The 57,671-nt window shown below is 64.6% G+C and carries 43 protein-coding genes and 1 pseudogene (2 of these 44 running past the window's edge); 15 read left to right on the forward strand and 29 right to left on the reverse strand.

What is annotated here, in order from left to right:
- From NTD82_RS03780 to NTD82_RS03790, 3 genes are all read left to right on the forward strand, one after another.
- A protein-coding gene (locus NTD82_RS03780; protein WP_262127791.1) for a DUF1190 domain-containing protein crosses the window boundary here: on the forward strand, positions 1–458 show its 3' portion. The gene continues 343 nt to the left of window position 1, outside the view; only the last 458 of its 801 coding nucleotides appear in the window; the start codon falls outside the window, past its left edge; it ends in the stop codon at positions 456–458.
- 12 nt (positions 459–470) lie between these two features.
- Complete coding sequence (locus tag NTD82_RS03785) at positions 471–1,625, forward strand: glutathionylspermidine synthase family protein (RefSeq protein ID WP_262127792.1); 1,155 nt, start codon at positions 471–473, stop codon at positions 1,623–1,625.
- Positions 1,626–1,719: 94 nt separating this feature from the next.
- Positions 1,720–2,814, forward strand: coding sequence for a metal-dependent hydrolase (locus NTD82_RS03790; protein ID WP_262127793.1), 1,095 nt, complete (start codon positions 1,720–1,722; stop codon positions 2,812–2,814).
- 27 nt (positions 2,815–2,841) lie between these two features.
- Here the strand turns inward: NTD82_RS03790 and NTD82_RS03795 are convergent, their stop codons facing one another.
- The 11 genes from NTD82_RS03795 to NTD82_RS03845 form a co-directional block, all read right to left on the reverse strand.
- The gene (locus tag NTD82_RS03795) at positions 2,842–3,993 is read right to left on the reverse strand and encodes an alginate O-acetyltransferase AlgX-related protein (RefSeq protein WP_262127794.1); all 1,152 of its coding nucleotides are present in this window, start codon (positions 3,991–3,993) and stop codon (positions 2,842–2,844) included.
- Positions 3,993–5,408 carry an MBOAT family O-acyltransferase gene (locus NTD82_RS03800; protein WP_262127795.1) on the reverse strand — a complete coding sequence of 472 codons (1,416 nt, stop codon included), beginning with the start codon at positions 5,406–5,408 and terminating at the stop codon, positions 3,993–3,995. The genes NTD82_RS03795 and NTD82_RS03800 overlap by 1 nt, the downstream gene beginning before the upstream one ends.
- Positions 5,409–5,426: 18 nt before the next feature.
- On the reverse strand, positions 5,427–6,095 hold the full coding sequence (locus NTD82_RS03805) for an alginate O-acetyltransferase AlgF (RefSeq protein WP_262127796.1): 669 nt from the start codon (positions 6,093–6,095) through the stop codon (positions 5,427–5,429).
- A complete protein-coding gene (locus tag NTD82_RS03810) occupies positions 6,092–6,751 on the reverse strand; it encodes an SGNH/GDSL hydrolase family protein (protein ID WP_095153480.1) in 660 nt (219 codons plus the stop codon). Before NTD82_RS03810 ends, NTD82_RS03805 begins: the two co-directional genes overlap by 4 nt.
- Before the next feature lie 21 nt (positions 6,752–6,772).
- A complete protein-coding gene (locus NTD82_RS03815) occupies positions 6,773–10,774 on the reverse strand; it encodes a cellulose biosynthesis protein BcsC (protein WP_262127797.1) in 4,002 nt (1,333 codons plus the stop codon).
- Positions 10,750–11,970, reverse strand: coding sequence for a cellulose synthase complex periplasmic endoglucanase BcsZ (bcsZ, locus tag NTD82_RS03820; protein WP_262127798.1), 1,221 nt, complete (start codon positions 11,968–11,970; stop codon positions 10,750–10,752). The genes NTD82_RS03815 and bcsZ overlap by 25 nt, the downstream gene beginning before the upstream one ends.
- A gap of 3 nt (positions 11,971–11,973) precedes the next feature.
- Complete coding sequence (bcsB, locus tag NTD82_RS03825; RefSeq protein ID WP_262127799.1) at positions 11,974–14,289, reverse strand: cellulose biosynthesis cyclic di-GMP-binding regulatory protein BcsB; 2,316 nt, start codon at positions 14,287–14,289, stop codon at positions 11,974–11,976.
- Entirely contained in the window at positions 14,286–16,511 is a 2,226-nt protein-coding gene (gene bcsA / locus NTD82_RS03830) for a UDP-forming cellulose synthase catalytic subunit (protein WP_262127800.1), read from the reverse strand. The genes bcsB and bcsA overlap by 4 nt, the downstream gene beginning before the upstream one ends.
- Positions 16,508–17,674 (reverse strand): cellulose biosynthesis protein BcsQ, encoded by a 1,167-nt coding sequence (gene bcsQ, locus NTD82_RS03835; protein WP_262127801.1) that lies wholly within the window; start codon positions 17,672–17,674, stop codon positions 16,508–16,510. Before bcsQ ends, bcsA begins: the two co-directional genes overlap by 4 nt.
- Positions 17,675–18,122: 448 nt before the next feature.
- Positions 18,123–20,114 carry a peptidase U32 family protein gene (locus NTD82_RS03840; RefSeq protein WP_262127802.1) on the reverse strand — a complete coding sequence of 664 codons (1,992 nt, stop codon included), beginning with the start codon at positions 20,112–20,114 and terminating at the stop codon, positions 18,123–18,125.
- Positions 20,115–20,270: 156 nt separating this feature from the next.
- Complete coding sequence (locus NTD82_RS03845; RefSeq protein WP_095153473.1) at positions 20,271–20,651, reverse strand: RidA family protein; 381 nt, start codon at positions 20,649–20,651, stop codon at positions 20,271–20,273.
- Positions 20,652–20,789: 138 nt separating this feature from the next.
- On the opposite strand from NTD82_RS03845, the gene NTD82_RS03850 reads away from it, so the two are divergent.
- Positions 20,790–21,059: a PepSY domain-containing protein gene (locus NTD82_RS03850; protein ID WP_095153472.1), complete on the forward strand. Its 270-nt coding sequence runs from the start codon at positions 20,790–20,792 to the stop codon at positions 21,057–21,059.
- 41 nt (positions 21,060–21,100) lie between these two features.
- Here NTD82_RS03850 and NTD82_RS03855 read toward each other — a convergent pair whose 3' ends face one another.
- Positions 21,101–21,661, reverse strand: coding sequence for a type 1 glutamine amidotransferase domain-containing protein (locus NTD82_RS03855; protein WP_095153471.1), 561 nt, complete (start codon positions 21,659–21,661; stop codon positions 21,101–21,103).
- A gap of 175 nt (positions 21,662–21,836) precedes the next feature.
- Here NTD82_RS03855 and NTD82_RS03860 point away from each other — a divergent pair, with 175 nt between their 5' ends.
- The 3 genes from NTD82_RS03860 to NTD82_RS03870 are packed head-to-tail and all read left to right on the forward strand — an operon-like array spanning position 21,837 to position 23,443.
- Positions 21,837–22,079 (forward strand): hypothetical protein, encoded by a 243-nt coding sequence (locus NTD82_RS03860; protein ID WP_095153470.1) that lies wholly within the window; start codon positions 21,837–21,839, stop codon positions 22,077–22,079.
- A complete protein-coding gene (locus NTD82_RS03865; protein WP_262127803.1) occupies positions 22,076–22,876 on the forward strand; it encodes an exodeoxyribonuclease III in 801 nt (266 codons plus the stop codon). The genes NTD82_RS03860 and NTD82_RS03865 overlap by 4 nt, the downstream gene beginning before the upstream one ends.
- Positions 22,877–22,879: 3 nt before the next feature.
- The gene (locus tag NTD82_RS03870) at positions 22,880–23,443 is read left to right on the forward strand and encodes a cupin domain-containing protein (RefSeq protein ID WP_095153468.1); all 564 of its coding nucleotides are present in this window, start codon (positions 22,880–22,882) and stop codon (positions 23,441–23,443) included.
- Here the strand turns inward: NTD82_RS03870 and NTD82_RS03875 are convergent.
- The 5 genes from NTD82_RS03875 to NTD82_RS03895 all read right to left on the reverse strand — a co-directional run bounded on the left by NTD82_RS03875 (position 23,420) and on the right by NTD82_RS03895 (position 27,289).
- Positions 23,420–24,100 carry a class I SAM-dependent methyltransferase gene (locus tag NTD82_RS03875; protein WP_262127804.1) on the reverse strand — a complete coding sequence of 227 codons (681 nt, stop codon included), beginning with the start codon at positions 24,098–24,100 and terminating at the stop codon, positions 23,420–23,422. The genes NTD82_RS03870 and NTD82_RS03875 overlap by 24 nt on opposite strands.
- A 58-nt stretch (positions 24,101–24,158) precedes the next feature.
- Complete coding sequence (locus tag NTD82_RS03880; protein WP_095153466.1) at positions 24,159–24,587, reverse strand: molybdopterin-binding protein; 429 nt, start codon at positions 24,585–24,587, stop codon at positions 24,159–24,161.
- A gap of 64 nt (positions 24,588–24,651) precedes the next feature.
- Complete coding sequence (locus tag NTD82_RS03885; protein WP_262127805.1) at positions 24,652–25,317, reverse strand: M24 family metallopeptidase; 666 nt, start codon at positions 25,315–25,317, stop codon at positions 24,652–24,654.
- Positions 25,318–25,407: 90 nt separating this feature from the next.
- Complete coding sequence (locus NTD82_RS03890) at positions 25,408–25,935, reverse strand: YbhB/YbcL family Raf kinase inhibitor-like protein (RefSeq protein ID WP_410017023.1); 528 nt, start codon at positions 25,933–25,935, stop codon at positions 25,408–25,410.
- 46 nt (positions 25,936–25,981) lie between these two features.
- The gene (locus tag NTD82_RS03895; protein WP_262127806.1) at positions 25,982–27,289 is read right to left on the reverse strand and encodes an MFS transporter; all 1,308 of its coding nucleotides are present in this window, start codon (positions 27,287–27,289) and stop codon (positions 25,982–25,984) included.
- Positions 27,290–27,735: 446 nt separating this feature from the next.
- Here NTD82_RS03895 and NTD82_RS03900 point away from each other — a divergent pair, with 446 nt between their 5' ends.
- The 4 genes from NTD82_RS03900 to NTD82_RS03915 all read left to right on the forward strand — a co-directional run bounded on the left by NTD82_RS03900 (position 27,736) and on the right by NTD82_RS03915 (position 34,385).
- On the forward strand, positions 27,736–29,058 hold the full coding sequence (locus NTD82_RS03900) for an alginate export family protein (RefSeq protein WP_262127807.1): 1,323 nt from the start codon (positions 27,736–27,738) through the stop codon (positions 29,056–29,058).
- Positions 29,059–29,121: 63 nt separating this feature from the next.
- Positions 29,122–30,807, forward strand: coding sequence for an arylsulfatase (locus NTD82_RS03905; RefSeq protein ID WP_262127808.1), 1,686 nt, complete (start codon positions 29,122–29,124; stop codon positions 30,805–30,807).
- Between the two features lie 71 nt (positions 30,808–30,878).
- A complete protein-coding gene (locus NTD82_RS03910) occupies positions 30,879–33,134 on the forward strand; it encodes a tetratricopeptide repeat protein (RefSeq protein ID WP_262127809.1) in 2,256 nt (751 codons plus the stop codon).
- A gap of 96 nt (positions 33,135–33,230) precedes the next feature.
- Positions 33,231–34,385, forward strand: coding sequence for a hypothetical protein (locus NTD82_RS03915; RefSeq protein WP_262127810.1), 1,155 nt, complete (start codon positions 33,231–33,233; stop codon positions 34,383–34,385).
- Here the strand turns inward: NTD82_RS03915 and NTD82_RS03920 are convergent.
- Positions 34,307–34,789, reverse strand: coding sequence for an OsmC family protein (locus tag NTD82_RS03920; RefSeq protein ID WP_095153459.1), 483 nt, complete (start codon positions 34,787–34,789; stop codon positions 34,307–34,309). The two genes, NTD82_RS03915 and NTD82_RS03920, sit on opposite strands and share 79 nt — an antisense overlap.
- A gap of 193 nt (positions 34,790–34,982) precedes the next feature.
- On the opposite strand from NTD82_RS03920, the gene NTD82_RS03925 reads away from it, so the two are divergent.
- The 4 genes from NTD82_RS03925 to NTD82_RS03940 all read left to right on the forward strand — a co-directional run bounded on the left by NTD82_RS03925 (position 34,983) and on the right by NTD82_RS03940 (position 38,273).
- A complete protein-coding gene (locus NTD82_RS03925; protein ID WP_262127811.1) occupies positions 34,983–36,677 on the forward strand; it encodes an FAD-dependent monooxygenase in 1,695 nt (564 codons plus the stop codon).
- Between the two features lie 10 nt (positions 36,678–36,687).
- The gene (locus NTD82_RS03930; protein WP_095153457.1) at positions 36,688–36,870 is read left to right on the forward strand and encodes a DUF2783 domain-containing protein; all 183 of its coding nucleotides are present in this window, start codon (positions 36,688–36,690) and stop codon (positions 36,868–36,870) included.
- A gap of 105 nt (positions 36,871–36,975) precedes the next feature.
- Positions 36,976–37,779 (forward strand): helix-turn-helix transcriptional regulator, encoded by an 804-nt coding sequence (locus tag NTD82_RS03935; RefSeq protein ID WP_262127812.1) that lies wholly within the window; start codon positions 36,976–36,978, stop codon positions 37,777–37,779.
- 26 nt (positions 37,780–37,805) lie between these two features.
- On the forward strand, positions 37,806–38,273 hold the full coding sequence (locus NTD82_RS03940; protein WP_262127813.1) for a GNAT family N-acetyltransferase: 468 nt from the start codon (positions 37,806–37,808) through the stop codon (positions 38,271–38,273).
- A 27-nt stretch (positions 38,274–38,300) separates the two neighbouring features.
- On the opposite strand, the gene mgtA is transcribed toward NTD82_RS03940, so the two are convergent.
- The 11 genes and pseudogenes from mgtA to NTD82_RS03990 form a co-directional block, all read right to left on the reverse strand.
- The gene (gene mgtA, locus NTD82_RS03945) at positions 38,301–41,015 is read right to left on the reverse strand and encodes a magnesium-translocating P-type ATPase (protein ID WP_262127814.1); all 2,715 of its coding nucleotides are present in this window, start codon (positions 41,013–41,015) and stop codon (positions 38,301–38,303) included.
- A 221-nt stretch (positions 41,016–41,236) separates the two neighbouring features.
- A complete protein-coding gene (locus tag NTD82_RS03950; RefSeq protein ID WP_262127815.1) occupies positions 41,237–41,941 on the reverse strand; it encodes an MgtC/SapB family protein in 705 nt (234 codons plus the stop codon).
- 402 nt (positions 41,942–42,343) lie between these two features.
- On the reverse strand, positions 42,344–43,960 hold the full coding sequence (locus NTD82_RS03955; protein WP_410017024.1) for a mechanosensitive ion channel family protein: 1,617 nt from the start codon (positions 43,958–43,960) through the stop codon (positions 42,344–42,346).
- A 298-nt stretch (positions 43,961–44,258) separates the two neighbouring features.
- Positions 44,259–49,235 carry an RHS repeat-associated core domain-containing protein gene (locus NTD82_RS03960; protein WP_262127816.1) on the reverse strand — a complete coding sequence of 1,659 codons (4,977 nt, stop codon included), beginning with the start codon at positions 49,233–49,235 and terminating at the stop codon, positions 44,259–44,261.
- A gap of 125 nt (positions 49,236–49,360) precedes the next feature.
- On the reverse strand, positions 49,361–50,500 hold the full coding sequence (locus NTD82_RS03965) for a hypothetical protein (protein WP_262127817.1): 1,140 nt from the start codon (positions 50,498–50,500) through the stop codon (positions 49,361–49,363).
- Between the two features lie 60 nt (positions 50,501–50,560).
- Positions 50,561–51,703, reverse strand: a complete 1,143-nt coding sequence (locus NTD82_RS03970) for a hypothetical protein (protein ID WP_262127818.1) — start codon at positions 51,701–51,703, stop codon at positions 50,561–50,563.
- A 139-nt stretch (positions 51,704–51,842) separates the two neighbouring features.
- Positions 51,843–53,585 (reverse strand): amidohydrolase, encoded by a 1,743-nt coding sequence (locus NTD82_RS03975; RefSeq protein WP_262127819.1) that lies wholly within the window; start codon positions 53,583–53,585, stop codon positions 51,843–51,845.
- Between the two features lie 98 nt (positions 53,586–53,683).
- A complete protein-coding gene (locus NTD82_RS29215; RefSeq protein WP_410017026.1) occupies positions 53,684–54,520 on the reverse strand; it encodes a methyl-accepting chemotaxis protein in 837 nt (278 codons plus the stop codon).
- A 27-nt stretch (positions 54,521–54,547) separates the two neighbouring features.
- Positions 54,548–55,324: pseudogene (locus NTD82_RS29220) on the reverse strand (cache domain-containing protein); the annotation flags it as partial.
- Between the two features lie 79 nt (positions 55,325–55,403).
- Entirely contained in the window at positions 55,404–55,973 is a 570-nt protein-coding gene (locus NTD82_RS03985) for a DUF3237 domain-containing protein (RefSeq protein ID WP_262127821.1), read from the reverse strand.
- Between the two features lie 60 nt (positions 55,974–56,033).
- Positions 56,034–57,671, reverse strand: the 3' portion of a protein-coding gene (locus NTD82_RS03990) for a CocE/NonD family hydrolase (protein ID WP_262127822.1). 225 nt of this gene lie beyond the right edge of the window; the window shows 1,638 of its 1,863 coding nt (coding positions 226–1,863); its start codon lies beyond the right edge, outside the window; the stop codon is at positions 56,034–56,036.

A 57,671-nucleotide genomic window follows, 5' to 3' on the forward strand; every position in this document is an offset into this window, starting at 1 on the left:
AGCAGGTGCAACAGCAGGCCCAGCAACAGGCCGCGCAGTCGGGCGGCAGCGGCATCGGCAACGGTGTCGCCGCGGCGGCCACCGGTGCGCTGGCCGGCATGTTGATCGGCCAGGCGATGAGCAACCGCAGCGCGCCACGCTACCAGTCGCAGCCGGTCTACCAGAGCCGCGATAGCCGCGGCGCCTATCAGACCTCGACCTTGTCCAAACAGATCGAGCAGGGCAAGACCTTCAGCCGCTCGACCCAGGCCCGTCGCGACGACAACGGTTCTGGTGGTGGCTACAGCGGCTCGACCCTGGGCCGCAGTCTCGGCACCTCGAACAGCCGTTCCGCCAGTTCTTCCAGCTACAACTCCAACGTCGGCTCGACCATCTCCCGCGGCGGTTTCGGCCAGCAGGCCACGGCCCGCAGCGGCTGGAGCGGCAAGCGTTCGTCCGGCTACAGCTTCGGTGGTTGAGGGAGCCCGGCGGTGAAAAAGATCAGCATCGAAGAGCGCCCGGACTGGCGTCGTACCGTCGAGGCCGAAGGTTTCGACTTTCACACCATCGACGGCGAACGCTACTGGGATGAACGCGGCTACTACCTGTTCAGCGAAGCGCAGATCAGCCGCGACATCGAGGCGCCGACCAAGGCCGTGCACGAACTGTGCATGGACGCGGTGGAGCGGGTGGTGCACAGCGAGGAACTGCTGACCCGCCTGGCGATCCCGCCGGCGTTCTTCGATCTGGTCCGCGATTCGTGGCACGAAGGGCATCCGCACCTTTACGGCCGTTTCGACTTCAGCTACGACGGCAGCGGCCCGGCCAAGTGCATCGAAGCCAACTACGACACGCCGACCAGCCTGCTGGAAGCGGGTTCGGTGCAGTTGCTCTGGCTGGAAAGCCAGATTGCCGCGGGTGTCTTGCCGGCGTCGGCCACGCAGTTCAATACCATCGCCGACGACCTGGTCCAAGCGTTCTCGGCGTTTCCCACGCAAGGGCCGTTTCACTTCTCGGCGATGTCCGGGTCGGTGGAAGACCGCGGCACCACTGATTTCCTGCGCAAGATGGCGGCGCATGCCGGCATCGATGCGCGGCATATCGATATCGAGGACATCGGCCTGCGCGACGGTCGCTTTGTCGACCTCGATGGCCAGTGGATTCAGCGGCTGTTCAAGCTGCATGCCTGGGAACACATCTTCCACGAGGCATTCGGCAAGGCGGTGCCGGGCTGCGATACCCAGTTCGTCGAGCCTGCGTGGAAGTCCATCATCAGCAACAAGGGCATCCTCGCCTTGCTGTGGGAGTTCCATGAGGGACACCCGAATCTGCTGCCAGCCTTCGTTGACCGCGAACCGCAACGGCCGGTGCCTGCCGGCTGGGTGCGCAAGCCGTATTTTTCCCGCGAAGGCGCCAATATCGAATTGCGCACCCGCGCGGGTGAGTTTGTTGCCGAGGACGGGCCGTATACCGATGCGCCGTTCATCCTCCAGGAATTCGCGCCGCTGCCGCGGTTTGGTGACAGCTATACGTTGCTGGGCTCGTGGGTGATCGGGGATGTGGCGTCGGGAATCGGGATTCGTGAGGACGACAGTTTGATCACCAAGGATACGAGCCGGTTTTTGCCGCATGTGGTGATGGATTAGTCGGATGTCCTCATCGCGGGTTGTTCACGGCATGGTGTTTTCCTGCAGCCCACTGCGCTAGCATCGACGCTTTCGTAATCGGAAGGGGACGCCGTTGGACTCATTGACCCAGGCCGTTTTGGGCGCAGCGCTTCAGGGCACTGTGCTCGGCAAGGTGCAGGGCCGCCGCTCCCTGCTGTATGGCGCGATGCTCGCGACGCTGCCGGATCTGGACGTGGCCATCCGCTACGCCGACCCGGTGTCGAAGATGACGTTCCATCGCGGTTTTTCTCATTCACTCTTCGTGCTCACCGGGCTGGCGCTGTTGCTGACCTGGCTCACTATGCTGGTGGTACGCAGGCGACGCCCCGACGCGGGTTACAGCGGGCCGCGGGTGTTTCTCGCGTACTGGCTGGTGTTGGTCACCCACCCGCTGCTGGATGCCTTCACCGTCTACGGCACGCAACTGTTGTGGCCGTTCCAGCCGACGCCGCAAAGCTGGGCGGCGGTGTTCATCATCGATCCCGTTTATACCCTGCCGTTGCTGGCGGGCGTGATCTACGCCGTGGTCAAGGGCATGACCGGCCGGGTCAGGGCGGTGCTCACCGGCCTGTTGCTGTTCAGCACCGCTTACCTGGGCTTCGGCCTGCTGTCGAAGAACATCGCCGAACAACGTTTCCACTCCGCCTTGCGGGCCCAGCAGATCGAAGTCACGCAACTGCGCGCGGTGCCGATGCCGTTCAATACGCTGCTGTGGCGGGTCATCGCGAAAACCCCGGACGGGCATTACTACGAAGGCGTCAGCGGGCTGTTCGATAGCGAACCGCCGGAGTGGCAGCGCCAGCCGTTGAACCTCGATGCGGCGAAGGTGTTGCAGGATTCGCCGCTGCATGAGCGGCTGCGCTGGTTCACCGGGGACTGGCTGCGTTACGACGTGGTCGGCGATGCGCTGGTGGTCAGCGATTTGCGCATGGGGATTCCCGGTAACTACACCTTCCGCTTCCGCATGGCCGGGTGTGACGGGCAAGGCAACTGGCAGGTGCAGACGCCGGGTTCGTGGCCGGGAGCGGGGGTCGATTCGATCCGTAATCCCGAAGCGCTGAAGTTGATCCTGCACAGGATCGTCGAGCAGCAACCACCGTTGCCGTTGGCACAGTGGACGCGCGAGTACCTGGACGGGCCGGCGCCGGCGGCGGGGTGCGCGGGGTAGCGGCGCTGTTCGCGAGCAAGCTCGCTCCTACAGGTTTGGGGCGCCGACCAGTACCGTTTGCAAGTCCCGCTCCGGTATTTCCCAGACCAGCAGCTTCGGCGGGGTTTGGGCAAACGCCGGGCTGGCGAAGTACGCCGTGGCCGCACCCGAAAACTCCCCCCCGTCCTTGGCAAAGTTGCCGATCGGCGCCGACAGCGCTTGCTGCAGGAATCCGCCGAAGTTGGAATTGCGCGAGAACGAGGTGCCGATCAGTGCCAGGTTCGGCAGGTTGTCGTCACCGAACAGGTCGTCGAGGCTGTCTCCTGCGTTGTCGGCGTCCGGGGTCTCTTCGTTGATGGCGGATGCCGCCACCTGTTCTTGCTGCGGTTGCAGGTGCGCTGGCAGCCAGTCCAGCCCGGCCAGCCGCACCAGGTCGCCGGGGCGCGTCGCGGCGGGTTGCGGGCTGACGGCGAAGGTGCGCTTGGGCGTCGCTTCGATGCCCATGGCGGCAATTTTCTGGCTGACCGCGATGGCCGCGGCGCGGGCGCCGGCTTCGCTCCAGTGCGTGTCGAGGCGCAGGAAGGCCTTGGCGCCCAGCGGTTGCAGGGCGGGGGTGAGGTCGAGGACGGCGACGCCGGCGTTTTGCAGCGCGACGGTCCAGTCGCGGATACGCGGTTCCAGGCTGGCCGGTCGCGGCAGGCCGCACAATTGGCTGGCGGCGATCCGGCTCTTGTCCGGCACCACGCTGACCAGCAATTCGATCCCGCGCTGTTTCAACTGATCACGCAGGGCGATTACCGCCTCGGCTTTTGCCTTGGCGTTGGCCTCGCGGTGGCGGTTGATCTTCAATTCGTCGCTGATGAACAGCCACTGCGGGCAGCCTTCACGCACCCGCGGGCCGGTGTCGCCGAGCGTCAGCCAACTGCCGCCGCGCTCCAGTTGCGCGGCCTTTTCCGGCAGCGGTGCCTTGGCCAGTTCCTTGGCGATGCGGTGGGTGATTTCGCCTTCCAGCACCGCGTCGTTGGACAGCGGTTTGCCGGGCAGCAGTTCGAGCTTGCCGCTGACCACCAGCCAGCCACAGGACAGCAGGCCGGCGGCGAGAAACGCGGCCAGGGTGACGCCCGCCAGCGGGCTGGTGCGCAGGGCGATTTCGCTCGGTGGGGTCGGTGCCGTACTCGGCGGAGGCGTCTTGGTCGTCATCAGAACTGGAAGTACAGGAAGGGCACGGCATCACGGCTGGCGATCAACGAGAACGCCAACAGGAAACCGGCCACGGGCCAGAGGGCAGCCACCACCGCGTACAGCGCGCTGTGACCGAAACGTTGTTCGAGGCGCGCCTGGTACAGCGGCGCGACCACGCAGAACACGCCGAGCGCCGCCGCCAGGGCGTGCACCGGGCGCACGGTGGCGGCCAGCGCTTCACCCAGGGCGAAGGCGTGCAGGCCGAACTGGCCGGCGTACATGGACAGTGCGGTGTCGAAGTCCGGCGCGCGGAACAGGGTCCAGGCCAGGCAGACGAACACCAGGGTCAGGGTGTGCGACAGCGCTTTCGGGATCGCCGGCAGGCTGGAGCGGTTCCACGCCCGGTCGACGCACAGCGCCACGCCGTGGGCCGCGCCCCAGAGCAGGTAGTTCCAGCTATCGCCACCGTGCCAGAGGCCGGCGATGGCCATGGTCAGGAACAGGTTGCGGTAGGTGTTCCAGGTGCCGTAGCGGTTACCGCCGAGGGCGATGTAGAGGTAGTCGCGCAGCCAGCTCGACAGCGACAGGTGCCAGCGCCGCCAGAAGTCCTGAATGCTGCTGGCCAGATAAGGCCGGTTGAAGTTTTCCGGGAAATGGAAACCGAGCATCAGGCCCAGGCCGATGGCCATGGCGCTGTAGCCGGCGAAGTCGAAGAACAGTTGCAGCGAGTAGGCCAGGCAGCCCAGCCAGGCATCGAGGAACGACGGGTTTTCCAGGTGGAAGGCCACGTCCACCAGCGGCGACAGGGTGTCGGCCACCAGCACTTTCATGCACATGCCGATCATGAACCGGCGCGCGCCGAGGGAAAAATTCTGCCAGTTGAAGTAGCGCTGGTTCAGCTCGCGGCGCACCCAGTCATAGCGAATGATCGGGCCCGCGATGGAGTGGCCGAACATCGAGATGTAGGTGGCGAAGTTCACCAGGCTGCGTTCCACCGGCACGGTGTGGCGGTGCACATCGACCAGATAGGAAATGGCCTGCAGCACGATGAACGACAGCCCCGCCGGCAACGCCACGCGCTGCCACTCCATCGGCAGCGCGCCGTAGTGGGTGATCAACTGGTTGTAGGTCGCGGCGAGGATGTTGGCGTACTTGTACCAGCACAACACCAGGGTGTTGAACACGATCAGCGCCGCCAGCAGGCGCAGGCGCCCCAGTGAGTCCTCGCGGCTGCGGTCCACCGCCAGGCCGCCGGCCCAGGCGATCACCGTCAGCACCACGTGCAGCAGCAGGAACAGCGGGCTCAGCCAGCCATAGAAGAACCAGCTTCCCAGCAGCAGCACGAGGTTGCGCCCGCGCGCCGGGCTGAGCGCATAGACCAGCATGAACAGCGGCAGGAACAGGGTGAGGAACTCAAGTGAGGCGAAAACCATGGCGCAGCGGACGTCCTGTCAGTTGGACAACGTGTCGGTGGTGTTCAGCAGACGCGGGCCTTCGGCGCCCGGCAGCAGCATCACGCTGTAGCGCTCGCCGGCCTTCAACTCGCCCAGGTCCAGCGGGTTGCCGACGTTGGCGTTGGCGCAGACCAGTTGCACCGAGAGCTTCACCGGGTTGATCGAGCGGCGCTGCACGCTGCCGTCGGCGGCGTCCTTGAACAGGTCGGCGCTGCGGCCGGCCGGGCGCAGACTGGCGGCCGGGCAGGCGGGGTCGAGGCTGATGAAGGCCAGCGAAGCTTTCAGCGCGTTGAAGTCGTCCGGTTGCTCGCGCACCACGCGCTGGCTGATCTTGCCGCCGTCGTTGAAGGCGAACACCGTGGCGAATTCGCCCGGCGCGACCTGCAGGTCCAGCGCGGCGCTGGCGGCACCGTTGCTGAGGGTGCCCTTGATCGCCTTGTTGGCCGGCACTGGCAGGTAGGCCGAGACTTTCTGGCTGTCGTCCAGGTTGAGGCTGGCCTTGGAGCCGCTGGCTTCCATTTTCAGCACGCCCGGGGCGACGTTGACGAAGCGCAGGAACGCCGAATCTTCGCTCGGCCCGGTCGGGTACAGCGCGACGTCGGCGCTGGCGACGCCGGCCGCGAGGGCCAGCGGCAGGGCGGCGAGCAGTGCGGTCAGGCGGCTCATTTCTTCACGTCCTTGACCACCGGGCTGGCCAGCAGTGCGTCGGTGATGGCCTTGCTCCAGCTGATGTAGCCCATGCTGGTCAAGTGCTGGCCGTCGATGGTGGCCCACTGGCCTTGCTTGGAGAACTTCAGCGAGTCGATGTAATCGCACGGCGCGACGTTGCTGGCGAGGAACTTCGAGGTCAGTTCAACACGGGCGTAGGTCTTGCCGTACTTGCCGCCTTCGCTGCCCCAGTTCGGGCCGACCCACACGCACTTGGTGCCGGCGTTCTTGATTTCCTTGGTCAGGCTGGTGGTCTGTTGCCAGATCCAGGTCTTGGGGAAGGCCGGCTTGGTGTAGTCGGCCATGGTGTCGCCCATGACCACCACGATCAGGTCCGGCTTGTCGGCGGCGATCAGTTGGCTGATCGGCTGGGTAGTGGCCTTGTTGCCAAGGACCACGGCCTTGTCTTTGTTGCGCCGCTCGGCGCCGCCGCATTCGCCCGGCGTGACTTTGGTCCAGTCCCCGGCCTTGGAGCCGCAGACGCCCAGCGAGTGCACTTGCGCGCCCTGTTGCACGAGGTTGTCGTGCAGGCTCTTGATCAGATAGTCCGGCGTTGCCAGGTGGCTGTCGCCGATCATCAGGATCGTCAGACCAGCGAGAAGAGAAGCAGCCATTTCATTAACTCCTTTTTTGGCTCAGTTCGAATAAGGCGAACGGTAAGGGTTGACGGGCAGCGGCATGGCGCCGCCGCCGTCCTCGAACAGGTAGCGCAGGTACAGGCCACCGGTGAATTGTCGATAGTCGCGGGCGTTGTCCACGCCGAAGGTGCCGCCGAAGAAGAACCCGTCGCCCAGGCGGTATTCGCCGCTGGCGCCCAGCGAGTAGCCGATGCCGGTCTTGTTCTGCGATTCGTAGCGGGTGTTGATCGTGGTGCCCAGGGCGTCGGCGATGTCCGCGGCCGCTTCCAGGTAGGCCTGGCCGCCACCTTTACGGAAGTACGGCGCGCTTTCCTGCTCGATGTGCTGCAGGCCGACCGAACTCTGGATCTGATAGCTCCAGTTCGGCCCGCGTTGTGCCCAACTGACCGGCAGACCGATGGAGAAGAAGGTCTGCGGGCTGAAGTAACCGCCGTGGCCGTAGGTGAAGAAGCTCTGGTTGTTGTCGTAGGTGGAGCCGGACAGGCTGAGCCCGCCGGTCAGTCGCCAGTCCTGGTTGTTGAGCAGGTACCAGTAGATGCCGCTGCCCAGTTCGACGCGCTCGTTGTTCTCGACGTTGTTACCCGTCAGCTTGTGCCAGCCAGCGTAGGTATAGGCACCGAAGCGCTGGTTGTCATAACTGGCCTGGGCCCGCAGGCCGTTGGCGGTGACGCCACCCCATTCCACGCCGGTACGCGCGTCCCGTGCCCCGGCGAACGACACCAGGCTGTCGGTCACCGAGCGCCGCGACAGGTTGAGGTTGTAGCGGAAGTTGCTGTTCTCGGCGAACGCCCGGTCCAGGCTGATACCACCGACCACATTGGTTTCCCGGAAGCCCATCGGGCTTGTGCCGATATCGGTCTTGATCCCCAGCGACGGCATCTCATAGGCCACGGCCAGGCCGATGCCCGTGTCTTTCTGCGAGCCGACGCTGTCGCCGAAGCTGTCGAGCGCTGTCAGTTGGTCATCGAGGGTTGGCAGCGCGAGGATAGATTCCACCTGTGCGGCGGTAAAACCGCCAAAGCGTCCGTCGGACCCGCTGGTTTCGCTGACCCGGCCCGCATTCAACGACACCGGCGTCACCCGCACGGCCATGCGGTCATCACCCACCGGGAAACTGATTTCCAGCGGGGTCTCGATATCGGTGATCTTGCTCAGGCCCGACTCGCCGTTGTTGGTCCGCACGGTGAAGCCCTGCTTGATCTGCGGGCTGCGCGCCTCGCGGATGCTGTCCAGTTCGGTTTCGATCGCGGCACGCGGGTCGGGGTTGACCACCGCGCGCTCGGGCTCGTCCACCGGCAGCGCGCGGCGGCGCTGGCCGGGTTCGACCTCGCGGCTGGCGACCAGCACCGGCTCGTCGAACGGCTCGCGGTCCTCTGGCGCGGCGGCGACACTTGCGGCCTTGCGCGCCCTGGCCTGGACCTGCGCCGGTTCGGGAATCTCGTTGAAGGCCATGTCTTCCAGGCGCGACGCCTTGCGCTGGCCGGGCTGGCCGACGAAGGGGTTGGCGGCGATGGCCTGGCCGAACGGGTTGTCGATCAGTTCATCCTTCGGCCCTTGCAGGGCCAGTGCCTGGGCATACAGCTCCTGAGCCTTGGCCAGCTTGCCGCGGCTGCGATACCACGCGGCGGCGGTGCTCAGCACTTGCGGGTTTTCCGGGGCAAGTTGCAGGCCGCGCTCGATGGCCTTTTCGGCCTGGGCGGTCTGGCCGTTCTGCTGGAAGGCCAGGGCGGCGCCCATTTGCACGTCGGCGTTGTCCGGCTGCGCGGCCAGCAGTGGCCGATACAGGTCGACGGCTTTCTGTGGGTTGCGGTTGTCGAGGTACATGCGCGCCAGCGACGAGACGGCCTGGGCGTCGTCCGGGCGCTGGGCCAGGGCCGGGGCGAGGGTGTCGTAGGCGGCGACCAAGTCGCCTTTTTCCCGCAGCAGGTCGGCCTGGCGCACGGTGTACTGGAACAGCAGGTCGTCGTAGCTGCGCTGTTCGGCGGGCTTGAGCGGCACGCCGCGGACTTCACGCAGGATGTCGCTGACGTCGACGTCCTTGCCGGCCTTGAGCAGGGCGCCGCCATAGGCGATGCGCAGGCCCGGGGTCGGCTGGCTGCTCTGGGCGATGGCGTTGCGCAGCAGGTTTACCGCGCGGTCGGTGTAGCCGATGTCGATGTAGGCCGAGGCCAGTGCGGCGTACAAATCGGGGCTGGCGCGAAGGCCGCTTTCCGCCCGCTGCAACAGGTTCAGCGCCTGGGAGCGCTTGCCTTGTTTGGCGAGGGCCTGGGCCTGGCTGGCGAGCAGGCGCAGGTCGAGTTCTTCGGACAGGCTGGCCATGGCCGGCGTGCGTTGGCCGGTGGGGATGCGATCAAGCAATTGCCGGGCTTTCGACCACTGTTCCTGGCGGCTGGCGAACAGCGCGCCCGCGTAGAGGGCCTCGGGTTTGTTGGGGTTGGCCTGGACCAGCTCGTCCATGATCTGCCGCGCTTTGTTCGGCGCGTCGGTCTTCAGGTAGATGTTCGCCAGGTCGGAGCGGGTCCACGGGTTTTGCGGGTCGTTGCGCACCGCGTCTTCCAGGGACTTGCGCGCGCCTTCCAGGTCACCGCGGCGCTCGGCGTCCTTGGCCTGGCCGACGGCGATGGCGGCCCGCAGCTTGCGCAGGTCGCCGAGGCGCTGACGCTGGGCATCGCTGAGGTTATCGATCAGGCGCTGGGCTTCACTGAGCTTGCCGTTTTGCGCTAGTACGCTGACCAGGCCAGCGAGGGCGTCGGGCTGGCTGGCGTCCAGGCTCAGGGCATGACGGTAGGTGGTTTCGGCGCTTTCGAACTGGCCCTGGGATGCCTGCAGGTCGGCCAGGCTGAGGTGGCCCTGGACTTCTCGCGGGTTGGCGGCGATGGCCCGTTGCAGCAGCTCGCGAGCCTTTTGGGGATTGCCGGCTTCGCGGGCTTCGGCCGCTTCGTCCAGCCAGACCCAGTAGCGGTTGGCGACCAGCGCGCTTTGCCAGCGGCTGGCGTTGCCTTGCTTGATGGCCTGGCGCAGCAGGGCGTCGGCGTCGTTCAGCCGGCCCTGGCGCTGGCGTACCAGGCCCAGTCCGCCGAGGGCGTCGGCATCTTGCGGGGCTTCACGCAGGCGCGCCTGGAAAGACTGTTCGGCAGCGTTCAGGTCTTCGTCCTGCAGCGCCTTGAAACCGCGCTGCAGATGGGGATTCTGCTGATAGGTCGATTGCGCCTGGCGCAGGCCGGTGCGCATCTGTTCACGGATTTCCTCGTCGTCCGGGTAGGCCTTCAGGTAATCCTCGTACAGCGCGATGTCGGCCTTGCCGCCGCCGAGCCAGGACAGGCCCTGGCGCCAGGCTTCCACGGCCTGGCTGCCGATGGCCGGGTCGTTGCGGTACGACGCCAGTCGGCGAATGCCCTCGGCGCGTGTGCTTTCGTTGCTCAGCAACAGCTTGGCCAGGGTCAGCTTGATCCGGCCATTGTCGGGGTCCTGGCGTTGCAGGCGTTCCAGACCCTGACGCGCTTCTTGCCAGCCGTTGGCGGTATAACCGAGGGTGCCGTAGAACTCCAGGGCCAGTTCGCCCTGCGGAGCACTGCCGTCGAACAGCTCGCGGTAACCCGCCACGGCCTTGTCGCCTTCACCGGACTCGACCTGTACCCGCGCCTGGTTCAGGCGCTCGGCGTTGTCGTCGCCGTGCAGCTTGATTTCCTGTTCCAGCAGCAGCGCCTGGCGCTCGCCGGGATGGGCTTTTTTCAATTGCTCCAGGTAGCGCTTGGCGCCGTCCGGGCGATTGCCGTCCAGTTCCAGCAGGCCGAGGTTGTAGATGGCATCGGCCTGTTGCGGATCGATCAGCAGCAGCTTGCGCCAGGCTTCGGACGCCCGGGCCCGGTCCTTGCGCGCTTGCCAGTATTGGCCCTGTTCGAGCAGCGCCTTGCCGTTCTCGCTGAGTTCGGCGTGGCCACTGTTGTGGATCAGGGCGGCGAGCAGGCCGACGGCTATGGTTTGGCGGCGCGAGCGCATGAAGTCTCCCAGAGAGGTTGCAGCTTCCCGTCGGCGAGGAAGCGGTAGTGCTGGTCCATGTAGCCGAGGGCGAACAGGCTGAGCACCACGTCGTAATAAGGGGGTTGTCGGGCCTGGACCGCTTCCGGGGTCAGGCTCTTGGCCAGCAGCGTATCGACGCGCGCGCGCTGCTGTTGCTCCAGCCAGGGTTGCTGGCGGGCCTTGAAGTAGGGCAGCAGGGCGGCGGAGAAACCGAAGGGCCCGTCGCCGCTGGTGGTATTGCTTTTGACCTGGACTTTTTCCGGCGGCGTGCCTTGGGTCGCGACGGTCTGGGCCATGCCGCCGAGGCTGTCGAGCATCGGTTTGAACAGGGGGTCGCTGTTGGGGGTCAGGCCCGCCCACAGGTAGACGCGGATGGCGTCGTAGCTGCCAACTTCGCCCTTGACCGGGTCGATGACGAACAGGCCGTTGCCCGGCCCGGTGCCGCGGTAGCCAACCCAGTCGGCGACGAAGCCGTGCTGCCCGGCGCCTTTCATCAACGTGGCGGTGCTGCGGGCGATGTCGTTCCACGGACCTTGCGGATCGACCCCGGCCATGCGGCGCAGCACTGGCACCGGCAGGTAGCTGGGGTTGAGGTGCCAGAAGTGGTCGGGTTTGGCGAAGCCTTGCGGGCCGGGCAGCATGATCTTGCCGAGGCCTGGCAGGTCGGCCACTTCCTTGGTCTTGATGTTGTTCAGCAGCAGCGCGGCTTCCTTGCTGTAGCTGTCGTCCTGCCACAGCCGCGCGGCTTCGGTCAGGGCGTAGACGAACCACAAATCGGCGTCGGAGGCCGAGTTGGTGTCCAGCAGGCGCCACTGGCCCTTTTCATCCTTGCCCCACCACCAGCCGGGCAGGTTGTTGCCGATGTCGCTGCCGGCAAGGTTGTTCTTGGCCCAGGCCCAGAGCTTGTCGAAGGCGGCGCGATCGTTGGCCACCAGGGCGAAGAACATGCCGTAGGACTGGCCCTCCGAAGAGCTGTGCAACTGCGGCGTGCTGGCATCCAGCACCCGGCCGTCTGGCTGGATGAAGTGCTGGGTGAAGCTGTGCCACAGCGGCCACTCGGAGACGGCGCACTGGCTCGCGGCCTGGCTTGCGCCGGGTAGCAGCCAGGCGCTCAAGGCAGCGGCCAGCAGGGTTTTCAGCGGCGCGCGCCGCTTGGCGGATTTGACGATATTCATGAATTACTCGTCTTTGAGCCGGTGACGGGCGATTGCCCGCAGCGAAAAGTAGGCCGCGCAACTGACCAGGGCCACACCCAGTACGGTCAGTCCAAGCAGCAGGAAGACGTGCTGCGATAACACCCACTGGATGTATTTGAACGGGCCTAGATGACCGACGTAATAGGACTCGTCGGCCACCAGCGACTGAATGTGCTTGCCCTTGATCATCGCCAGGCTGCCTTGCAGCGATTGGGTGTAGTGTTCGCCGCCGATCAGTGCGTCGGTGACCTCCGCCAGGTGCTGGGGCTGCGGGCTGGACAGCAGGACCACGCTGCGACCGCGCTTGAGCGGCGACTCGAAACCGCTGACGTAGGAGCTGCCGTTTTCGCCGCTGAAGGTCAGCGCGCCACGGGCCTTGCGCTGGTTGGCGACCGGGTCCGGGCTGATCCATTCGCGCAGGCGCAGCGGCAGGTCGGAGAACTCCACATAGCGCTTGGCATCCTCGCCGCGGCTCGGCAGGTAGTCAGCCCATTCCTTGAGCAGCGGCTGGTTGTTGCCGGATGCCAGCACCAGCAGGTCCTTGTCGGCGAACTGCGCGACGTGGTCGGCCTGGCCCACGCTGACGGCGGTGGCCGGGTAGCCGGTGGAATCGCCGAAGCGGCCGAGTACCGTCAGGTAGGCGTCCCAGTCGGCGGGGCCGGCGTTGTCCGGGAGGATCACCGCGGTCTGCGACAGGTCGGCCAGGCGAGTGAAGGGGAAGCCGCTGTCCTTGAACACGCCGAGGTTGGGCATGGCCATGAAATGGTCATAGTGGCTGAGGTCGACCGTGGATTCCGGGTCGATCGCGCTGCGCATGTTGTCGATGATGATGTCGTTGCATTCGCCTTGCTTGATGTAGTCGTACATGAAGCGGAACTGCAGGCGTGATTGCAGCGCCACCGAGTCCAGTGGCAGCAGCATGCTGGCTTCGCGGAGCAAGCTGTCGTCGGCCTTGAGCGCTGTCATCAGCTTCTCGCCGGTGCTCATGCTCTGGATCGACGGCAGGTTCATCGAGCGGATGAACCGGTCGTTGAAGGCCACCATCAACGACGAACTGGTCGACGTCTGCTGGAGCGTGTAGCGGTACTTGAGGTTCAGCCGGGCGCCGTCTTCACGCCAGTTGAACAGGTCTGGCGGCAGGCGCATCGGCACGGTGATCATCGGCGGTGAATAGCCGGAAACGTTGAGCTGGCGCGGTTCGAGCAATTCGCCCAGGCGCACCGGGCGATCGCTCGGCAACCAGTTCGGCGCGTCGTAAGGCTGGCGTGGCAGCAGGATATCAACGGCGTCGATCTGCACGCTTTGCCCGGACAGGCTGCGGCTGCCCACCACCAGCGCGGTGGCGGCGCGCTTGATCTCGTCGCTGTCGCGGCCGGCAATCACCAGCAGCTTGCCGTACGGGTCGTTCGGGTTGCTCACCAGCGACAGGGTCGGGCCTTGCACCGTCGGCAGGTCGAGGCCGTCGAGATGGCTGGCCTCAACGCTGTTGACCAGAACAATACCGTTACCTTTGGCCGGCAGGCTCTGCACCTGGCTGGAGAAACGTGCGCCACGGTAGCTGGCCAGCGCACCCAGCCACGACGACACCGCACCGGCGGCTTCCAGGGTGGCGGAGTCCGGCGCCGTGGCAAACACGAACGGCATCGCCATGGCACGGCGGTCGCGGCGGTCGAACAGCGGCAGGGGCAGGCCGGCGAGGTCGTTGGGCAACTCGACCTGGGACACCTGGATGCTCAACTGGCTGTCGTTGCTGACCTTGGCCCACAAGCTCGAATGCGCCGGATCTTCGCACTGCATGGAGTAGTGACCGATCAACTGCACGCTCAGGCGGTTGAATTCGGTGATCAGGTACGGCGGGATTTCGATGGTGTGCTTCTGCACCGTGCCGGCGTTTTCCTTGGGCAACGGCAGGCTGGCGGCCACCTCGTCGTTGACCATGATGTTGATCTGCGACAGGTCGCTGAGCAGCGCCGGCGAATAAGTGTATTGCAGGGTCAGTTGCGCACCGGTCACCACTTCATCGGCGCGCATGTCGAAGTTGATCGTGTCGCTCGACTCGATGCCGCGCAGGCTCATGGTGTAGTCCTTGCCCAACTCCTTGAAGCTCAGCCGGTAGCCCGGCGCCTCATTGGCGGGCAGGGTGGTGGTCCCCGGGCTGGCAGCGACTGTCGTCGCTGGTGCGGTTTCTTCGGCGACGGCCGCCTGTCCAAGGCCGCCCAGCAGCAGGGCACAGGCCAACAGGGTGCGCGAACGGCGCAGCGGATTCACTTTTTCGCCGGTGAGAGCCGTGACAGTCATTGCGTTTCCAGTGCTGGTTCGATGTTGGGGGTGTCGGTTTTGCGGAAGTAGTGACGGTGACGCAGCGCGGCCAGGGTGGCCTTGGCCAGGTCGGCCATGCCGCGCAGGCCGACCTTGCTGACGTCGCGCAGGCCGCTCAGCGGGGTGTCGACGTTGCTGCTGCCCCAGGACGAGGCCCAGGTGTCGGCGCGGGAGAACGTCAGGCGGACCATGTCGCTCTGCTGGCGCAGGGTCAGTTCGTGGAAGCGCATGCCGGCCGTATTGCCGCGGGCGAACATCACCCGCGCCGGCAGCACGCAGGCCTGGCCCTGGCGGTGCAGGGTGACGTTCAGCTCCATGTCTTTGTTCAGGCTCACGCCCGGCGGCAGCTTCACGCCCACCCCGCTCTGCGAGAAGTCGAGGGTGTGGCAGTCGATCTCGCGGCCGTCCGGCAGGTTCAGACGCACCGGCAGTTCGGCATGGACCCGCGGCTCGGTGCGCACCTGACGGCTTTCACTGGCCACCGCCACGGCGGTGCTGCTCATGATGACGTTGTAGAGCGTCCAGCCGAGGTTGATGACGATGGTGAGCACGGCGTTGGGGTCGCCGATGAATAACTGCACGATGCCGCAGACGATACCAATCAGGTTCAGCACCAGGAGCACGATGTAGGGCCGGGCCAGCTTCCAGTCGAAGTAGTCCTTCTCGATGATCCCGCCCTTGTCGGTGACGTTGAAACCACCAATCTTCGGGTTGATCAGCGCCACCAGCACCGGGCGCATGATGTACCAGGCCAGCACCGAATCGTACACCTCGTTCCAGAACGAATGGCGGAAGCGCCCCTGGATCCGGGAGTTGGTCAGGCTGGCGTGGAAGATGTGCGGCAGCACGTAGGCGGTGATCATCATGGCTGACGCTTGGAAGATCTGGGCGCCGAAGATCAGGTAGGCCAGCGGCGCGGTGAGGAACACCAGGCGCGGCAAGCCGTAGAAGAAGTGCATCATGGCGTTCACGTAGCAGATTCGCTGGCCGAAGCTCAGGCCCTTGCCTATGAACGGGTTGTCGGTACGGAAGATCTGCGCCATGCCCCGGGCCCAGCGGATTCGCTGGTTGATGTGGCGCGACAAGCTCTCGGTGGCCAGGCCCGCAGCCTGGGGAATGGCCAGGTAGGCGGTGTTATAGCCCTTGCGGCTAAGCTTGAGGGCGGTGTGGGCGTCCTCGGTCACGGTTTCCACCGCCACGCCGCCGACTTCCAGCAGGTGGGTACGGCGGATCACCGCGCAGGAGCCGCAGAAGAAGGTGGCGTTCCACAGGTCGTTGCCGTCCTGCACCAGGCCGTAGAACAGTTCGCCCTCGTTGGGCACCGAGCGGAAGGTGTCGAGGTTCTTCTCGAACGGGTCGGGCGAAAAGAAGAAGTGCGGTGTTTGCAACAGCGACAGCTTCGGGTCCTTGAGGAACCAGCCCATGGTCACTTGCAGGAAGGAGCGGGTCGGCACGTGGTCGGCGTCAAAGATCGCGATGAATTCGCCATCGGTGACTTTCAGCGCCTCGTTGAGGTTGCCGGCCTTGGCGTGGTGGTTGTTGTCACGAACCACGTAGTTGACCCCGATCTGCCGGGAGAACTCGCGAAACTCCTCGCGGCGGCCGTCGTCGAGCACATGAACGCGCAGCTTGTCCCGCGGCCAGTCCATCGCCTGGGCTGCCAGCACGGTGAGTTTGACGATGCTCAGTTCTTCGTTGTAAGTCGGCACGAACACGTCCACCACCGGCCATTCTTCCGGCGGCGCGGTGAGGATTATCGGTTTGCGCTGGAGCGGCCAGGCGGTCTGCATGTAGCCGAAGGAGAGGATGATCAGGGCGTAGATGTCGGCGGCCACGAGGCCGTAGCCGAAGAACATGTCCAGCCAGTTATCGAAGCCGAGGGTGTCGGTCAGGCGCCAGTACACGTAGCGCAGGGTGGCGATCAGCGACAGGGCGATCATCGCCATCACTGCGATGCGCCCGGGGATTTTGCGCAGGATCAGCAGCAGCGCCAGGCACAGCCCGGCGAAGGCGACCTGCGACGCCAGCTCCAGTGGCGTGGTGACCACGGCAACCAGAAGCAGCCCCCCCAACACCGCCGCGGCGATCTTCAGACCGAGCTTGAGGCTGTGCGGCAATTGCTCCACGCGGGCAAACCAGGCTATCGCCCGCGCCCTCCTGGACGTCGGCAAGACCGGCGTCGGTTTAAGTTGGGCAGTCATGAGGCGCTGGTTTCTTCGCGGTATTGCTCGATTCGTTGAGCCAAATCATGGGCAACCGTACGCAGCACCTGGCAAGCAGGGCTGTCGAGCGGTTGTTGCAGGGGGTCGTACTCGTAGGCCAGGGCCTCGTCGAACTGGTGGTCCAGCGGCAGGGCAGCCAGCCAGCGGTTACCCAGTTGCTGACGCAGCACTTCAGCCATGTCCAGGCTCAGCGGACGCTGGGCATCGACCTGATTGACGAGGAAACCGCAAGTGCCGGGGCGCAGCGGGGCGAGCCAGGCTTGCAGTTTGTCCAGCACCCGATAGGACGCGGCGTCGGCCAGCGTCAGGGCAATCACCTGGTCGGCAACGCCGAGCATCTGGTGCAACCAGGGCGTGGCGCCGGTTGCACTGTCGATGACCAACAGATCATCGGCGCCCAGTTCGAGGGTCGCCAAGTGTTGCATCAGCCAGTTGGGATTGGCCGCCAGTTGCGCTTCGAAGGCGCGCGCATCGGCGGCGTTGCTCGGGCCGAAGGGCAGGCATTCGATTCCGCTTTCGGTCAACGCGCGGATGCCGTCCCAGCCAGCATCCTGCAGCCGCGCCTGATTGATACCGGGCGTGGAACGGGGCAGGTTGAAATGGCTGAGCAGGGAATTTTGCGGGTCCAGGTCGAGCACCAGAGTGCGGCCGGTGGTGCGCTTGAGCAGCTTGCCCAGGGACGCCGCGACGGTGGTCTTGCCGGCGCCGCCCTTGGCGGACAGCACAACGATGACATGGGCCTTGGGCCGTTGCGGCGGTTGGGCCCGCAGGGCGTTGTCGAGGGCGCGGCGGTTGTTTTCTTCGGCGGCGGCGCGGCGATCACGGGCCACCACGGCGAGGCGTTCACGCAGGGAACTGCCGGGCGCGAGGTCGTCGCTGTTGTCTACCGTGGCTGCCGGAAGTACAGGCATCGGCGGCGATGACACCACCGGCAGGGCGGCGGCGACAGGCGGGCGCTTGGTTTCGACCAGGCTCATCGCCACCGGTTTGGCCGGCGCGGGCGCGGCGGGCGGCGGTGGAGCAGGGACGGCAGCGACCGGCAGCGGTTCGAGGAATTCGAATTCGGTGTTGATTTCTTTGTAGCTGTCAGCACTTGCCCCAAAGCGGTGGAACAGGTTTCCAATATCGTCTGCTTGACTCATATATGTACTTCCAGCCTACGGCTATCTGGACTACAGAAGGGCAGGTTCGGGTCTTCCAAGTGGGTAAGGGTGTGATATCAAAATGATTGTGTCAATATTTTGGTTATTTACTACGGGTCATTTCGAGTGCCGGCATGAAGAAAATAAACGCCGGATTTTTGACCTTTTCAGCGAAGGCTCTAAATCGGCCTGTTATTCGTTGCATCGGCCCGCAATTCCGAAAGTTGAACAGCGCTAAAGAATAGCCTGACAAATTTCCCTGAGGGGAACCCTGATCCGTGTAGGAAAAAGCGTACAGATGATATCAATAATTCCTACAGTTTGCGCAAAGCACAACCGGTCGATGGTCGGCTGGAGCAGAGGAAGTGGATAATTTTCGGGACCGCGACGCGGTCCCGAAATGATCACCGATGATTCAAGGCAGGCAACATCGATGCCAGCCCTGGCCTCAGTGAGGCGCGCGAGGAATGGTCTTGAGCAGGTCTTCGGCGCTGATATGGCCGACGATGGCGCTGCCGGGCTGCGGCAGGTCGAGGATATGGCCCTTCATTTTGCCCACCACGTGCATTTCGCAGGGCTTGCAGTCGAATTTCAGGGTCAGCACTTCATCGCCATGCACCAGTTGCATCGGTGCCACCTTGGTGCGCACGCCGGTCACGCCTTTGGCCTGTTTGGGGCACAGGTTGAAGGAGAAGCGCAGGCAGTGTTTGGTGATCATCACCGGCACTTCGCCTGTTTCCTCGTGCGCCTCGTACGCCGCGTCGATCAGCTTGACCCCATGACGGTGATAGAAATCACGGGCCTTCTGGTTGTAGACGTTGGCCAGGAACGATAGGTGCGCCTCGGGGTACACCGGCGGCGGCGTGGTCTCGGCCTTGCGGCCACCGCGTGGATGGGCGGCGACGCGGGCGGTGGTCAGCGACTCGATGACCTCGCGGCGCAGGGCCTTGAGCTGCGAGTTGGGGATGAAGAACGCCTGTGGCGCGTCCAGTTCGATGGAGTCGGCGTGGTACTGGGTGGTGCCCAACTGGCCGAGCAGGTCGTGCAGTTGGTCCAGCGCCTGTTGCGGCTTGTTGGCTTCGCCGAACGGACCGTCCAGGTTGGCACTGGCGGCAACGCCTTCTTCGCTGATGGCGGTCAGTTGCAGGCGGTCTTCGCGCAGGCGCGCGACCCACGACAGGCCGATACGGCGCTCGGCCGAGGTCTTCTGCAAAGCCTGTTGCCAGTTGTGGTCGAGGTTGCGACTCAGCGGGTGGTTCGGCCGCAGCTTGAACAGGCCTTCCGGCATTTCATTCGGCTCGACGCGGTAGCGGTAGCGCTTCTCGCCGTCTTCCTCGAACTCGCCCTTGAGCTCGGCGATGTTGGCGCGGAAACCCACCACTTCACGCTTGACCAGGACATTGAGGCCGTCGCCGTTGGACAGCGGGTCATGGGTGACGACCTGCATGTCGCGCTTGCCGACCTTGTCCACCGTACCCACCAGCAGACCGGTGAAAGTCGGCGAGTCGAAGGCGCCGATGTCGATCTTGCGCTCGCTGACGAAATAGTCGGTGCTGCCGCGGTGGAAGGTCTTGTCCGGGTCCGGGACGAAGAGATGCGCGGTGCGGCCGCTGGAGGCGCGGGCGAGGTCCGGGCGGTCTTCGAGGATTTCGTCCAGGCGCTGGCGGTACCAGGCGGTGATGTTTTTCACATAGCCCATGTCCTTGTAGCGGCCCTCGATCTTGAACGAGCGCACGCCAGCGTCCACCAGGTCGCGCAGGTTGGCGCTCTGGTTGTTGTCTTTCATCGACAACAGGTGTTTTTCGTAGGCGATCACGCCGCCTTTTTCATCCTTGAGGGTGTACGGCAGGCGGCACGCCTGGGAGCAGTCGCCGCGGTTGGCGCTGCGTCCGGTCTGGGCGTGGGAAATGTTGCACTGGCCGGAGAAGGCCACGCACAGCGCGCCGTGGATGAAGAACTCGATCGCCGCGTCGGTTTCGTCGGCGATGGCACGGATTTCCTGCAGGTTCAGCTCGCGGGCCAGCACCAGTTGCGAGAAGCCGGCCTGGTCGAGGAACTTCGCGCGGCCGAGGGTGCGGATGTCGGTCTGGGTACTGGCGTGCAGTTCGATGGGCGGAATATCCAGCTCCATCACGCCGAGGTCCTGGACGATCAGCGCATCGACACCGGCGTCGTAGAGCTGATGGATCAGCTTGCGTGCAGGTTCCAGCTCGTTGTCGTGAAGGATGGTGTTGATGGTGGTGAAGATCCGCGCATGGTAGCGCCGGGCGAATTCCACCAGTTCGGCGATTTCGCTGACCTCGTTGCAGGCGTTGTGCCGTGCGCCGAAGCTCGGGCCGCCGATGTACACGGCATCGGCGCCATGCAGGATGGCCTCGCGGGCGATGGCGACATCGCGGGCAGGGCTGAGCAATTCCAGGTGATGTTTGGGCAGGGACATGATGTTTTTCTAGGCTTCAACACGGTCAAGGCGCGCATTGTAGCGGCGAAATGCCTGACCGGCATCTGAATGCTGCCCGGTGGTTTTTGCGGGGCAGTGACAACCGTGTTGGCGGGTCCGGCCTCATCGCTGTGATGAGGCCATTTACCCGAGCAATCAGCCCTTGGCCGCCATCGCCGTCACTTCCACCCGCATGCCTTCCACTGCCAGCTCGGACACGCCCACCGCTGCGCGTACCGGCCACGGCTTGCTGAAGAACCGCTGATAGACCTCGTTGAACGCCGGGCGGTCGGCCATGTCGGTCAAGTAGATGGTCAGGTGCAGCACGCGGTCCATGCCGCTGCCGGCTTTTTCCAGGGCCACTTTCAGCGCCTGCAGGGTGCATTCGCTCTGGGCGGTGATGTCGCCCAGTTCCAGGCTGCCGTCGGCGCGGGTCGGGATCTGGGTGGACACCAGAATGCCGCCGAAACCGGCTACGTCGGAGGAAATGGAGTCCGCATCCGGGTCGGGGATGTAGGTGATGTCTTGATTGGCCATGGGGATCTCTTGCGATGACTGAGTAAAACAGGCCGCACAGTGTAAGCCGCGAGCCGGCTTGCGGCGAATTCGTTTGAACCCTCGGCGCCGGGGACCAGTCCCAACCAGGACCTTTCATGCAAAACAAGGAGAAGTGCGATGAAACCTATCACCTCGATGTTCGCTGGCCTGGCCCTGGTGGGTGCGCTCGCGGCCCCGGCCTGGGCGGACCAGCCGGGTGCCGACTGGAAAGTCACCCAGGAACAGGCCTCCGCGACCCTCAAGGCCGCCGGCTACACGCAGATCACCAAGATCGAGGCCGACGATGGCCATTGGGAAGGCGAGGGCACCAAGGCGGACGGTATGAAGTATGAATTCAAGGTCGATCCGCACACTGGCAAGATCGTGAAAGATGAAATGGATCATTGATCCCGCCGCTGTATCCGGGGCCGCCAGGCGGCCCCGAAACCTCAACCCGCCCGCAACGCTTCGACAATCGCCTGATTGAACGCCGGCAAGTCATCCGGCTTGCGCGAGGTAATCAGGGTCCAGCCATTGGCCGTGCAGTGTTTCACCTCGGCATCCACCCATTCCGCTCCGGCATTCTTCAGGTCGATGCTGACGCTGGGGTAGGACGTCAGCGTCTTGCCACGGGCGACGCCGGCGTCGATCAGCGCCCACGGGCCATGGCAGATTGCCGCAACCACCTTGTTGGCGCCGACGAATTCCTTAATCAGGCGCCGGGCATCGCGGTCCTGGCGCAGGGTATCGGCATTCACCGTGCCGCCGGGAATCACCAGCGCCGCGAAATCCTTGCTGTCCAGGCCTTCCAGCCGCGTGTCGGATTCGACGGTGCGGTCTTTCTCGGTGTCGTGGAGAAAGGTCTGCACGCTCCCGCCCTTGATCGACCCGTGGACCAGGGTTGCGCCTTCGGCGCGCAAGGCCTCCAGTGGTTTGAGCAGTTCATCGCGCTCGATGCCGGTGTTCGAGGTGATGACCAGAATCTTCTTGCCTTGCAATGCGTGACTCATGAATGACAGTCCTCTGCGAAGTCGGTGAGACGGCGGATCGCGCCGTCTTACTGTTGAGGCATGGCTCCGCAGAAAAGTTTGGTTTTTTCAGCGGGCAGCGATCCGCGAGCAGCGGATTGAACGTCCTCGGCGCGGCGGCGCTCAGAACTAAAAGGCACCCACAGGATTCACCGCCATGAACGACACCGCGCAACGCCCCGAACTCAACGCCTGGCACGCGATGCTGACGGACGACGGTTACCGCCTCGACTCGCCGGATGCCTGGCACGCCAGCCTGTTGCGCGGCGCCGATGAGTTGCTGGCCAGCGGCGTGGTGGATCGGGACGAATGCCAGGCGCTGAAAGCCCTTGCCGAGGGCGGCCACGCCCGCGCGCTGGAAGACGCGGTGGACAGCCGTGTCGCGGACCCCGACGCATGAAAGCGCTGAAGATTGCCACCTTCAACATCAACGGCATCCGCGCCCGCCTGCCCAACCTGCTGGCCTGGCTGGAGCGCGAACAGCCGGACATCGCCTGCCTGCAGGAATTGAAAGCGCAGGACTTTCCCAGCGAGCAACTTGCCGACGCCGGCTACGGCAGCCTCTATCACGGCCAGGCGGCCTGGAATGGCGTGGCGATCCTGGCTCGCGGTGCCGAGCCGCTGGAAATCCGCCGCGGCCTGCCCGGTATGGAAGACGACGGCCAGAGCCGCTACCTGGAGGCCGCGGCCCACGGTGTGGTGGTGGCGTGCCTGTACCTGCCCAATGGCAATCCGCAACCCGGCCCCAAGTTCGACTACAAACTGGCCTGGTTCGAACGCCTGATCGAACACGCCCAGGTGCTGCTGGACAGCGACCACCCGGTGGTACTGGCCGGCGACTACAACGTGGTGCCCACTGATTTCGACATCTATAACCCGCGCTCCTGGCTCAAGGACGCGCTGCTGCAGCCGGAAAGCCGCGCTTGCTACCAGCGCCTGCTCGACCAGGGCTGGACCGACGCGCTGCGCCACCTGTATCCGGACCAACGCCTGTACACCTTCTGGGACTATTTCCGCGAGCACTGGCCGAAAAACTCCGGCCTGCGCATCGACCATCTGCTGCTCAACCCGGCCTTGGCCCCGTACCTGAAAAACGGCGGCGTCGATGCCTGGGTGCGCAATGAAACCAAGGCCAGCGACCACGCTCCGGCCTGGATCGAACTGGGCCCGCGCAAGCGCAAGGCCCGAGAGGACTGACTGATGAACGACGCGCTTTTCGTCGATCTACAACACGTTGCCGAGACCATGCGGCAGTTGCACTTCCACGATGACGGGGCCACGCCCAACAGCCCGTTGCCGGTCATTCGCTATCACCTGCGGTCCAAGCCCGGCAGCGACATGGCGGCGGCGTTCGAGGCGCTGTTCAACCGCAACCAGTGGACGCCGCTGTGGCGTGCCGGCATTTTCGACTATCACCACTACCATTCCACCGCCCATGAAGCGCTGGCCGTGGTTCGTGGCGAGGCGCGGGTGACCTTGGGCGGGCAGTCCGGGCAGACCCTGAGCATTGCCGTCGGCGATGTCCTGGTGTTGCCGGCCGGAACCGGCCACCGCTGTGTCGAAAGCAGCCGGGATTTCCTGGTGGTGGGGGCGTATCCGCGCGGACAGGAAGACTACGATATCCAGCGCCCCGGCAGCGCCAGCCATGCCGATTCGAAAGCACGCATCGCCCGTGTTGCGCTGCCGCTGGCCGACCCGGTAGCCGGCCGGGACGGTCCGCTGATGGTGGCCTGGAAAGCCTCAGGCAGCGCGCGCGGCGAGTAGCAGCGAGGCCGGCTTGCCGGTAAGCGGGTGTGGCGGTTCGATGATGGCGTCGAGGTGCAATCCGCTGGCGTGCAGCAGCGTCACCCAGCTTTCCAGCGTGCGGAAATACCAGGGCGCCGGGTCACGGAACGCCGCGTCAAAGCCTGCCCATGAACCCGCGCGCCAGCCGTCGACATAAGGCTCATCGCCACAGGCCACGTGGGGGTGCAATGTCTGGATCAGCAGATGGCCCGGACGCTCCAGCCACGCCGGCAGCGCCGCCAGCAACCGCTGCAGTTCCTCGGCGCCGAACAGCGAGAAATTGCAGGCGATCAGATCGACCTGACGGTGCGGCGTCTGCTGGCTGAGCGCCGCATAGTCGAGGCATTCGTAGTCACCCTCGGGATCGCTGATCCGGGCGGCTTCGATCAGGCCCGCCGTGGCGTCCACACCCCAGGTCGCGATGCCCCAGCCGCGCAACGCACGGCACAGCCAGCCCTCGCCACAGCCAAGATCGAGAACACGTCGTGGCCGCCGCGCATCGATGGCGCTTAACATCGCGTGGTCGGTGACCAGCCGGCGGCTTTCGATCCGCGCTTCGCGCACGGCGGTGATCCAGGGTTCGGCGTTGGTGTGCCAACTGGAGAGGATCAGGGATTCGGGGTTGTGGTCAGGCATGGGCGGGCTCCCGTGGCGGGATGACGTGGAGCACCGGCAGGTGCTCCGGGGCAGTGGATCAGGCGGGGACGCCGAGAATCACATGGGAAGCCTTGATCACCGCAGTGGCGCTGACGCCCTTGGCCAGGCCCAGCTCCTGCACGGCGTCGCGGGTGACGATGGAATAGACCCGGGTGCCGCCGGTCAACTCCAGCACCACTTCGGCATTGACCGCGCCATCGGTGACGCTGATGACCTTGCCTTCCAGGCAGTTGCGCGCCGACAAGCGAATGCCGTCGGCATCGGTCATCAGCATCACCCAGGGCGCCTTGACCAGTGCGATGGCTTCGGCGCCGGGCACCAGGTTCAGGCTCTTGACGCTTTCCACGGTGACCACCGCCACCAGCGTCTCGCCGCCGCCCAGTTCGAGGATGACCTCGCTGTTGACGGCGCCGGGGCGTACCTCGCTGACCTTGCCTTTGAATACGTTGCGTGCGCTGACTTTCATCGTCTCTCCCTCGATTGTGAGCATCGGCCTGGCCGTAAAGAGGGAGAGTGTAGCCGGGGTCGGTTCAGCTCAGAAGGTCTTCGTAAAACGCCCCGTACGGCTTGCTCGGGTGAGCGATCTGGATTTCCAGGATCCACAGCCCGCGGTTCGGCCGCTCGGCCAGGTCGCCAAGGTCGCCGGCGCGGTAGATGGCGTGGGGGAAGTCGCTGACGCGATGGCCCTTGATGTCGAGGTTGAGCGTCCAGCCCATGGCTTCGGCTTCCTGGCGGGCGAAGTCGTAGAGTTCGACGCCGCTGCAGTTCTCGCCGCGCCAGTGTGCTTCGACCCGCTGGTACAGCGTCTTGGCCGCGGCGGCGCAGGCGATCATTTCCGGGTCGTCGCCCACGGCGAAGGTGGCGCCGGCATCGCCTTCATGGCCTTTCCAGACGATGCCCATGTCGATGAAGAAAATGTCGTTGTCGCCCAGCACCGGGTCGCCGTCCGAGCGCTGGTTGAAGGCTTTCAGGGTGTTGGCGCCGAAACGCACCAGCAGCGGGTGCCAGATGCGTTCCATGCCCAGCCCGGCAAGGATCTCCTTGCCGCGGGCGGTGGCTTCGGACTCGCTCATGCCGGGGCGAATGACCGCGGCGATAGCGTCCACGGCTTCCCAGGTCCGGGCCTGGGCGTACTGCATCAATTCCAGCGCGTAATTCGCGCCAGTGGCTTCCTTGGGGTACACGGCGGTGTTCATCGGTGGCTCTCTGTTCAAGGGCTCTTGGGTGTTCTCGCTGTATAGACTTCTATATGGCGATGGCTCTTGCAACATTTTGTTTGGTGAGCCTCAGTGCCCGTACAACCCGACCAGGCTCTGCGCCCCCAGTGCGTGCCCTTGCAATGCCTTGAGCAAACCGTCCCGGTCCAGGCCGTCGGGCAGGGCGCCGGGTGCCAGGTCAGTGGCGATCAGGGTCAGGGCGTAATGATGAGGATTGTCCCCGGCGGGCGGGCAGGGGCCGCGATAAACAGTGGCGCCCTTGACGTTCTTGCCGACGGTGATGCCTTCGCTGACGCCTTCGGCCAGTTCGCCACGTTTGGCATCGATGTTGTAGGCCACCCAGTGGACGACGCCGAGGCCCTTGGCGCCATCCGGGTCGAACATCACCAGGGCCACCGAGCGGGTGCCTTCGGGCAGGTTCGACCAGCTCAACTGCGGCGAGCGCTCCTGGCCCTTGCCGCAGGCGGTATCAGGACCGACCTGGGCCAGGGCAATCCGGCCACCATCGGTGAAGGAGGTGGAGGTGATGGACAGCGGCGCCGCATGTGCGGCGCCTGCGAAGGCCAGCAGGGCGAGGGCGGGGATCAGTGTTTTCACTGCGGTTCACCTTTGAATGAGCTTCGGGGAACCGCAGTGTAGACGCTTACTCGACGCCGGCGCGGGGCACCGGCGGCGACCCGGCGTATTCGCCCATTTCCGGTACCGGCGGATGTTCCTGGGCGGCGTGGCGCAAATCGTCGGTCACCCGCAGTTCGGCACCGGTTGGCGAGAAGGTCGCGGACGGCACGAACGGCGCAGGATTGGCCGGCACCGGGCGCTTGCCGCGGCGCCACAGGAAGAAGCTCACCAGTGTCAGGTTGATCACCGCCATGGCCCAGAACAGACCGACTTCGCCGTAACTGTTCATCACTGGCGAAATCGCCACCGGGCTGATCGCCGACCCCAGCGAGTTGATCAGCAGCATGCCCTGGATCATCGGCACCAGCGCCTCGACCGGAGCACGGTCGGCGGCATGGCTGACCGACACCGGGTAGACGGCGAACACGCCACCCCCGAGCAGGAACAGCATCACCGGCAGCAGCACCGAATCGGACGGCAGCAGCAGGATGACCACCGACAGCACGGTGCAGAGCATGCCGAGCACGATCAGCACATCCTGGCGGTCCTTGCGGTCCGACCAGCGTCCCACCGGGTACTGCAGCAGCATGGCGCCGAGAATCACCCAGGCCATCATGGTGCCGACTTCACCGACTGCCAGGCCGATGCGTTGCAGGTACAGCGGCAGCAAGGTGTAGACCGCGGCGATGGCGAGGCCGGAACCGAAGCAGCCGACCAGGCCGGTCGGGGTCACGCTGAGCAACTGGCGCGGCTTGAGCGGCTCGACGTGCTCCAGCAGCGGCGACACCCGCGGCAGGATCACGATCGGCAGCACCGACAGCGCCGCCAGCATGCCGGCCATCATGAACGGCGCCTGGTCACCCCAGCCGGCAATTTCACCCAGCGCCGCCTGGCTGACCACGCCCGCGCCATAGAACGCGATCATGTACAGCGCCAGCAGACGCCCGCGGACCTTGGTGTCGCCGGCCATCAACAGCCAGCTTTCGATCACCAGGAACACGCCGACCGTGGCCCAGCCGTTGATCATCCGCAGCACCATCCAGCCCCAGGTGTCGACGAACAGGCCCTGGGCCAGGATGGTCACGGCGATCAGCGAGGCGAAGCTGCTGTAGGCGCGGATATGGCCGATGCGCAGGATCAGCCGGTCATTGAACACGGCGCCGAGGGTCAGGCCGATGAAATAGGCAGACGAGACCACACCGATCATGGTGGCCGATTCGCCGGCTTCATCCAGGCGCAGGGTGGTCAGGGAAGACAGAAAGCCATTGCCCAGGGCCATGATAAACAGCCCGAGCAGGGGTGCCAGCGCCATCGCCAGCAAACGCGGAGACATACGTACCTCAAGAGTTTCGATTAGCGGTCAGACCCTTGGTACGCGCGCGCACGTCAGCCGGACCGTTGCGGACCGGGGCTGCTCGTTGTTGGGATTGTCGCTGCTCGAAGTGACCAGGCGAAAAAGGGCGCGAGATTCTAATGGGTTTTCGAGGGTGGCTGACAGATGGGTAGGGGTGTGGCGGAGTGTCGCAGGCACCTGGAGCCCCCACGCACCATTCCACCCACACCCCTGTAGGAGCGAGCTTGCTCGCGAAGGGCCATCAGCGCATATCGCGAGCAAGCTCGCTCCTACAGGAGGGGAAGGGCAGTGGCAGAGACCTGCAAATCCCCCGGCAGCCAGGTACAAGAATCCTGTCCACCCAGATGAGTTAATCCCCCAGCGATCAAGATTCAGATGAATCGCACCTTGCGGTAGTCCTTACGATAAAAATAAAGGGGATTGATGTGAACAGGTTTCGCCATGGCTCATTACTGGCCGCGGCCCTCAGCGCCATTTCTTCCGGCGCGTCGGCCTACGAGCTGCACTCCACCGCGGATTCCACACTGAAGTTGAATGTCCAGGGTGCCCTGGGCTTCTTCCACAGCGACGAAAGCTACAACCAGGGCGGACCGATCGACCCGGGGTCGGTGGCCTGGCAGGAAGCCTTCCTGCGTTATGGTCTGAGCGGTACCACGCGTTTCCCGGAGGCAGGCAATTCGTCGCTGTACGGCGAGTTCAATCTGGTCAGCAACGGCACCTGGGGCGAGGGCGATGCCGCCGGCTACACCGATGGCACCGAGCGTCGCACCGACGTCGACCGTGCCTACGCCGGCTGGCGCTCGGGGGATCTGTTCCCGGCGCTGGGCAAGGACGGCGTGGATATTTCCGTCGGCAGCCAGAAAGTGAAGGTCGGTGACGGCTTCATCATCAATGGCGACGGCCTGAGCGTCGGCAATAACCTCGCCGGTGGCAGCGCCAATCGCGGCGGCGCCTATTACCTCACCGCGCGCAACGCGTTCGACAAGACCGCCTGGCTGCGCCTCGGCGGGCAGCAGGGCTGGCGCGGCGACCTGATCTGGCTGAAGTCGGACAACGAACTCAAGGCCAAGCCTGAACTGGGCGTCGCCGTGCTCGAGCATGTCGCGCCGGAGGGCACGGTGGGCCTGACCTACGTCAAGGGCCTCGATGTCGAGGACAAACTGGCCAACGCCTTCAGCGGCCAGCGCGACGGCCTGAAAATCACCAGCCTGCGAGCCCAGGGCAATGCCGGGGTCAAGGACCTGTTCCTGTCCTTCGAGTACGCCCACGAAGACAAACGCCTGGGCGACGAACACGCCTGGTATGCGGAAGCCGGCTGGACCTTCTCAGGCATGCCCTGGCAGCCACGGGTCGGCTATCGCTACAGTCGCTATTCGGAGGATTACGACCCGTTGTTCAGCGGTTTCAGTCGCGGCTACGGCACCTGGTTCCAGGGCGAAGTGGCGGCCAACTACTCTGGGCCGTTCCAGCGCAACGCCGGTATCCACATGCTCAGCCTCGGCCTGACGCCGCACCCGGACGTGGCGATGGGCGTGTTGTATTTCGATTTCAACACCCTCGACCGCACGCAAGGCGACCTGGATGCCAAGGAACTCGACCTCTACGTCGACTGGACCATAGGCAATTTCACCGTCAGTCCGCTGGTCGGCCTGTACAAACCGAAGAAGAGTGCCGAGGACGGCGGATCGCAACTGGGCAGTGATGACCTCAATCTCTACAGCCAGTTGGTAGTTTCCTTCGCCTTTTGATGACTTTTCCGGCCCGAGTGGCTTCCCACTTCCTAAAACCAATTATAAAAAAGGACATTCCTGATGCGTGTTCCCTTTTTCCGCACGGCGCTTGCCGCAGCCGTCGGCATGACCGCTTCGCTGGCCGTCGTCTCGGTCCAGGCAGCGTCCAGCGACCCCGCGCGCCCCAATATCCTGCTGGTTGTCGCCGATGACATGGGCTACGCCGACCTCGGCAGTTTCGGTAGCGAGATCGAGACGCCAAACCTCGATTCCCTGGCCGCCTCGGGCGTGCAACTGACCAACTTCCAGGCCATGCCGGCCTGTTCGCCGACCCGTGCCGCGCTGCTGACCGGTGCCGACCCGCATCAGGTCGGGCTGGGCAACATGGCCGAAGAGACCGCGCCCAACCAGGAAGGCCAGAAAGGCTACGAGGGTTACCTCAACGACCGCGCGGTGACCATCGCGTCGCTGCTGCGCGACGCCGGCTACGACACCTACCTGACCGGCAAATGGCACCTGGGCAAGACCGAACAGACCGGCCCTGACCAGCGCGGTTTCGAGCATTCCTTCAGCCTGCTCAGCGGCGGCGCCAGCCACTATCCCGACATGAAGCCGGCCTATGCGCCGACCCCGGACGCGAAGGCGCCTTACGCCCAGGACGGCAAGCGCCTGGACGCACTGCCCGCTGATTTCAGCTACTCCAGCCAGTATTACGCCGACCGGATGATCCGCTACATCGCCGCGGATAAAGACAGCGGCCGGCCGTTCTTCGGCATGCTGGCCTTCACCGCGCCGCACTGGCCGCTGCAGGCGCCTGACGCGGCCATCGCCAAATACCACGGTCGCTACGACGCCGGCTACGACGCTCTGCTCGAAGCCCGGCTGAACAAGCAGAAAGCGCTCGGCCTGGTGCCGCAGGACGCCGAGCCCGCCGCGCGCTCGCCGAAAGGCCGTGCCTGGGCCAGCCTCAGCCCCGAAGAACGCCAGCGCGAGGCGCGGGCGATGGAGATCTACGCGGCGATGGTCGACCAGATGGACGCCAACACCGGCCGGGTGTTCGACTACCTGCGTCAGAACGGTCTGTACGACAACACCGTGGTGATCTTCATCTCCGACAACGGTGCCGAAGGCCACGACCTCGACGAGACCTGGCCGGCGGACCAGTTCCCAGAGATCCGCAAAGTGATCGACGAGACCAACGACTTCAGCTACGCCCACATGGGCAAGCCGGGCTCCTACACCTTCCTTGGCCCGAACTGGTCGCGGGTGTCCGCGCCGACCCTGAGCCTGTTCAAGGGCTTCCCGACCGAGGGTGGCACGCGTACGGCCGGGATCATCCGCATTCCGGGGGCCGATTCGCAGGGGAAAAAGCTCGATCAACTGGTCAGCGTCAAGGACTTCGCGCCAACCCTGCTGGAGTTGGCGGGGGTGAAGCATCCGGGGCAGCAGTACAAGGGGCGCGATGTGGTGCCCATGACCGGCACCTCGATCATCCCGCTGCTCAAAGGCGAGAAAGTCGCCGAGCGCACCCAGGGCGGCGAACTGTTCGGCAAGCGCTTCGTGCGCAAGGGCGACTGGAAACTGGTACACATGCCCAAACCTTGGGGCACGGGCGACTGGCAGTTGTTCAACCTGCAGTCGGACATGGCCGAGCGGCATGACCTGAGCGCCAAGGAACCAGGGAAAGTGGCGGAACTGAAAAAGGTCTGGGACCAGTATGCGCAGGAGAACCATGTGATCCTGCCGGACCACGTTAGCGGTTACTGATCCCTCGCTGCGGTTCGGGGCCTCGAACCGCAGCGATCTCAGCAAAGCGCTCCTCAAGACAGAGAACAACAATGCCTTTGCGTGCGCACCTGCACTGCCTGACCCTGCTATTGATCCTCGCGTCCCCCTTCGGCGCGGCCGACCCGCGCCCGCCGAGTGAACACCTCTCCGACGGCTACGTCGCCCAGGCACGCTGCACCGCCTGTCACCAAACCCAAGCCAGCGCCTGGGCCAACTCCCATCACAGTTGGTCGCTGCGCGAGGCCAACAGCGAAAACGTGCTTGGCGACTTCAACGACACCACCTTCAGCGACGCCGATGGCATCCGCATGCGGTTTTTCAAGCGCGGCGAGCGCTTCTTCGTCAACGCCGAGGGCGAAGACGGCAAACCCGCGGATTTCGCCATTGCCTACACCTTCGGCTTCGATCCGCTCCAGCAATACCTGATCGAGCGCCCCGGTGGCCGCCTGCAAAGCCTCACCGTCGCCTGGGACAGCCGGCCCGGCGACAAAGGCGGACAACGCTGGTTTTCGCTACATCCCGGACAGCGTTTCACCCCGGATGACGCCCTGCACTGGACCGGCCGCTACCAGAACTGGAACGCCATGTGCGCTGATTGCCATTCCGGCAACCTGCGCAAAGGCTACGACCCGGCCAGCGACACCTTCCAGACCACCTGGAGCGAAATGGCGGTGGGTTGCCAGAGCTGCCATGGCCCTGGCCAGCGCCATCTTGACTGGGCTGAACAGCACCCGGACAAACCGTCGCCCGCCATGAGCCCGGCGCAAATGGGCCTGGCGGTGGACTTTCATCGCGCCGAGCCAGGCTATCTGGTCGAGCAGTGCGCCCGCTGCCACAGCCGGCGTCAGCCGCTGGGCAATGGCAGCCAGCCGGGCAAACCGCTGCTCGACGCCATGCGTCCGGCGGTGTTGTCCGACGGGCTCTACCATGCCGACGGACAGATCCTCGACGAAGTCTTCGAATATGGCTCCTTCACCCAGAGCAAGATGTTCGCCAAGGGTGTGACTTGCAGCAACTGCCACGAGCCGCATTCCACAACGTTGCGCGCCGAAGGCAACGACCTGTGCAAGGCCTGCCACAACCCGGTGGGCAACCCGCGCTTCCCCAGCCTGGTCAAGCAGGACTACGACACCCCGCAGCACCACCACCATTCACCGGGAACGCCGGGTGCGCAGTGCGTCAGTTGCCACATGCCGACCCGCACCTACATGGGCGTGGACGCCCGTCGCGACCATGCCTTGCGCATTCCGCGCCCCGACCTCGACGGCACGACCGGCGCCCCGGACGCCTGCACTGCGTGCCATCAGGACAAGCCCCCGACATGGGCGGCCAGCGCCATCGAGGGCTGGTTTGGCCAGCCGAAACGCGAGCCGCACTACGGCGAAACCTTCGCCGCCGCCCGCCGCCACGACCCCAGTGTCATCCCGCAACTGGCGAAGCTGATCGAAGACGCTGGCAAACCGGCGATTGTCCGCGCCAGCGCCGTCGAACTGGGCGCGGGTTACGGCGATGCGCTCCAGCCCAGCCTGGTCAAGGCGCTGGGCGACGACAGCCCGCAGGTGCGCCTGCAAGCGGCCCGCGCCCTGGAAGGGCAAACGCCGGCGCAGCGCCTGAAATACCTGCTGCCATTGCTACAGGACCCGAGCCTCGCAGTACGCGATCAGGCGGCGAGAGGTCTGGCCGACCAACGCAGTGCCGACCTTGCGCAACCCGTCGCCGACCGCCTGGAAGCGCAACTGAACGACCACCTGGAGCGCCTTCGAGAAAACACCGACTTGCCCGCTGCGCGCTTGAATCTCGCTGTGTTGCAGGAGCGCCTGAACCGTCCCGTCGACGCGATCGACAACTACCGTCAGGCGCTGAAGCAGGATTCGCGCTACGTCCCGGCGCGCACGGGGCTTGCGCGGCTGTTGATGGCGCAAGGACAAGTCGCCGAAACCGAGCAACTGTTGCGTACCGGCCTGGAACTGCAGCCGCAACAGCCTGAGCTGGCTTATTCCCTAGGTCTTGTGCTCGGCCAGCAGGGCAAGAATGACGAAGCAATCACCTGGCTACAACGCGCCGACGGCCCGCGAGCCCAGTACAACCTGGGCTTGCTGCTGAGCCGGATGGGGCGCACGGAAGAGGCGAGGGCGGCGTTTTTGAAAGGGCTGGAGCAGGACCGGGACAATCCCGACCTGCGCTATGGATTGGCTTACCTCAGTGCGCGGGCGGGTCGCACCGACGAGGCGCTGGGTTACTGTGATGGCTCGCCGGACCCGCGCTGTCAGCGCTTGATCCGGGCGATTCAGGCACGCAGTCGTTGAAGCGCAGGTCCAGCGCTAAGGGTTTCGGCATGGACGCCGATATGCATTCACGGCGCCAGCGTTCAGGCGCCGGCTCCGGGAAATTCAAGGTACGGCATGTTCGAAACCCTCGCGTCACTTCCGCTCTGGCACTACGTTCTGGTTCTGCTCAACTGTGCAGGTATCTTCACTTGGTGCTGGATAGTGGTGTGTCTGCTGATCCCGGGCCGGCGTAAGGATTTCCGTGTTCCACTCCGGCACAACCTGCTCAGGCTCTACCGCCTTCTGATGAACCGTATCGGGTTCAGCCTGCTGTTGCTCGGCGGTGTCAGTCTGCCGGTCAGTGTCCTTTATCACGTAGCCAGTGGTCTGCTGCTCCCTGCCTTTAATCTGGCTCCAGTTATCTTCCCGGCGCTAAACCTGATCGTGTTTGCCATCGCTGTCGCAGTCCCGATGCAACTGATGCTCGGCGCGAAAGGGTGGTCGTTGCCACTGGGACGAGGGTTGATGCTCTCGATCGAGCGGGCTCCGACCCTGCCAGGCATCCGCCTTTCCAGGTATGTGCTGTGCTTTCACGTCAAGCGGGACTTCTTCGAGCATCGTCGTGCGGTGACAGACTCGATGGTCAACGCACTCCGGCAGTTGCGTCAGGTCAGTGATCAATACGACATCGTGCTGAAAAGCTGGATGTTCAGCGAGCGTGATGAAAAGAAGGAGCGTCGGGTGGGCAAGCTCAGGATTCTTATGGGGCGAATCCGCACGCTGTTCATCATGGGGCTGTTTCAGGTGCCCCTTTTGGTCTTTGCGCTATGGGACTCGGAGTCGTCCCTGGCGTTGGCCTGCTTCAAGGGCGCGGCGGTTATCGTACTGCCGCTGGCCTGGCTGACGACTCGCTACCTGCGCTCAGCCTCACGCCTGATGCGCAGGATCAGCGTGAACAGCGGCGGCTCCATCGATTCGGCGCCCAGCGTCGCAATCGGGCTGCTGCAACGGGAAATTGCCCGGAGAGCCAAGGGCTACCGGCACAGTTTCATCGCGCCTCAGCCGATCTCGAAGGTCCATCTGGTCGGCTTGAGCCTGACCTCATCGAGGGTAATGAAGACCTGCGGTGGCACAGAGGCGGGTCTCGTCCTCCAGCCGCTGATCGGGCCTGTCCAGCCCGATCAGGAATGGAAGAAACCGCGCAACAAGACTCAACCGGCCGAAGCGGTTGAGATGTCCGGCTCATGCGTCACCGGAAAATTCACCGACCGGGCGATAAAACACTTCTGATGCGCCAGGTGATGCAGTTCGCGGGCGGTTCCGAGGTCTGAGCCGGCGGCGATCACCACCCGCGGCCGCAGTACCACCGAGGTGAACTGCCCGGCGCCGCTGTGTTCTTCGACCATCTCGCCTTGCGCGTCGTCCTCGTAGCTGAGCACCACCACGCCGGCTTCGGCGCAGAGGCCCAAGTACCAGAGTTTGTGGCAGGCGGAGAGGGAGGCGACCAGCAGATCTTCGGGGTTCCAGCGCGCCGGATCACCGCGGAAGGCCGGGTCGGACGAGCCGTCGATCGGCGCCTTGCCGGGCGTCTGGATCAGGTGGTCGCGGCTGTAGCCGCGGTAGCTGGAGGTCCCCGTGCCCTGGTTGCCAGTCCAGGTGACGTTGACGTCGTAGCGGTGTTGTTTGTCTGCCATGGGACCCTTCCTGAATGAACGTGGCCCCGAGCCTACGCCGTGGCGGCATCGGGCGAAACAGGCACGGGCGCCGGGCCGAATTGTCCGCGCGCAACAAGCCAGACCGGTTGTCCCCTTTTGGGGACATGCCCGCGCCTCGATCACGCTTAGCATGCCGTCCCATAACCACAAGAACACCGGAGACGCATTGACGATGCACAGTCCATCGACCGAGCCGCGGCGCTCGCTGTATTTCGATTATCAGGTTTATCCCGCTTTCACCGCCGACATGGCGGCCAGCGCAACCCGGCGCGAGGCGGTGGTGGTGGTCGGCGCCGGGCCGATCGGCCTCGCCGCCGCGCTGGAACTGGCCCGTTACGGTATTCCCTCGGTGGTGCTGGAGGCCGAGCAACAGGTCAGCGAGGGCAGCCGCGCCATTGTGTTTACCCGTCGCTCGATGGAGATCCTGCAGCAGGTCGGCGTTGCCGGGCGGGTGACCGAGGCCGGCCTCGGCTGGCGCTTTGGCAACTCGTTCTACCGCAATCAGTTGGTGTTCCGCATGGAAGCGCCGCATGACCCGGACGACCGCTTCCCGCCCATGACCAACCTGCAGCAGCCGTGCCTGGAACGCGCGTTGGTGGAGGCAGCCGAAGCCAATCCGCTGATCGAGCTGCGCTGGGGCAACAAGGTGGTCGGCCTGAGCCAGGCGCCGGACCATGCCTGTCTGGAAGTGGACACCCCGGCCGGCGTGTACGCGCTGGAAAGCGCCTGGGTGATCGCCGCCGACGGCGCCCGTTCCGGGTTGCGCGGCCTGCTCGGGCTGAAGCTGGAGGGCGCGGCCTATGAAGGCCTTTTCGTGATCGCTGATATCCGCATCAAGCTCGACCTGCCCACCGAACGCCTGGCCTATTTCGATCCACCCTGGAACCCCGGCAACACCGTGTTGATGCACCGCGAGCCGGGGGATATCTGGCGCATCGACTATCAATTGCCCGCCAACGAAACCCCGGAACAGGCATTGGCCCCGGAATCCTTGCGCCAGCGCATCGACGCCCAGCTCTCTTTAATGGGCATGGCGGACCGCACCTGGGAGCTGGACTGGTGCTCGGTGTATTCCGCCCGCGCCCTGACCCTGCCGGACTACCTCGCACAGCGGGTGATTTTCAGCGGTGATGCCGCGCACTTGCTGCCGATCTTCGGTGTTCGCGGGGCCAACACCGGGTTTCAGGACGTCAACGACCTGTGCTGGAAGCTGGCGTTGCAGATCAAGGGCCTGGCCGGGCCGCGGCTGTTGCCGTCCTACAGTCATGAGCGGGTGGCGGCGGCTCGGGAAATCATCGAGGAGGCGGGCAAGAGCACGCGCTTCATGACGCCGCCCAGCCCCGGCCAGCGCCTGCTGCGCGACGCGGTGCTGTCGTTGTCGCTGTCCCAGGATTTCGTCCGGCCGCTGTTTCACTGGCGCACCTCGCGGCCCCATGACTACGCCGATTCGCCGCTCAATTGCGCAAAGGCCGACGACAGCCTGTTCCCACACGGCCCGCGGGCCGGCGCGCCGCTGCTGAACGTGCGCCTGGGCGACGACGATTACCTGTTCGATCACTTGGGGGCGGCATTCCACTTGCTGTATTTCACCGATGACGGAGCGTTGCCGCTGGAGACCCAGGCGCAGGTCGCGGCAGTGCGGGCTCGGGGCATTCCCCTGCGGCTGATCGCGGTGGGCAGCGCGCTCCCGGTCGACGCTGCCGATCTGACCCTGGTCGACCCCGATGGCCATCTGCGGCGCAAATACGCTGCGCAGGCCGGCAGCGCTTACCTGGCCCGGCCGGACCAGCATGTCTGCGCCCGCTGGCGAGCACTGGGCGCTGACGCCCTGACCGCCGCCTTCCACACCGCATTGGGAAACGACTGAGGACATCGCCATGGCACACCTGACCACCCCCGAACTGGAAATCCTCTATGACCGCCTGGCCGACAGCCTGGACCAGGCGCCTGACGGCAAGCGTGAGCTGCTGCTGGTCAAGCTCGCCCTGTTGGCCGCCGAGGCCCTGGGCGATGTCGAGCGCTTCAGCGAACTGACGGTGATCGCCGGCCGCGACTTGTAACGGCCCGCTGCCTTCCTCGTATGGGCCTGTGCGAGGAAGGGCGTCCAGCTTGCCCGGGCAGCCTGATAGACTCGCGCTCTTCGAAACCCCCGAGAGAGAAACGCCATGCAGTTCTGGCCGTTGCGTACCGTGCCGCCGCCGCAGAGCCTGAATATCGGCCAGGCCGCCAGGCTGCTTGCCCATGTCGGGCACGACTATCGCCGGCAATTGGCCGGCGATCTGTTGCAGTTGATCGGCAACGGTATTCCGCTGGCTCAGTGCACGGTCTTCGCTTATGCGCCGCGCCGCAACCCACAGGTGTTCACCTTCGCCGACCGGGCCCGGGAAGTGTCGCTGCCGAAGATTTCCTCCAACTATGCCGAACGCTTCTACAACCAGGACGGCAACCAGCAGGCCATGAGTGGCGGCGGCGGTGAACGGATCATGGTGCAACGCCAGCACATCGATGACATCGGCCACGCCGAATACCGGCGCATCTGCTACGAGCAGCCGAAGATCGCCGAACGCCTGGCGCTGCTGACCCGTTGCGACAATGATCGCTGGCTGTCGGTGAACTTCTACCGGGGCCGGGAGCATGGCTGCTTCAGCAACCAGGAGCTTGACCACCTGGAAGCCTGGGCACCCTTGCTGATGCAGATCGTGCGCATGCATTACCTGGCCTGGCGGCAGGTCGACGAACTGCCGCAGGTGTTGGCCGAACGCCTCGCTACCCTGTACCCGGAGCTGACCCCGCGCGACCTTGAGCTGCTGCGCCTGCTGCTGACCGGCATCGACAACGACGAAATCGCCCGGCGCCTGGGCGTGCGGCCGTCCAGCGCGGCGACCTATATCAAGCGGCTGTACCGCAAACTCGGCACCGGGAGTTTGCGTGAATTGATCGGCCTGGTAACCCAGGGCTACCGAAACTGAAACCCGAGCGTCAACAAGGACTCCCCATGCAGCATCTGGACTGGCTTGAACACCACCTGCACCACAGCGACACCCTGGCCACCTGGCTCCATCGCCAGTTCAGCTACGAGTTCGAACAGCCATTGGCGGAGTGGCAGGCGGAATTCGCCGCGGGGCAGCATGACGGTGAGTGGAAATGCCTGATCGCCCTCGACCAGGACGAACTGCTCGGCGGCGCCGCACTGGCCCGCGACGATCTGCCGGAGCGCGCCGATCTTGGTCCGTGGCTCGCCTGTGTGTTCATCCGCCCCGAAGCACGCGGGCGAGGGCTCGCGGAGCAGTTGATCGAAGGTATTTGTGATCACGCCCGGGCCACCGGCATCGCCCGCCTGTACCTGCACACCCACGACCAGAGCGAGTATTACGCCAAGCGCGGATGGCAGGTGGTGGAGCGGTTCGAGGCATGGGGCAAGGAGCAATGGTTGATGGCGCGGGAGCTGTCCCGCGCCGGTTGATGAAATACAGGCGATCCCGGAAACGGCTTATTGCCAGCCATAGCGGCGGGTGAACCAGCCTTTCATCGCCTGCACCACGCCGACGTACCCCAGCAGAATCGCCAGCAGGAACGGGAAGTAGCTCAAAGGCAGCGCCTGCAGCTTGAAGTAGCTAGCCAGCGGCGACATCGGCAGCAGCACGCCAACAGCGACGATCAGCAGCGTCATGGCCAGCAACGGCCAGCCCGCGCGGCTGTGCACGAACGGCAGCTTGCGGGTGCGGATCAGATGCACCACCAGTGTCTGCGACAGCAACCCTTCGACGAACCAGCCGGACTGGAACAGGGTTTGGTGCTCCGGCGTGTTCGCGGCTAACACGAACCACATCACGGCATAGGTGAGGATGTCGAAGATCGAACTGAGCGGTCCGAAGAACAGCATGAACCGCCCGATGTCCTCGGCCTGCCAGCGCTGCGGCCGGGTCAGTTGCTCGGCATCGACGTTGTCGAAAGGGATCGCGGTCTGCGACAGGTCGTAGAGCAGGTTCTGCACCAGCAGGTGCAGCGGCAGCATCGGCAGGAAGGGCAGGAACGCGCTGGCCACCAGCACGCTGAAGACGTTACCGAAGTTGGAACTGGCGGTCATCTTGATGTACTTGAGCATGTTGGCGAAGGTCTTGCGGCCTTCGACCACGCCTTCTTCCAGGACCATCAGGCTTTTTTCCAGCAGGATGATGTCCGCGGCCTCCTTGGCGATATCCACCGCCGAATCCACCGAAATGCCGACGTCCGCCGCGCGCAGCGCCGGGGCGTCGTTGATGCCGTCGCCCATGAAACCGACCACATGGCCGCGCTGGCGCAGCAGGCGGACGATGCGTTCCTTGTGCGCCGGCGTGAGGCGGGCGAACAGGTTGCCTTCGGCGGCACGGTCGCTGAGCTGGCGATCATTGAGGGCATCGATCTCGCTGCCCAGCAACAGCCCGGCCACCGGCAGGCCGACCTCACGGCAGACGCGTTGGCTGACGCGCTCGTTGTCACCCGTCAGCACTTTCACCGCCACACCCTGTTCGGCCAGAACCCGCAGCGCGGCGGCCGTGGTTTCCTTGGGCGGATCGAGGAAGGCGATATAGCCGGTGAGCAGCAGATCGCTTTCGTCAGCCACCCGATACTGCTCACGCCCGCCCGGCAGTTGCTTGACCGCCACCGCGACCACGCGCAGGCCTTCATCATTGAGCAGGGCAGTGTGTTCACGGATACGTGCCAGCAGTTGCGCATCCAGCGGCAGTTCCTCGTCGCCCAGGCGGACCCGCGTGCACACCGCCAGCATTTCCTCCAGCGCGCCCTTGCACACCAGCCGATGGCCGTTGCCTTCGTGCCCGACCACCACCGACATGCGCCGGCGCTGGAAGTCGAAGGGGATCTCGTCGACTTTGCTGAAGGCGCTGCCCAGGCGTTCTTGCCGCTGCGGGCCGGCATGTTCCAGCACGGCGACGTCCAGCAGGTTTTTCAGCCCGGTCTGGTGATGGCTGTTCAGCCAGGCATCGTCCAGCACCGCTTCGCGAGGCACGCCGAGCACATCGGTGTGGCGCTCCAGAACGATGCGGTCCAGGGTCAGGGTGCCGGTCTTGTCGGTGCACAGCACATCCATGGCGCCGAAGTTCTGGATAGCGTCCAGGCGCTTGACGATGACTTTCTTGCGCGAGAGCGCCACGGCGCCCTTGGCCAAGGTCGAGGTGACGATCATCGGCAGCATCTCCGGGGTCAGGCCGACGGCGATGGACAGCGCGAACAGCGAAGCCTCCAGCCAGTCGCCCTTGGTGAAACCGTTGATCAGCAGCACTAGCGGGGTCATGACCAGCATGAAGCGGATCAGCAACCAACTGACCTTGTTGACGCCCTGCTGGAAGGCGGTCGGCTCGCGGTCGCTGCTCAACACCCGCTCGGCGAGGTTGCCGAAGTAAGTGTGCTGGCCGGTGCCGACCACCAGCGCGCGGGCGCTGCCGCTGACCACATTAGTGCCCATGAAGCACAGGTTGTCGCATTCCAGCGGGCTGCCGACGGCGCGCCGGGCATGGGCGAACTTCTCCACCGGCAGTGATTCACCGGTGATCGCCGCCTGGCTGATGAACAGGTCCTTGGCTTCGAGCACCCGCAGGTCGGCGGGGATCATGTCGCCCGCCGACAGCAGCACCAGATCACCGGGGACCAGATCGCGAAACGGTACTTCCACCGCACCGCGCCGATCGACAGCCGGGTCGCCGCTGCGCAGCACGCTGGCGGTGTTGCTGACCAACGCCTTGAGACGCTCGGCGGCGCGGTTGGAGCGGGCTTCCTGGAAAAAGCGCAGGAGCGTGGAGACCAGCACCATGCTGCCAATCACCAGCGCGGCGGTGAGGTCTTCGGTGAGCCAGGAGACCAGGGCCAGCAGGCTGAGCAGCAGGTTGAACGGGTTGCGGTAGCACCACCACAGGTGCAGCAACGGCGGGACTGGTTTTTCCTGGTTGACCACGTTGGCCCCGACCCGGTCGCGCACGGTTTCGGCGCGGGTGGCGTCGAGGCCTTCGGCGCCGGTGCCGAAGCGCTGGTAGAGGGCACCGGCTTCAAGGCCGGCGACGGTGGACAGTTGCCGAATGAATTCGACCGGCAGGTTGCCGCGGGCGCTGCCGTTACGCAGCAGTTCCAGCATTGCCTGGCGGCGGAAATGCCGGCTCAGGCCGTGGTCGAAGAACGCCAGCAGGCGCCGGCCGAAACGTTTGAACAGCATGATGCACTCCTGGGCGGTCGCAAGGACGCGACCACCGGATGGTGTTGTGCAGCACGGCAATTGCCGCCGCTGCCGGTCAGGCCGGGCAGCGGCGCGAGAAAACGCGTCAGCCGCCGTCCGGCCCGGGTCTGGGTGACACGGGACTGGGGGCTGGATTCATGACTGGGCTCCGGAAGCTCCTGTTTGGGGTGGATGAGTTTGGGGTGGAGGGGGTGGCCGGCTCACTCGCCGGCCAGGTCGAACACTTGCCAGCGCACCGAGCTGACGCCTTTTTCCAGGCTGATGCGGCTGACCAAGCGCTCAAGCTGGCTGGTGGCGCCGTGATTGCCGAGCAGTTCGGCGCGCACTTCCAGCTTGGCCGGGTTGGCCTGGTCTTCGCTGTGCAGCGATTGCAGGCGCAGGGCAACGCCGTCGAGGCTGTGCAGCATCAGGCTGCGCACCTGGATTTCGTCCTCGGCGCGGCAGACGATTTCCACGCCGTAGCGCTGTTCGACTTCGCTGGCGGGGACCACGTCCTGCTGGTTCAGGCGCTGGGCGATGTCGCGCAGCAGGATGTTGGCGCAGAGCACCACCAGGCAGCCAATCACCGCTTCAAGCAACAGGCCCATGCTGCACAGCACGCCGATGGCGGCGGTGCACCAGAGGGTGGCGGCGGTGTTCAGGCCACGGACGTTGAGGCCGTCGCGCATGATCACGCCGCCCCCGAGAAAGCCGATGCCGGAAACCACATAGGCGGCAATGCGCGACGCGTCAGCGCCGAGGCCCGGCACCGCCTGGGTCATCAGTACGAACAGGCAGGCACCGGTGCTGACCAGTGCGTTGGTGCGCAGGCCGGTGAGGCGCTGGCGCAGTTGACGTTCGGCGCCGATCAGGGCACCGAGGATGAGCGCTGCGGCGGCGCGCAGCAGAAAGACTTTCCAATCCATGATTCACCTCGTTTTTCCGGCCGCAGCCGGCGGGTGCGCCAGACGAAACTGGCACGCTATTCGGGGTTATGGATTGCGCGGTCGCAAGGCTCCCAAGGCCGCGCGTAACAGCCGCGCCGCGGAGGAAAACTGCAAGGGAAAATGGGGAGTCGTCATCCCGTCAGGGATGCGAATCGCCACTGTCCGCTGTAATCAGCGAGACAGTGGCAGGGGAGTGCTGCCGGACGTGCTCGCTGTTCAGACCTGTCGCAATCGACTGGGGCTACTGTCCAAGGCAGGACTCCTGTGTGGGAAGAAAACGGAGCGGAAAGTACGCCCTCCGATGAGCTCAGTCAAGGCCCGGTTGTGCCGGGCGTCAAGGCCGTTTGCGGCGCGTTCAGCGAAGCGACAGAAAACCCTTCATTACTGCTGTTGTGGCGGCTCGGGTTCGTGCGCCGGCGCCGCGTACCAGCGCTCCTTCGGCACCCGTTTTTCGTGGTTCGGATCGCTCATGTAGTGAGGCGACATCATCTGCACGCCGTACTCGTTGAACACATCCTGGATATTGGCGTGCAGCACGCTCAGCAACTCCGCCCGCGGTCGCGGCTCGCTGGGCACGGCCTGGGCCACCAGACGGTATTCCGGGTAGAAATCCGAGAGGGCGATCTGGAACACCTGCGGACGCGGGGTATCCAGCACACCGGGTGTGCGCCGCGCAGCTTCCAGCAGGATCGCCTCGACCTGGCGCCAGGGTGTGTCGTAGCCGATGGTCACCGTGGCGTCGACTACATAGCCGGCGCCCTGGACCACCCGCGAGTAGTTCTTGGTCACCGCGCCGGTGATCATCGAATTGGGGATGGTCAGCACTTCGCCGAGCCCGGTGCGGATGCTGGTGGTGAACATGCCCAACTCGGTGACCGTGCCTTCGTGCTCGCCGATGCGGACGAATTCGCCGGGGCGCAGGGTGCGGGTGTAGGTCAGGATCAGCCCGGCTGCGGCCTGGCCCACCACGCTGGTGGCGCCGAGGGAAATCATCAGGCCGATCAGCACCGACAGGCCCTTGAACGCCTCGGTGCCGGAGCCGGGCAGATAGGGATAGGCCATGGCCAGGGCGAACAGCCAGATCGCCAGCGAGGTGAGGCGGGTGGTGGGCGGCAGGGTTTCGTCATTGAGCCAGTTGATGTTGCCGGGTCGTGCCAGGCGCGCCAACAGGCGTTTGCTGAAGGCGCTGATGCCGCGGGCGATGAAGAAGATCAGCAGCGCGATCACCAGCCCGGGAATGGCGCTGGCGATAGCCTCCAGCAGATACCCCGCCAGGTTCAGCAGGTACTGGTTGAGGCTTTCGCCCCAGGGCCGGGTGTAGGGGAAGCGCTGCAGCACGAAGCTCAGCCACTCGTAGCCGACCAGCAACGCCAGCAGCCAGTAGACCAGGTCGACCAACCGGCGCGAGGCGAGCAGCAAGTTGCTGGTGTCGAGCAACTGGGTCTGGCCGATGCGTAACACGCCGGTGTGTTTACGCACGCTGATGGGCAGCCAGCCCAACAGCCGCGCACGGCCCCAGCCAAACAGGCGCAGCAGGCCAAGGAACAACAGCGTCGCGGCGCTCGCGTAGCCGCCGGCCTTGAGCATGAATTGCAGGTTGCGCGCTTCGTGGTTTTCCGCGAGCACCTGGCGCAGCCTCGCGGCGGCGCCGTCGGCCAGGTCCGCTACCGAACCCTCGCTGTCGATGAGGTCGTCGGGGGTGACGATAAACGCCCGGCGTTGGCCCATCAGCACCAGGTACTGATCCTTGATGCTGTCGAGGTGGACGTGCGGCTCTTCCTGGCTGTCCATGACCTGGCGAATCACGTTTTCGGCGCGCTGGGCGCGGATTTCCGGGGGCTCGCCGAGCAGATCGGCCTGGAAGGTGATGATGGTGCGGTTGGCGATCTTCAGGGGTGCCGGTTCTGTCTGTGCGACCGTTTTTTCCTCGGCCGCGCCTGTCGGCATCGCCAGTGTCCAGAGCAGCGCCATGATCGCCAGCCCAATCCCTTTAACCATCTTTCTCGACTCCTGCGCTGGTGATTAGCACCAGACTAGTGTCGGTCGTTCGGCCTGTCTCCTGTTGTGGCGGTGTGAAGAGCATGAGGCGCTGGTCAGGAGACCGGGTAATGGCGGCCAGGCCCTGGGCGACAGCTCTTCATCGCCCTTGAGATCGAGCGCCGCTTGCACGGCGCATCGCCGGCAAGGCCGGCTCCCACAGGTTGGACTGCCGACCACAGAATTTGTGTTCCATGCAGATCACTGTGGAAGCTGGTTTGCCGGTGAGGCGTTGGCGCATTTGCGCTGAGGTGCCTGGTCAGAACTCCATGGGGACGGGCCTCCTTGCCCGGGGATGAAACGTAGTGAGCCCCCGGGTATCCTCAATTACATCGCCTGTACGCCAAGCCCACGGCAACACTTCCCAGTTTCTGGTGGTTTTACCGGTTTCTACCAGTGCGTTCAGTCCTTGCCCCTTGAGTGTGACGGGGCCGCGGTAAGCCTCCACGGTTTTGCCGAGCTGGTTCGCCAGCTGTCGCCCCAGGCTGGTACCGCGGGTCGTGACACCTTGTATTTCCGCATCTGTGGCAGAGTTGCAAGCGATGATGTGAAAACTGCTGTAGTCATTCATCGAGAAGCCACTCAATTCCAACTGTTCAACTAGCGCGCGCGCCGTCAGCAATGAGCCGCCACTATCACCGGCGTGAACCATCAACGCGCCGGGCCGTCCGTGCGACACGATGTTCAGGCGCTTGCCGATACCGCTCGTCGACGTATCTTCGAACACAGTTATGCCGCTCCCACCGTACGGGTTCGAGTGAAGAACGTTGCTCACTTCGCCACCCAGCGTCACTAGGTCTTCGCTTTCCACCTGCACTCCACGTACCGCGCGGGCCGTGTCTTGCGCCGCCTCGCCGGCGGCCGGCAGCCAACGGCTGGCGGTGCGGGCGAGGCTGGCCGCTCCGGAGACCATGCCTGGCAAACCGAAGGCCAGCGACGCCCACCCCAGCGCAGAGGACGCGATGGGGCTGGCGGACTCCAACGCGCCGCTGGCGATGGCGGTGACATCGGCCACCAGGCCCAGACCACCGATCACGCCGACTGCGGAGGCACCGCTGGCTGCCGCGGCCAGCACGCCCTCGGTCGCCAGCAACGGCGCCGCCGCTGCACCGAAGGTCACCGCCGTGGCGACAATACCGACGACGCCCAGACCAATACCCAGCCAGGCTTGCCAACTCAGGTGGCCTGTGGGGTCGGTACGGTTGATTGGGTCGCCAACGCAATAGGCATAGGGGTTCAGGCCACCCGCGCCGAACGGGCTCAAACTGTCCGGCGCGTTGAAACGCATCAGCACCGGGTTGTAGGCGCGGTAGCCGTTGCCCAGGTGGTAGGTGCCACTGACCGGGTCCAGGCGTTCACCGGCAAACCCCAATGAGGACTGCAGCGCACTGTCGGCTTGTCGGTGGCCGTAGGCGGTGTAGGCGCAGGCGCGGGTTTCACGGTTGTGCCGCGACAGCAGCACACTGCCCTGAGTATCGGTGCCGAGGAGGGCGGTGCCGGCGTTCGCGCCGTCACGGTGTTCAGCCACGCAACTGCCACCGGCGCGGACAAGGCGGGTGGTCTGCGCGGTTTCACGGAGGGTTTCGTTGATCAGTTGGCCATTGCGGTAATACAGGTCCCGGGTATTGCCCGGCCCGGCAAGCTGGGTGATCACCTGATTCATGGCGTTGTAGCGGTAGGCGCCGTCGGTGCCGGCGCCCGTTACGCGGACCAGTCGGCCAAGGTTGTCATAGTCCAGCGTGCGGCCTGCTTCATCCTTGATCAGGCGACCGCACGCGTCATACGCAAGCTTGATGCTGGTGGGGTAGTCAGGATGGTCATGGCGGACCTCAATCAACTGGTTGGTATCGCTGGCGTCATAACGGAACGTCGCGGTGTCACTGCCTCCGGTGAACTCGGTATGGCACTGGACAATGTTGTCCAGCGCGTCGTAGCTGAAGTGCTGTTGCACGATCGGCTTGCCCCAGGGGTCGAGCGGCAAGTAGCGCGGTTCACCCGCGCACTGGTACAGGGACAGGCGATTGCGGGCGTCATAAGCGTAGGCTTCGTGGCGCGCCAACTGGCCGTCGTGCCAGGTTTCACGGGTGCTCAATTGGCCATTGCGATGGTAGGCGCGACACACCTTCCAGGTTTCGCTGGCCGATTTCAGCTCGCGACTGGACTCGCGGTTGAAGGCGTCATAGGTCATCGACAACTCCAGAACATCACCGCTCTGGTTGTCGGTCACCGTGCGACGGGCGACGCGGCCGGTGGTGTCATAACTGATATCGACATCGGCATGGTTGTTCTTCAAGCGCTGTAGTCGCCCACTATCGTCGTAAACCAGTGACTCGCTGGCGCCAGCAATATCGACGTAGGACAACGGCAGGCCGTTCGGCGTGTAGACGCGGCTGGCCGTGCGACGCGTGTTGCCGGTAGCGCTGAAGGACTCCGTGAGCAGTTGGCCCTGGGTGTTGTAATCGCTGTGGTAATCGCTTTGGTAGCCGCCGCCGGTTTCGCCGGCGTTTTGCATCCAGCCCATGGCCGGTTGGTAGTCGAAGCGCTGCTCGCAGCCGTCCGTGCTGACGCTGCGGACTGCATTGCCCAGCTCGGTGATGTAGTTGTAATGGGCGATGCTGCCGTCCGGCGCGGTGATACGTGCCGGCAATGGATCGCTGTCGTGGGCGAAGTCATATCGGTACTGACGCTCGCCGCTGCGGCTGTTCTTGAGCCGGCCGAGGCCGTCGAATTGCTGGCTGCCTTGACTGACCCCGTTGACGGTGATGGCCGTAATCGCCTGCGGGCTGCTGGAGTCGTCGGCATAACGCTTGGTTACCGTGGTGCCGTCGGGCAGGTCGATACGAATCACGCGGCCCCAATCGTCGTACTGCCAGGCGGTTTGGTGGTCCAGTTCGTCGCGACTGCGGATCAGCCAGCCGACGCCGTTGTATTCGTTGGCAATTACGCCATCCACGCTGCCGTCGGGGTTCAGGCGTTCGACACGGACCGCTTTGCCCTGGGCGTTGAACCAGGTTCTGCGCATCCCTTGGTTGTCGCCTTGCAGTGTCGTTTCGGCGCTGCGCGAGACGGGGTCATAGCGGCTGATCAAGTGGTAGCCGTTGCTGCGAGAAAGGGTGTGCACCATGCCCCAGCCGTCGTAGCTGCGTGTTTCGCTCGCTTGCAGCACGCGCGGCGCGGCGCCGTCGAGGGTGATCGTGTCAAAGGTGGTGGATTCGACGAGCCGGCCCCTGGCGTCGTAGCGTTGTGCGGACACAGCAGTCCAGACCTGGGCGTCGGCGACTTTCTGTTCCTGGTGAATGGTCCGGCCCAGTCCGTCGAACGTGGTTCGGGTCATGTTGCCCATGGGATCGCTGGCGACGGTCTGCGGCAAGCCACTGTCGTCGGTCTGGTAAAGAATGGTGCCCTGTGCCTCGAAGGCAGTCCCCGGGTTTTTGCGGGTTCGCACCACGCGGCCGAGTCTGTCGTAGTCATACGAGGTCGTGTTGCCTTGCGCGTCAGTGGTTGACCAGAGCCGACCGCTCAGGCGCGATTGGACCCTGGTGGTCGAGTTGCGCAGGTCGTCGTGGGTGCGATAGTCGACGGATTGAATCGAACGTTCGCCCTCGTTGATGAAGGTGAAGTCCTGGGTAGTGACGTACGCGTCTTTCCCCGCCTGCAAGCTGTCTTGAATGCGGGTGATCCGACCGAGTTCGAGCGACTGTTCGTCGCTTACGTATTCGGTGCTGCGGCTGTTGAGCAGGCGGTCATCGGCGAAGCTGTCTTCGCCGACCTGAAGTGCCGCCGATGCGGGAAGCACCGTGCGGCTGCCAGGGACGGTGGGCTTGTTGGCGTACCGATAGCGGGTGCTGCGCAGCGGCGCCGGACCGAGATCGGCGGGTGGCTGCACGGACTTGCATTTGAGCAATCTGACAAAACCATTGGGTTCGGCGGGCGCCAGCCCCTTTTCGCCCTCGGCCGGATAGTACTCCCAGCGGTTCAGGGTGCCGTCGGGGGTCAGTTGCGAAGTCGGATTGCCCTGGTCGTCGAAGTCGTTGACGGTTTCCTCGGTGCGCGATGCCTTGTCGGCGTTGGTGTAGGTGACTTTGACGCTCTGGGGTAACTGAAAGATCGGCGGCTGCTGGTCGAAGCCGCTGGCTGCCTTGGCGAAGTAGCGGGTTTCGGTGTTGGTGGTGCAGCCCGCGTCCCGGGTTTCTTCCGAGACCAGCAGGTGAAAGTTGTTGTAGGTGCGTTTTACTGTCTTGCCGTCCGTGGTCGCCCGGCACCAGTACGCATAGTCGGTCAGCATGCCGTAGAGATAATCCGAATCGTTGGACCAGGTGCCGCCCTGACCGGCGTATCCCAGGTAGTTGTAGGTCGAGTAGCTGTAGTCGGTGATTATCGCCGGCTGGCCAGCGTTGGCCTGTTGGGTGAAACGCATGACTGCGGGCAGCCCGCCACTGATCCGCGAGGCGTCCGGGAACCGTTGGGCATCAGGCTGGTACTGGGCACGCTGGACCATTCCCGTGGGCGCGGCAATGGTGGTGACCAGGTTGCGCCCGCCGACGTTTTCATAGGTGAAGTTCCAGGACAGCGCCGGCGTCGCACCGCCATGTTTCAACTGTTTCAGGTAGCCGTTCTGGAAGGACAGGGTGATGTCATAGGCTTCACTCGTGCCCGGCCAGACGTGCAGCGTGGTCACGCTGGTGGTCCTCCCGTCAGGGTAAGACAGCGTCAGGAATGTCTGGCCGCGCTCATCCTTAACCGAGCGCAGGCGAGGTGGTGAACGGCTGAGGTCCCAGTCCAGGTCGAGGCGGTGACCCAGGGGCGAGAACAACGTGCAGGGCACCTTGAAATCACTGGCCGTATCGGGGCCGACAAGTTGCTCTACTTCGCCGTTCTTGTGTACCACCAGATAAGCGTCCGACTTTTTGCTGAAGCGCAGGCTGTCCAGTTTCTGTTGGCGCAGAGTGACGGAATTGGGCGTTTCCACGACCGAGTACTGTTCTCCACTCGACAACGAAATGCGCTTGGCCTTGCGGTCGTAACAGCTCAGGCCGAGCGTCCAGCCGATACCGAAGCCGACATCGGCATTGTTCAGCGGCGTATAGCTCAGGCCTAGCGGCAGGGCGGGACCAAGGTTGTCGTTGCCCTGTATTTGCAGCAGCGGGATGTTGATGTTGAACAGGCCTGTGCGGGTATCGACGCCGCCGTCCACGGCCGTTGCGAAGTTGAAAGCCTGGGAATAGAAGTCGCTCATGCAAAACTCCCTGTCGATTGCGCGTGCGTTGCCGTCGCGCGGCACCGATGGCACTGCGCGAGGAGGGGTAGAAGTTCAGGTTCGGGGGAGCGGAGCGGTGCGTGGGGGCACCGCCCCTCGCAGCATCAGCCGTGGGTGTCAATGGCGCTGGTGATGGGCGGGCGGTTGCCCTCGTCGGCGGTGGTAAAGGCGCGGATGGTCAACCAGCGCACCGTGCCATAGATGTCCGTCACCTTGACCTGGTGATCCCCGGTACGGTTGAAGTTGCCGGCATCGCCGTCGATGTAGGAGTAGTTGCCGGTAATGAAACGGGTCAGTTTTATGGCGTTGTTGGCCGTCGTCACGCTAAAGGGCCGATCCACCGAACCGCTGTACCAGTAATTGCTCAGCAAATAGCTCTGGGTGTTGCCGTTGTAGGTCGTTCCGGGCAGGTGGATACGGCCACCGGCCATCCATAGGTAGCCACTTTTCGGGTTACCACACTGGAAGTTGGTGTAATACGTCCAGTTTTCGCCGCTCACCCATTCCGCGCTGTGGATGGGGAACGCCGGGGGGGCGGACCATTGGTACTCGAACAGCCAGTTCTTGGAGTCTTTGTGGTTGGAGGGCGCATCGCCGTTGACGATGGTCCGAGTCGGGAAATATTGCAGCTCTGACGGGGAAAAATTGGGCGGTTCGTGCGATGTGATCGACACCGTACTGGCTGTGATGCCGCTGGTTTTTCCCGCGCAATCCATGTTCTGGCTACCGCCATGGCCGTCAGGCACGCCTTTGATCTGTGCGGCGATGCTGATGCTGGCAAGGGTCACCTGGTAAGGACAGGTGACGTAGAACTGGAAGTAGATGGTGCCATCATCGCCAACCGTCGCGCTCAAGCTGTGCTGCTCACGGACAAACGCGGCCCCCCCGGACGGCGTGGTCAGAAACGCGTTGCGGACATCGCTGAAGCACCAGTTGTTCTGCTGCCCGTTGTTCCAGGAAAACTGCGCCAGGTTTTCCCCGTTCACCAGCCACAAGGCGCTGAATATTCTCTGGAGCAGGTCCTGGTCCGGGATGATCCAGTTTCTGCGGCTGTCTACCGCACGGGTTTGCACCGTGACCCCGACCTGGTTCTTGCCGTTGCGGTACAACTGGCCCCCGGAGGTGCCCGGGTTGTCGCTGAAATGAATGGATAGCTTGTCGATTCCGGCCCAGCTATTGCTCGCCGCCGAGGCGTTCTGGTCGATGCTGGCGGCGATTTCTTCTCTTGATTGCAATGCGTGCATGGTATTCACCGTAAGTATTGGAAGGTTTGTTCAGGTCGATCATCGGGATCACAGGGGTGATCAGGACCTGCCCGGCTTTACCTTGAAATCATCGAGAAGCCCCTCGGTTTCCGGGGTGAAGTCCCCTGAGTTGCCGAACTGATCCCACACGGTGAAATACACATTGGACTTGCCGCCGCTAGCCGGCGAAGAGACGTTGACCGGCGAACCGGGGTAACCGAAGCCGCGGCCACCGCCCAGGGTCGTGTCGTACTCGGCGACGGTGAAATAGAAGGAATTGTCGTCTTGGTTGACCTGAACCGGCCACCAGTGGGACGCGCTACCCGGTTGATCCTTCAGACCGAACACCTGCTGTTGCGCTGGGCTGGATTTGCTCCAGGCATAGGCGATGTTGAATTTGCGGTAGCGCTTGAATGCTTCGCCGGGGTTCTGGTAAGCGGTGCTTTCGTCGAAGACATGCCAGTACTCGCCGACGCTGGCCGGGGCGATGTCGAAGCGGATGAACTCATGGCCTGGCTCGCGGCAGGCAAACACATGGTTGTGCGCCACGATCTTTTGCGTCTCGCTGTTGTCCGGATCCTGATAGGCCTGGAACGAGGCGAGGTCAGTGTTGAGGTCGGTGTAGCGAACCGGCGGCACGGCGGCGATGCTGAGCGTGTTCTTTGGGAAATCGTTGGGTTCGACGCCACGCGTGGTCACCGAGTAGGTGCCGCCGCTGTCGGGGTTGGGCACATCGGCTTGCGCGGCGATGGCAATGGTCGCGGCATGTTCAGCCGGCGGGCACATGACGTAGAAACTGAATTGCAGCACGTCACTGTCCGCATCATCCACGGAGCCTGTGCTGAACAGGAACGTGTTCATCGAACTGCCTGTGGTGAATCCGTTGGCCGTGTCGGTGTAGCACCAGTGTGCGCCGGTGTTGCCGGCCTGGACGAACTGCAGCCGGCTGGCATCCTTGTAGTCCACCAACCCGAGGGCGCGGCGTACCAGCGCGGTGATGCCGGGGCTGTTGCTTTCGGTCAGCGGGTTGCCCTGGTCGTCTGTCGGCTTGGCCGTCAGCAGCACTCCGATCTGCTGATAGCCATTCTTGTAGATTTTGCCGGCATTAGGGACGCCGTCGTCCGCGAATTCGATTTTGAGTTCATAGAGCTTGCTCCATGGACCAACCGATGCGGCGGCCTGTGTCCTTGCTGTTTCACTCATGGCAATTCCTTTTGCGCGATATTACTGGCGACCTCACGCCTGACTTTTGCAGTTCCATTGCAAGGTCGAGGAACAGAAGTAATAGCACATAGATATCAATGCGCCATCGCGAAACAACAATTCCCTTTCAGCCCGTTGCCTATGGTTGCCGATACACCTCCTTCCCGCCAAACCAGGTCTGCACCACCTGCGTCTCGGCCAGGGCCTGCTCGTCGACGGTGAACACATCCCGGTCGAGCACGACGAAATCCGCCTGCTTGCCTTTGACCAGCGAGCCGATCCGGTCTTCCAGGCGGATGGTTTTCGCGGCGTTCAGGGTGTAGGCGTAGAACATCACCTCGCGCGGGATGGTTTCTTCGGGGTTGAGCACGCCTTTGCTGCCGCGCCGGGTGGTCGCCTGGGCGATGGCCATCCACGGGTTGGCGGGCGATACCGGCCAGTCGCTGGCGCCGGCGATGGTGGCGCCGGCCTTGAGCAGCGAGCGGGCCGGGTACTGGAAGCGGAAGGCAAAGGCGCTGACGTAGGGCTTGACCATGTCGATGGCGTATTCGTCGCCAATCGCCCAGAGCAGTTGCATCGAGGCAATCACGTTGAGCGGTTTGAAGCGGGTGAACTCTTTGGGGTTGACCAGTTGCAGGTGGGTGATGGAGTGGGGAATCCCGCTGTCACCGGCGGCGCGGGCCTGTTCGAAGGCGTTGAGCGATTCGCGCACGGCACGGTCGCCGACGGCATGGATATGCACCAGCCAGCCGCGTTTGTCCGCAGCAGTGACCAATTCGCCGAAGTGCTCGGGATCGAACAGCAGTTCGCCCTGTTTGTGGCTGTTGCTGTAGGGCGAGATTACCGCGGCGCTCTGCGCGGGGAATTCCAGCACGCCGTCGGCGAAGATCTTGATGCCCGGCAAAGTCAGGTTGGGCACGCCTGCGAACTGCTGGCGAACCGTTTCCAGCACCTCCAGGTCGGCGGGGCGGCTTTTCGGGTTGGCCACCAGCAAGGCGGCGACGTGGGCGCTCAACTGGCCCTTGAGGCCCAGCGCCTTGTAGCCCGGCAGCACGCCGACGGTGGTTGCCGTGGGTTTGATGGCGAACACCGCCTGGCCGGGCGAGGCGTTGGCCGCCGGGTCCATCCAGCCGGTGATGCCGAGGCTGTTGTTGTAGCGCACCGCGGCTTCGGCGCCCTTGAGCAAGGTGGCGTCGTCGAGTGGCGGCAGCACGGCCGAGACCCGGTCCCATCCGGCGTCCACCAGAAAGCCGCTGGGCTCGCCATTCGGCAGCACGCCGATGGTGTCGCGCTCGGCTGCGTCGAGGCTGGCCAGCAACGCTTTGTCGATGCCGGCGACGGCAAGCATGCGGGCATTGACCCAGGCGGTGTGGTGGTCGCTGCCCATCAGGATGACCGGGGTCGCGGCCCATTCGCCCTGGTTGAAGATCCGCCCCAGCGCTTCGGCCTGGGACCAGTAGCGCGAGTTCATGCCCTGCACCTGCAGGGTGTCCGCGCCCAACCGGGCCTGGCCGTTATCGCGCCACTGGCGCAGGCGTTGTTCCAGCTCGGGGAGGGTGATGACTTCATCCTGCAGGTTCGCCGCCGACAGCGAGAGCCCGCCGAAAATGGCGTGGGAATGGGTGTCGATCAGGCCCGGCATGACCCGCTTGCCGGCGAGGTCGAGCACCTGGGTGTCGGCATCGGCGAGGGCGCGGATCTGCTCGTTGCTGCCGGTGGCGACGACCTTGTCGCCTTCGACCGCCATGGCCTGGACCTGGGGCCGGTGCTGGTCGGCGGTGAAGATCTGGCCATTGACCAGGATGAGGTCGGCCGCAGCTTGGGCATGGCCGGTGAAATGGGCCAGCAATAGGGCGCAGAGGGTGGTGGACAATCGTTTCATTGGCGTGCTCGGTGTCGGTGTGGAAAAGGGGAACCTTTCGCGAGCAAGCTCGCTCCTACAGGACCGCATTACCGTAGGAGCGAGCTTGCTCGCGATACTCAGTGCTCGATCCTGAAGCGGTTCAAGGTAAGTTTCAGATCACTGGAACCCGCATGCAGACGGTCGCTCAGTTCGCGGGTGCGTTCGGCGAAGTCGGCGGCTTCCTTGGCCTGTTCGGCAGCGCTGGACAGGTTGCGGTTGATGTCTTCGACGGCCAGTGACTGTTGCAAGGTCGCCTCGGCCACGCTGCTGCCCTGCAGGGCGATGGCCCGCAACGACTCGACGATGGCGCGCAAGCGCTCGCCGGCCAGGCTGGCTTGGGTGACGGTGTGCCCGGACAGCGTGCGGGTCTGGCTGATCATCGCCACGGCGTTGCCGCTGCTGACGCTCAGTTCGCCGATCATGCCCTGGATTTCCGTGGTGGCGTCCTGGGTGCGCTGCGCCAACAGGCGCACTTCATCGGCGACCACTGCGAAGCCGCGGCCCTGTTCGCCAGCCCGTGCCGCCTCGATGGCGGCATTGAGAGCGAGCAGGTTGGTCTGCTCGGCAATCGCCCGGACGATGGCCAGCACCGAGCTGATCCGCTCGCTCTGTTGCGCCACCGCATTGATAGTCTCGACGCCGCTGTTGATCAGGGTCGACAGCCCGTCGATTTCACGCAGGGTCAGTTCAACGTTCTTCAGCCCGTCCAGCGCCTGGGATTCGGCGTCGGACGCTTCTTTCGCCGACGCCTGCGCGTGGCTGGCGACGTCCTGGATGCTGTAGGTCACTTCATTGAGCGCGGTGGCGATCAGCGTCACTTGTTGTGCTTGCAGCGCGCTCTGTTGCCGGGCGGACGTTGCGTTGTCGTGGATGGTCTGCGCGGCTTCGTCGGTCGCCGTCGCGGCGACGCGCATGTCACCGATGATGCCGCGCAGGGTCGCGGTAAAGCTGTTGAAGTCCCGCGCCAGCCCGGACAGCTCGTCGCGGCCATCGGTCGCCAGTTGGCGGGTCAGGTCGCCATTGCCGCGGGCGATTTCGGCCATGGCCTGCACGGTGTTTTTCAACGGCCGGGCGATGCCTCGGGAAATCAGCGCGGTCACCAGCACCAGCAGCGCCGACAAGGCCAGGCCAATGGCGCCGATGCGCAGCACTTCGTAGTGGAAGCGGGCCTGGATGTCGTCGATGTACACGCCGCTGCCGAGAATCCAGCCCCAGGGCTTGAACAGCTCGACATAGGAGATCTTGTCCGCCGCACCGGCGCCGCCGGGTTTCGTCCAACTGTATTCGACGATGCCTTTGCCGGCGCCCTGGGCGATCTTCAGCATCTCGCCGTTGATCGCCAGGCCGTTGGCATCTTTCAGGCCGCTGACGTCCCGGCCTTCGAGTGCCGGGCTCAGCGGGTGCAGAAGCATCCGCTGGTCGAGGCTCTGGATGAAGAAGTACTCGGTGCTGTCATAGCGCAGTCCGCGGATCATTTCCCGCGCCTGTTGTTGTGCCTCTTCCTCGCTCAGCACCCCTTGCTGCTGCAGGTGATGGAAGCGCTGGAGGATGCCGGCGGTGTTCTCCACGGCGGTCTGGATCTGGTAGATCTTGGCCCCGTACAAACCGGAGCGGATCTGCAGCAGGACCAGCGCCATGAGCACGGCGATGGTCAGCATGGCGACCAGCAGGATCAGCCACAGGCGTCTTTCGATTGCGATGTTTCTCAGGCTCAGCATGGTGCGCCTCGCGGTACGACTGCCCAACGGAAAAAAACGGGCGCACGCCAGGGAGCGGAGTGCGTGCGCCCTGGCAGCATCAGACGCCGCCAACCTTGTAGACGCTGATCAGCACCTCATGCTCGCTGATGCCGTCGATGGTGCCGACGAACACATAGTCGTTGAGCCAGGCATTGGCGCCCGGCTGGGTCTTGAAGCGCGGCGTGGTGCGGCAATAGAAATCGCTTTCCTGCATGTCGCGCAGTTCCAGGCCCTTGGCTTTCTTGGCCAGCCCGGATTCATTGAGGCGCCAGATGCCCGGGTTGTCGATGATGATGAGCTGGCCGTCATCGGTCTTCAGGCGGTACAGCGCGTTGATCAGGGTGACGCCGTCGTCGCGGGTCACCGACATGTCGGCGCCGCCCGGAACGACGGTGCCCTTGAAGCCCTTGCCGGTGAAGCTGCCGCCGATGATCGGGTAGTTGATGCGCATGCCGTCCGGGCCCTTGCCCATGTCTTCGCGCGGGCCGAGCTGGACGCTGATCTGCAGGACCAGTTGGTTGTCCAGGCGCTTGGGGACTTTTTCCTTGAGTTCCAGCGCCTGGGCCGGTGACAGGCAGATCGCGGCGAGAAACAGGCACAGCAGGCGCAGTGTGTTGAGTGCTTTCATGGTTTCAGCTCGTGGCAATGAGGGGTGGGCCACCCGCGTCCGTCGCGGGTGGCGCGGGGGTCAGAACGGCGGCCAGGACGACAGCGGATCGTGGCGGCAAGGCTGTTTGAGCAGTGAATTGCACTCGGGCAGGTCTGTCGGCACGTTCACCCCGGTCAGCTCGCCGAGCACCAGTCGCGAAGGGTGCGCCACGTCATGGAACACCGTGTTGCGGCTGGACAGCGCGTAGTAGGCGAAGCCGTAGCCGCCGGTGCGCGAGGGCGCGTCGATCCAGATGCGCAGGCGCGAGCCTTCACGGAACGGATGGGAGAACGGCGGGATTTCCACCCGGCCCAGCGCCGGCACGTTCGGCAGCATCGGCTGGATACCGTCCGGTTCGTTGAGCTGCTGTGGCCGCAGTTCGCTGGATTTGCTGTCGTCCAGTTTGCGGTTGGACATGCGCAGCCAGCCGCGCTGGACGAAGACTTCCTTGTCGTCTGGGCGCACCTCGGTGATGGTCACCTGCACATCGGTGTCCGGGGCGAGGAAGGTCGACAGCCAGATGTCCGCGCTGGCGCTGCCGTAGCTGAGGAAGTCGCGTTCGAACGGCGCGCTGGTGTAGGCCAGGCTGCCGTCACGCCACAGCGGGTGCTGCCAGCCCCAGGCATGGTCCTTGAGGTAGGTGTTCACGTCCGGGCCGGGGATCGGATAGATATAGGCGTCCGGTTTGCCGCTGCCCTTGCCGCCCTGGACCAGTTCGCCGCCCTCGTTGAGGGCGAAGCTCACCGGCTTGACCGGCAGCGGGTACTGGTTGCGTTCGATGGTCCAGCCGGGGCGCGCGCTTTCGTTGGCCTGATGGCGACCGCTGCGGTCGTCGGCCACGGTTTCCTGCCAGATTTCCAGGTGCGGGGTGCTTTCGAAACTGTTCTGCTCGCCTTTGACGAAGTGGTCGAGGAAGGCGTACAGCTTTTTGCGGAAGCGCCCCGATTCGTAGAGGTTGTGGCCGCCGCTGGTTTGCACCATCCAGAGTTTTTTCGGGTCGAGGCGCTCCTGGTAGAAGCCTTCGCGGGCCAGCACCGCCTCGTCCTGCCAGGCCTGCATCGACAGCACCGGCACCTGCACAAGATTGGCGCGGTCGCGCGGGGCGCGCTGTTTCATCCATTCATCGTGCTGCGGGTGACGGAGCATCTGGTACATCAGCGAGGTGTCGACCACCTTGGCCTGGTTTTCCGTCACCTGGGCGATGCAGCGCTCGTCGCCTTCGCTTTTCGCGCTGGCCTTCACCGCCTCCCAGCGCTGGTCGACGAACCAGTGCCAGGTGGTGGTGAATTCCTGGTTTGGCACGCCGCCGAGGAACCAACTGTCGGTGTAGGCATCGCCGAGGATCATGCCCGGCGCGATGGCCTTGAGGCCCTGCGGGCGTTCCGAAGCGGTCATCAACTGCGACATGCCGGCCCACGACCAGCCGAACATGCCGACACTGCCGTTGGACCAGTTCTGCTGCGCGGCGAACTCGACTGCGCTGCGGCCGTCGCTGCCGTATTCCGGGCCGAGGAAATCGAAGGTGCCTTGCGAGCAACCGGTGCCGCGGGCTTGCACGCCCATCACAGCGTAGCCGCGTTGCACCAGGTCCTTGTCCATGGCCACGGAGAAGGTTTCGTTGTCTTGCAGGTAGGCCGAGCCACCGATGCTGCCGGAGTCGTAACCGCTGTAGCGAAC

The sequence above is a fragment of the Pseudomonas sp. 5P_5.1_Bac1 genome (assembly GCF_025466015.1).
GTDB lineage: Bacteria > Pseudomonadota > Gammaproteobacteria > Pseudomonadales > Pseudomonadaceae > Aquipseudomonas.

Bases quoted from the DNA above. Each gene is read 5' to 3' on its own strand.
- NTD82_RS03795 (WP_262127794.1), bottom strand. From the start codon at position 3,993: ATGACGACCAAGACGCCTCCGCCGAGTACGGCACCGACCCCACCGAGC.
- NTD82_RS03800 (WP_262127795.1), bottom strand. From the start codon at position 5,408: ATGGTTTTCGCCTCACTTGAGTTCCTCACCCTGTTCCTGCCGCTGTTC.
- NTD82_RS03805 (WP_262127796.1), bottom strand. From the start codon at position 6,095: ATGAGCCGCCTGACCGCACTGCTCGCCGCCCTGCCGCTGGCCCTCGCG.
- NTD82_RS03810 (WP_095153480.1), bottom strand. From the start codon at position 6,751: ATGGCTGCTTCTCTTCTCGCTGGTCTGACGATCCTGATGATCGGCGAC.
- NTD82_RS03815 (WP_262127797.1), bottom strand. From the start codon at position 10,774: ATGCGCTCGCGCCGCCAAACCATAGCCGTCGGCCTGCTCGCCGCCCTG.
- bcsZ (WP_262127798.1), bottom strand. From the start codon at position 11,970: ATGAATATCGTCAAATCCGCCAAGCGGCGCGCGCCGCTGAAAACCCTG.
- bcsB (WP_262127799.1), bottom strand. From the start codon at position 14,289: ATGACTGTCACGGCTCTCACCGGCGAAAAAGTGAATCCGCTGCGCCGT.
- bcsA (WP_262127800.1), bottom strand. From the start codon at position 16,511: ATGACTGCCCAACTTAAACCGACGCCGGTCTTGCCGACGTCCAGGAGG.
- bcsQ (WP_262127801.1), bottom strand. From the start codon at position 17,674: ATGAGTCAAGCAGACGATATTGGAAACCTGTTCCACCGCTTTGGGGCA.
- NTD82_RS03840 (WP_262127802.1), bottom strand. From the start codon at position 20,114: ATGTCCCTGCCCAAACATCACCTGGAATTGCTCAGCCCTGCCCGCGAT.
- NTD82_RS03845 (WP_095153473.1), bottom strand. From the start codon at position 20,651: ATGGCCAATCAAGACATCACCTACATCCCCGACCCGGATGCGGACTCC.
- NTD82_RS03850 (WP_095153472.1), top strand. From the start codon at position 20,790: ATGAAACCTATCACCTCGATGTTCGCTGGCCTGGCCCTGGTGGGTGCG.
- NTD82_RS03855 (WP_095153471.1), bottom strand. From the start codon at position 21,661: ATGAGTCACGCATTGCAAGGCAAGAAGATTCTGGTCATCACCTCGAAC.
- NTD82_RS03860 (WP_095153470.1), top strand. From the start codon at position 21,837: ATGAACGACACCGCGCAACGCCCCGAACTCAACGCCTGGCACGCGATG.
- NTD82_RS03865 (WP_262127803.1), top strand. From the start codon at position 22,076: ATGAAAGCGCTGAAGATTGCCACCTTCAACATCAACGGCATCCGCGCC.
- NTD82_RS03870 (WP_095153468.1), top strand. From the start codon at position 22,880: ATGAACGACGCGCTTTTCGTCGATCTACAACACGTTGCCGAGACCATG.
- NTD82_RS03875 (WP_262127804.1), bottom strand. From the start codon at position 24,100: ATGCCTGACCACAACCCCGAATCCCTGATCCTCTCCAGTTGGCACACC.
- NTD82_RS03880 (WP_095153466.1), bottom strand. From the start codon at position 24,587: ATGAAAGTCAGCGCACGCAACGTATTCAAAGGCAAGGTCAGCGAGGTA.
- NTD82_RS03885 (WP_262127805.1), bottom strand. From the start codon at position 25,317: ATGAACACCGCCGTGTACCCCAAGGAAGCCACTGGCGCGAATTACGCG.
- NTD82_RS03895 (WP_262127806.1), bottom strand. From the start codon at position 27,289: ATGTCTCCGCGTTTGCTGGCGATGGCGCTGGCACCCCTGCTCGGGCTG.
- NTD82_RS03905 (WP_262127808.1), top strand. From the start codon at position 29,122: ATGCGTGTTCCCTTTTTCCGCACGGCGCTTGCCGCAGCCGTCGGCATG.
- NTD82_RS03910 (WP_262127809.1), top strand. From the start codon at position 30,879: ATGCCTTTGCGTGCGCACCTGCACTGCCTGACCCTGCTATTGATCCTC.
- NTD82_RS03915 (WP_262127810.1), top strand. From the start codon at position 33,231: ATGTTCGAAACCCTCGCGTCACTTCCGCTCTGGCACTACGTTCTGGTT.
- NTD82_RS03920 (WP_095153459.1), bottom strand. From the start codon at position 34,789: ATGGCAGACAAACAACACCGCTACGACGTCAACGTCACCTGGACTGGC.
- NTD82_RS03925 (WP_262127811.1), top strand. From the start codon at position 34,983: ATGCACAGTCCATCGACCGAGCCGCGGCGCTCGCTGTATTTCGATTAT.
- NTD82_RS03930 (WP_095153457.1), top strand. From the start codon at position 36,688: ATGGCACACCTGACCACCCCCGAACTGGAAATCCTCTATGACCGCCTG.
- NTD82_RS03935 (WP_262127812.1), top strand. From the start codon at position 36,976: ATGCAGTTCTGGCCGTTGCGTACCGTGCCGCCGCCGCAGAGCCTGAAT.
- NTD82_RS03940 (WP_262127813.1), top strand. From the start codon at position 37,806: ATGCAGCATCTGGACTGGCTTGAACACCACCTGCACCACAGCGACACC.
- mgtA (WP_262127814.1), bottom strand. From the start codon at position 41,015: ATGCTGTTCAAACGTTTCGGCCGGCGCCTGCTGGCGTTCTTCGACCAC.
- NTD82_RS03950 (WP_262127815.1), bottom strand. From the start codon at position 41,941: ATGGATTGGAAAGTCTTTCTGCTGCGCGCCGCCGCAGCGCTCATCCTC.
- NTD82_RS03955 (WP_410017024.1), bottom strand. From the start codon at position 43,960: ATGGTTAAAGGGATTGGGCTGGCGATCATGGCGCTGCTCTGGACACTG.
- NTD82_RS03960 (WP_262127816.1), bottom strand. From the start codon at position 49,235: ATGAGCGACTTCTATTCCCAGGCTTTCAACTTCGCAACGGCCGTGGAC.
- NTD82_RS03965 (WP_262127817.1), bottom strand. From the start codon at position 50,500: ATGCACGCATTGCAATCAAGAGAAGAAATCGCCGCCAGCATCGACCAG.
- NTD82_RS03970 (WP_262127818.1), bottom strand. From the start codon at position 51,703: ATGAGTGAAACAGCAAGGACACAGGCCGCCGCATCGGTTGGTCCATGG.
- NTD82_RS03975 (WP_262127819.1), bottom strand. From the start codon at position 53,585: ATGAAACGATTGTCCACCACCCTCTGCGCCCTATTGCTGGCCCATTTC.
- NTD82_RS29215 (WP_410017026.1), bottom strand. From the start codon at position 54,520: ATGCGCGTCGCCGCGACGGCGACCGACGAAGCCGCGCAGACCATCCAC.
- NTD82_RS03985 (WP_262127821.1), bottom strand. From the start codon at position 55,973: ATGAAAGCACTCAACACACTGCGCCTGCTGTGCCTGTTTCTCGCCGCG.